The 57,671-nt window shown below is 67.0% G+C and carries 42 protein-coding genes and 2 pseudogenes (2 of these 44 cut by a window edge); 12 read left to right on the forward strand and 32 right to left on the reverse strand.

Translation table 11 applies throughout. The features are described from left to right. The 3 genes and pseudogenes from B7P44_RS32725 to bfr form a co-directional block, all read left to right on the forward strand. On the forward strand, positions 1–1,130 hold the 3' portion of the coding sequence (locus B7P44_RS32725) for an IS1182 family transposase (RefSeq protein WP_084910193.1). The gene continues 322 nt to the left of window position 1, outside the view; 1,130 of the gene's 1,452 nt are visible here — the last part of the coding sequence; the start codon falls outside the window, past its left edge; the stop codon is at positions 1,128–1,130. A 131-nt stretch (positions 1,131–1,261) separates the two neighbouring features. Further along, positions 1,262–1,423: pseudogene (locus B7P44_RS32730) on the forward strand (M24 family metallopeptidase); the annotation flags it as partial. Positions 1,424–1,585: 162 nt separating this feature from the next. Further along, positions 1,586–2,065 carry a bacterioferritin gene (gene bfr, locus B7P44_RS32735; protein ID WP_084910194.1) on the forward strand — a complete coding sequence of 160 codons (480 nt, stop codon included), beginning with the start codon at positions 1,586–1,588 and terminating at the stop codon, positions 2,063–2,065. Positions 2,066–2,144: 79 nt separating this feature from the next. Here bfr and B7P44_RS32740 read toward each other — a convergent pair whose 3' ends face one another. The 4 genes from B7P44_RS32740 to B7P44_RS32755 form a co-directional block, all read right to left on the reverse strand. Further along, entirely contained in the window at positions 2,145–4,274 is a 2,130-nt protein-coding gene (locus tag B7P44_RS32740) for a TonB-dependent receptor (RefSeq protein ID WP_084910195.1), read from the reverse strand. Between the two features lie 643 nt (positions 4,275–4,917). Next, the gene (locus tag B7P44_RS32745) at positions 4,918–5,613 is read right to left on the reverse strand and encodes a ProQ/FinO family protein (RefSeq protein WP_084910196.1); all 696 of its coding nucleotides are present in this window, start codon (positions 5,611–5,613) and stop codon (positions 4,918–4,920) included. Positions 5,614–5,967: 354 nt separating this feature from the next. After that, positions 5,968–6,459, reverse strand: coding sequence for a flavodoxin family protein (locus B7P44_RS32750; RefSeq protein ID WP_084910197.1), 492 nt, complete (start codon positions 6,457–6,459; stop codon positions 5,968–5,970). Between the two features lie 121 nt (positions 6,460–6,580). Then, positions 6,581–7,234, reverse strand: coding sequence for a TetR/AcrR family transcriptional regulator (locus tag B7P44_RS32755; RefSeq protein WP_084910198.1), 654 nt, complete (start codon positions 7,232–7,234; stop codon positions 6,581–6,583). Positions 7,235–7,314: 80 nt separating this feature from the next. Between B7P44_RS32755 and B7P44_RS32760 the strand changes: the two genes are divergently transcribed. After that, a complete protein-coding gene (locus B7P44_RS32760) occupies positions 7,315–8,433 on the forward strand; it encodes an MBL fold metallo-hydrolase (protein WP_084910199.1) in 1,119 nt (372 codons plus the stop codon). 122 nt (positions 8,434–8,555) lie between these two features. Here the strand turns inward: B7P44_RS32760 and B7P44_RS32765 are convergent, their stop codons facing one another. From B7P44_RS32765 to B7P44_RS32785, 5 genes are all read right to left on the reverse strand, one after another. Further along, positions 8,556–9,404 (reverse strand): S66 peptidase family protein, encoded by an 849-nt coding sequence (locus B7P44_RS32765; RefSeq protein WP_321970422.1) that lies wholly within the window; start codon positions 9,402–9,404, stop codon positions 8,556–8,558. Between the two features lie 82 nt (positions 9,405–9,486). Further along, positions 9,487–10,848: a hypothetical protein gene (locus B7P44_RS32770; RefSeq protein WP_084910201.1), complete on the reverse strand. Its 1,362-nt coding sequence runs from the start codon at positions 10,846–10,848 to the stop codon at positions 9,487–9,489. Beyond that, positions 10,830–11,912 carry an HAD-IIIC family phosphatase gene (locus tag B7P44_RS32775; protein WP_084910202.1) on the reverse strand — a complete coding sequence of 361 codons (1,083 nt, stop codon included), beginning with the start codon at positions 11,910–11,912 and terminating at the stop codon, positions 10,830–10,832. The genes B7P44_RS32770 and B7P44_RS32775 overlap by 19 nt, the downstream gene beginning before the upstream one ends. After that, positions 11,891–12,181, reverse strand: coding sequence for an acyl carrier protein (locus B7P44_RS32780; protein ID WP_084910203.1), 291 nt, complete (start codon positions 12,179–12,181; stop codon positions 11,891–11,893). Before B7P44_RS32780 ends, B7P44_RS32775 begins: the two co-directional genes overlap by 22 nt. Continuing rightward, positions 12,178–13,065: a 3-hydroxyacyl-CoA dehydrogenase family protein gene (locus B7P44_RS32785; RefSeq protein ID WP_162296944.1), complete on the reverse strand. Its 888-nt coding sequence runs from the start codon at positions 13,063–13,065 to the stop codon at positions 12,178–12,180. Before B7P44_RS32785 ends, B7P44_RS32780 begins: the two co-directional genes overlap by 4 nt. Positions 13,066–13,295: 230 nt before the next feature. Here B7P44_RS32785 and B7P44_RS32790 point away from each other — a divergent pair, with 230 nt between their 5' ends. The 6 genes from B7P44_RS32790 to B7P44_RS32815 are packed head-to-tail and all read left to right on the forward strand — an operon-like array spanning position 13,296 to position 25,609. Continuing rightward, entirely contained in the window at positions 13,296–16,229 is a 2,934-nt protein-coding gene (locus B7P44_RS32790) for a type I polyketide synthase (RefSeq protein WP_084910205.1), read from the forward strand. Further along, entirely contained in the window at positions 16,226–17,050 is an 825-nt protein-coding gene (locus B7P44_RS32795) for a thioesterase domain-containing protein (RefSeq protein WP_084910206.1), read from the forward strand. The genes B7P44_RS32790 and B7P44_RS32795 overlap by 4 nt, the downstream gene beginning before the upstream one ends. A gap of 4 nt (positions 17,051–17,054) precedes the next feature. Further along, a complete protein-coding gene (locus B7P44_RS32800; RefSeq protein ID WP_162296943.1) occupies positions 17,055–22,004 on the forward strand; it encodes a non-ribosomal peptide synthetase in 4,950 nt (1,649 codons plus the stop codon). A 36-nt stretch (positions 22,005–22,040) separates the two neighbouring features. Further along, positions 22,041–22,730, forward strand: a complete 690-nt coding sequence (locus B7P44_RS32805; protein WP_084910208.1) for a purine nucleoside phosphorylase YfiH/LACC1 family protein — start codon at positions 22,041–22,043, stop codon at positions 22,728–22,730. Position 22,731: 1 nt separating this feature from the next. Continuing rightward, the gene (locus B7P44_RS32810) at positions 22,732–23,976 is read left to right on the forward strand and encodes an MFS transporter (protein WP_084910209.1); all 1,245 of its coding nucleotides are present in this window, start codon (positions 22,732–22,734) and stop codon (positions 23,974–23,976) included. 52 nt (positions 23,977–24,028) lie between these two features. Further along, on the forward strand, positions 24,029–25,609 hold the full coding sequence (locus B7P44_RS32815; RefSeq protein ID WP_084910210.1) for an ABC transporter substrate-binding protein: 1,581 nt from the start codon (positions 24,029–24,031) through the stop codon (positions 25,607–25,609). Here the strand turns inward: B7P44_RS32815 and B7P44_RS32820 are convergent. From B7P44_RS32820 to B7P44_RS32930, 23 genes and pseudogenes are all read right to left on the reverse strand, one after another. Further along, positions 25,551–26,804 carry an acyl-CoA dehydrogenase family protein gene (locus B7P44_RS32820; RefSeq protein WP_205128735.1) on the reverse strand — a complete coding sequence of 418 codons (1,254 nt, stop codon included), beginning with the start codon at positions 26,802–26,804 and terminating at the stop codon, positions 25,551–25,553. The two genes, B7P44_RS32815 and B7P44_RS32820, sit on opposite strands and share 59 nt — an antisense overlap. Continuing rightward, positions 26,728–27,627: a LysR substrate-binding domain-containing protein gene (locus tag B7P44_RS32825; RefSeq protein ID WP_162296942.1), complete on the reverse strand. Its 900-nt coding sequence runs from the start codon at positions 27,625–27,627 to the stop codon at positions 26,728–26,730. The genes B7P44_RS32820 and B7P44_RS32825 overlap by 77 nt, the downstream gene beginning before the upstream one ends. 111 nt (positions 27,628–27,738) lie before the next feature. Next, positions 27,739–29,178 (reverse strand): MFS transporter, encoded by a 1,440-nt coding sequence (locus tag B7P44_RS32830; protein WP_084910213.1) that lies wholly within the window; start codon positions 29,176–29,178, stop codon positions 27,739–27,741. Further along, positions 29,175–30,398: a MupA/Atu3671 family FMN-dependent luciferase-like monooxygenase gene (locus B7P44_RS32835; RefSeq protein ID WP_157721129.1), complete on the reverse strand. Its 1,224-nt coding sequence runs from the start codon at positions 30,396–30,398 to the stop codon at positions 29,175–29,177. Before B7P44_RS32835 ends, B7P44_RS32830 begins: the two co-directional genes overlap by 4 nt. A gap of 117 nt (positions 30,399–30,515) precedes the next feature. After that, positions 30,516–34,568: a non-ribosomal peptide synthetase gene (locus tag B7P44_RS32840; RefSeq protein ID WP_084910215.1), complete on the reverse strand. Its 4,053-nt coding sequence runs from the start codon at positions 34,566–34,568 to the stop codon at positions 30,516–30,518. A gap of 39 nt (positions 34,569–34,607) precedes the next feature. After that, the gene (locus B7P44_RS32845; protein WP_157721130.1) at positions 34,608–35,771 is read right to left on the reverse strand and encodes an acyl-CoA dehydrogenase family protein; all 1,164 of its coding nucleotides are present in this window, start codon (positions 35,769–35,771) and stop codon (positions 34,608–34,610) included. Between the two features lie 65 nt (positions 35,772–35,836). Beyond that, on the reverse strand, positions 35,837–36,724 hold the full coding sequence (locus tag B7P44_RS32850) for a class I SAM-dependent methyltransferase (RefSeq protein ID WP_084910217.1): 888 nt from the start codon (positions 36,722–36,724) through the stop codon (positions 35,837–35,839). Beyond that, positions 36,708–38,129 carry a class I adenylate-forming enzyme family protein gene (locus tag B7P44_RS32855; protein WP_084910218.1) on the reverse strand — a complete coding sequence of 474 codons (1,422 nt, stop codon included), beginning with the start codon at positions 38,127–38,129 and terminating at the stop codon, positions 36,708–36,710. The genes B7P44_RS32850 and B7P44_RS32855 overlap by 17 nt, the downstream gene beginning before the upstream one ends. Positions 38,130–38,142: 13 nt before the next feature. Next, complete coding sequence (locus B7P44_RS32860; RefSeq protein WP_084910219.1) at positions 38,143–38,397, reverse strand: hypothetical protein; 255 nt, start codon at positions 38,395–38,397, stop codon at positions 38,143–38,145. A 44-nt stretch (positions 38,398–38,441) separates the two neighbouring features. Beyond that, the gene (locus tag B7P44_RS32865) at positions 38,442–39,266 is read right to left on the reverse strand and encodes an arylamine N-acetyltransferase (RefSeq protein WP_162296941.1); all 825 of its coding nucleotides are present in this window, start codon (positions 39,264–39,266) and stop codon (positions 38,442–38,444) included. 19 nt (positions 39,267–39,285) lie between these two features. Continuing rightward, on the reverse strand, positions 39,286–40,107 hold the full coding sequence (locus B7P44_RS32870; RefSeq protein WP_084910221.1) for an enoyl-CoA hydratase-related protein: 822 nt from the start codon (positions 40,105–40,107) through the stop codon (positions 39,286–39,288). Next, complete coding sequence (locus B7P44_RS32875; RefSeq protein ID WP_084910222.1) at positions 40,104–41,552, reverse strand: FAD-dependent oxidoreductase; 1,449 nt, start codon at positions 41,550–41,552, stop codon at positions 40,104–40,106. The genes B7P44_RS32870 and B7P44_RS32875 overlap by 4 nt, the downstream gene beginning before the upstream one ends. Before the next feature lie 10 nt (positions 41,553–41,562). Beyond that, positions 41,563–42,585: an isopenicillin N synthase family dioxygenase gene (locus B7P44_RS32880; RefSeq protein ID WP_231716869.1), complete on the reverse strand. Its 1,023-nt coding sequence runs from the start codon at positions 42,583–42,585 to the stop codon at positions 41,563–41,565. Between the two features lie 73 nt (positions 42,586–42,658). After that, complete coding sequence (locus B7P44_RS32885) at positions 42,659–43,816, reverse strand: aminotransferase class I/II-fold pyridoxal phosphate-dependent enzyme (protein ID WP_157721131.1); 1,158 nt, start codon at positions 43,814–43,816, stop codon at positions 42,659–42,661. Continuing rightward, positions 43,813–44,514, reverse strand: coding sequence for a CoA-transferase (locus B7P44_RS32890; protein WP_084910225.1), 702 nt, complete (start codon positions 44,512–44,514; stop codon positions 43,813–43,815). Before B7P44_RS32890 ends, B7P44_RS32885 begins: the two co-directional genes overlap by 4 nt. Then, positions 44,511–45,170 (reverse strand): 3-oxoacid CoA-transferase subunit A, encoded by a 660-nt coding sequence (locus tag B7P44_RS32895; protein ID WP_084910226.1) that lies wholly within the window; start codon positions 45,168–45,170, stop codon positions 44,511–44,513. The genes B7P44_RS32890 and B7P44_RS32895 overlap by 4 nt, the downstream gene beginning before the upstream one ends. Continuing rightward, positions 45,167–46,813 carry a thiamine pyrophosphate-dependent enzyme gene (locus tag B7P44_RS32900; RefSeq protein ID WP_157721132.1) on the reverse strand — a complete coding sequence of 549 codons (1,647 nt, stop codon included), beginning with the start codon at positions 46,811–46,813 and terminating at the stop codon, positions 45,167–45,169. The genes B7P44_RS32895 and B7P44_RS32900 overlap by 4 nt, the downstream gene beginning before the upstream one ends. Before the next feature lie 11 nt (positions 46,814–46,824). Then, on the reverse strand, positions 46,825–47,901 hold the full coding sequence (kamB, locus tag B7P44_RS32905) for a lysine 5,6-aminomutase reactivase subunit KamB (RefSeq protein ID WP_133117987.1): 1,077 nt from the start codon (positions 47,899–47,901) through the stop codon (positions 46,825–46,827). A 10-nt stretch (positions 47,902–47,911) separates the two neighbouring features. Beyond that, positions 47,912–48,682: a lysine 5,6-aminomutase subunit beta gene (gene kamE, locus B7P44_RS32910; RefSeq protein WP_084910229.1), complete on the reverse strand. Its 771-nt coding sequence runs from the start codon at positions 48,680–48,682 to the stop codon at positions 47,912–47,914. After that, positions 48,679–50,226: a lysine 5,6-aminomutase subunit alpha gene (gene kamD / locus B7P44_RS32915; protein WP_084910663.1), complete on the reverse strand. Its 1,548-nt coding sequence runs from the start codon at positions 50,224–50,226 to the stop codon at positions 48,679–48,681. Before kamD ends, kamE begins: the two co-directional genes overlap by 4 nt. Beyond that, entirely contained in the window at positions 50,223–51,152 is a 930-nt protein-coding gene (gene dapA, locus B7P44_RS32920; protein WP_205128737.1) for a 4-hydroxy-tetrahydrodipicolinate synthase, read from the reverse strand. Before dapA ends, kamD begins: the two co-directional genes overlap by 4 nt. A 1,722-nt stretch (positions 51,153–52,874) precedes the next feature. Continuing rightward, positions 52,875–53,123: a DUF2345 domain-containing protein gene (locus tag B7P44_RS38005; protein WP_084910230.1), complete on the reverse strand. Its 249-nt coding sequence runs from the start codon at positions 53,121–53,123 to the stop codon at positions 52,875–52,877. 128 nt (positions 53,124–53,251) lie between these two features. Beyond that, positions 53,252–54,306 (reverse strand): annotated as a pseudogene (locus B7P44_RS32930) (IS3 family transposase); the annotation flags it as partial. Positions 54,307–56,152: 1,846 nt separating this feature from the next. Here B7P44_RS32930 and B7P44_RS32935 point away from each other — a divergent pair. Further along, complete coding sequence (locus B7P44_RS32935) at positions 56,153–56,848, forward strand: AAA family ATPase (protein WP_059532126.1); 696 nt, start codon at positions 56,153–56,155, stop codon at positions 56,846–56,848. Next, positions 56,841–57,671 carry the 5' portion of a ParB/RepB/Spo0J family partition protein gene (locus tag B7P44_RS32940; protein WP_084910231.1) on the forward strand. It continues 204 nt past the right edge of the window, so only the first 831 of its 1,035 coding nucleotides appear in the window; the start codon lies at positions 56,841–56,843; the stop codon falls past the right edge of the window. Before B7P44_RS32935 ends, B7P44_RS32940 begins: the two co-directional genes overlap by 8 nt.

The following is a 57,671-nucleotide window of genomic DNA, read 5'->3' on the forward strand; positions in this document are numbered from 1 at the left end:
CCGAGTTCAGACGCAGCAATGGCGCCGGCATTCGCAATGTATGCCGACGCTTCGTGATGATTTGCCGTGATCTCAAACTGTTCACGCAAGCGATCGTGGCTATCGACAGCAGCAAGTTCAAGGCGGTCAACAGCCGCGACAACAACTTCACACCCAACAAGATTGCGCGGCGTCAGGAACAGATCGAACAAAGCATCGAGCGTTACCTGGACGCGCTGGAAACAGCGGATCGTACTCAGCCTGCCGAAGTAGAAGCGAAGACCGAGCGGCTACGGGATAAGATCGAGACGCTGCGCGAACAGATGCGCGATCTGGACCGTGCGGCGGAACTCCTGAACGATCTGCCGGAAAAGCAAGTTTCTCTGACTGATCCCGACTCCCGCTCGATGATGTCGCAAGCCAAGGGCACGGGCGTGGTTGGTTACAACGTTCAGGTGGCTGTTGATACGAAGCACCACCTCATCGTGACGCACGAAGTTACGAACGTCGGCAGTGACCGCGCGCAGCTAAGTCCGATGGCCAAGGCCGCGCGCGATGCAATGGGCAAGAAGAGTCTCAGGGCACTGGCCGATCGTGGATACTTCAATGCAACGGAAATCAAGGCTTGCGACGACGCGGGTATTGCGGCGCTGGTGCCGAAAACACAAACATCGAGCGCCAGGGCTGACGGGCGGTTCGACCGGGCCGACTTCATCTACATTGCCAGGGACGATCAGTACCTGTGTCCGGCAGGCCAGCGGGCAATTTACCGATTCAGTTCGGTCGAGCGCGAAAATCCGATGACCTTGCGTACCTACTGGAGTAGCGCTTGCCCGAAGTGCCCGATGAAAAGCCAGTGCACGCCGGCAGACTACAGACGCATCCGACGATGGGAACACGAAGCGGTGCTTGAGGCAATGCAGTCAAGACTGGATCGTCAGCTTGACGCCATGACGATACGACGCCGGACGGTCGAGCACGTGTTCGGCACACTCAAACACTGGATGGGCTCAACCCACTTCCAGACCCGCGGTTTGGGCCAAGTTGCGGCCGAAATGAGTTTGCATGTGCTGGCATACAACCTCAAGCGAGTCATCAGGATCCTCGGATTCGCAAAGACGATGCGAGCAATGAAGCTGGCAGGCGCGTGAACTAGCGCGCCGAAGCTGTTTGCCTGTAAAACACGATCAATTCATCTGCCTGCGCCTCGACCAAAAGCAACTGTGCGTCCAACTGGGCGTCACCGGTCGGCCGTTCTGCACGTTTTTACACGGCCTCGGCCATCAAGGGGCATCGCGTGTCGGACTTTCCGCACGCGATCTACAAGGCCGGCGACCTGGGCGACTTCGACGCGTGCCCCGACGCCGGCCGGTGGATCCTGGAAATCCAGCTCGCTCACCCGACGCGTCCGTTCGGCGCATTCCATGAAGACCTGCTCGCGTGACGCGGAATTCGCTGCACATCGCATAGAAGAATGCGACTGATTCGCCTTCCGGTTTCCTCGCCGGTTCACCCATGTCAGATTGAGATTCGACGCGCGACTGACTATCGTTGAAGCGGCACGACGCAACGCAAGTGGACACCGCTCGGATGGGAGACAACCGCTATGAAAGGCGACAAGAAGGTCATCGGCTATCTGAACGCGCAGCTGAAGAACGAACTGACCGCGATCAATCAGTACTTCCTGCATGCGCGCATGTATCGTCACTGGCAGCTCGACAAGCTCGGCAAGCATGAGTACGACGAATCGATCGGCGAGATGAAGCATGCGGATGCGCTCATCGAGCGGATCTTCATGCTCGATGGCCTGCCGAACCTGCAGGACCTGCACAAGCTGCTCGTCGGCGAGCATACGGAAGAAATCCTCGAATGCGACCTGAAGCTCGAACGGGCGTCGCAGGCCACCTGCAAGGAGGCGATCGCGTACTGCGAATCCGCGCAGGACTACGTGTCGCGCGAAATCCTCGAGCACATTCTCGAGGACACCGAGGAACACATCGACTGGCTCGAGACGCAGCTCGACCTGATCAAGAAGGTCGGCATCCAGAACTATCTGCAGTCGGGCATGACGTCGTTCGAATCGTGACCGCACCCGTGCAGCCGGCCACTCGCGCCGGCTGCACGCGAGCCCGCCCGGCGGGCTCGCGGCATTTCCGCGCCACACGTTACATGTGCCACTTGACCGTGGCGGTCAGCGTGCGCGGCTCGCCCGGCATGTTGTACATGTCGGCATTGCCGTGCGCGGAGATGTAGTAGCGGCGATCGAACAGGTTGTCGAGCGTCAGCGTCACGTCGACCTTCTTGCTGCGATAGCCGGCGCCGAGATTGAACACGGTGAACGACGGCAGCGTGACGAGATCGCTCGCGGATGTGTAGCGCGCCGACTGGAACTGCGCGCCGGCCGCTGCGTAGAAGCCGTACGGCAGCTCGCGCTTGAGCCACAGGTTCGCGCTATGGCGCGGCATCAGCCCCGGCGTGTTGCTGGACAGCGCCAGCCCGGCCGACGTCGCTTGCGGCGAGCCGTCCACCGTGCCGTTCAGGTACGCGTAGCCGGCGTACACCGACCACTTCGGCGCGATCTCGCCGGAGAAACCAAGCTCCATCCCGCGCACGTGCTGCGTGCCGATCGGCAGCGCATAGCCGGGATGCGCCGGGTCGCCGATCTGCTGGTTCGTCTGGCGCATGTCGAACAGCGCGATGCTCGCCAGCGCCTTGCCGCCGAGATCGAACTTCGAACCGATCTCGTATGCGGTGGTCTTCTGCGGCGCCAGCGCCGCGCCGTTCGCGAATGCGCCGGAACTGATCAGCGTGTCGGCGAGCGGCGAGAACGACTGGCTGAACGATCCGTACAGCGTCAGCCAGTCGAGCGGCTCGTAGATCAGGCCGACGCGCGGGCTCCATGCGCGATCGGTGCGGTCGAGGTTGACGTTCGACGACGTGTAGTCGTGGCGGATCTGGTTCAGGTAGTCGAAGCGCAGGCCGGCGAGCACCTTCCAGTGCTCCGTCAGCGAGATCAGGTCCTGCGCGTAGACGCCGACGAGGCCGGTGACGGTCGACGCGTTCGTCCGCGCGGGCGTGCCGGCCGGCACGCCGGGCAGGTTCACGAGTTGCGGATGGTAGAGATCGTAGGTCGCCACCTTCGACGCGTTGTAGATCGTGTCGAACTTCTGCTGCTGGGACAGCTCGAGCCCGTACAGCAGCTCGTGGCGCATGCCGAACAGCGCCGTCTTCTGCGTCAGCTCGAACACGCCGTCGACGCCGTGATCGGTACGCTGCCGCGTCGACTGGTCGAGCGTCACGGTCGGACGCGCGGCGGTCCTGATCGGCTGGAACGTCACGTAGTTCTTCCGCTCGAGCGAAAAATCGTATGCCCGGACCGCGCCGTGGAACGACAGCGCATCGCTGAAGCGATGATCGAGCGACACGGTCGCGCTTTTCGCCGACACATCGTTGTACGAACTGTTCGTCGCATCGGCCGAGCCGTAGAACGTATTGATCGGCACGTCGACCGGCCGCCCCAGATACGCGGGGATCCCCTGATCGGAGGTGCGCCGGTCGTGCAGGTAGTCGAACTCGACGTTGAGCACAGTGTCCGGGCTCAGCTTGAACTGCGCGGACGGCGCGATCGCCTGGCGGTTCAACTGGAACTGGTCGCGGAAGCTGTTCGAGTTCTCCACCGCGCCGGTGATGCGAAAGCGCGCCGCGTCGTTCGCGTTCCAGCCGAGGTCGAAGTCGCTGCGCCGCTCGCCGCGCGTGCCGAGCGTCACGCCGACGTCGCGCACCGGGTTCGCCTGCGGCCGCTTCAGCACGCGATTGACAATGCCGCCCGCCGAGCCGCGTCCATACAGCACGGCAGCCGGCCCCTTCAGCACTTCGACGCGCTCGACGTTCGACAGGTCGCGGTAGTACAGCGCGTCGTCGCGAATGCCGTCGACGTACTGGTCGGTAATGCTGTTGAAGCCGCGAATCGTGATCTGGTCGCGCTGGCCGTCGCCGACCGAGAAGCCGACGCCCGGCACGTTGCGCAATGCGTCCTGCATCGACGTCGCGTTCTGGTCCTCGATCACCGCATGCGGCACCACGTTCACCGTTTGCGGCACATCCATCAGCGACATGTCGGTCTTGGTCGCCGAGCGCGAGCGGCTCGCGTCGTATGCCGCGCGTTCGGCGGCGGCGTTGACGGAGATCGTCGGCAGCGTGGCCGGCGTGTCGTTCGTCTGGGCATACGACGTTTTGGCACCGGCGAGCGACGTCGCGATCAGGAGCGCGCGGCAAGCATTCTTGTTGAGTTTCATCGGATACGAAAGAAAACGGTCGACGGATCGGCTTCGGCAGACATGAAAAAGGCCGCGGCGTCCGACCCGCGGCCTGTAATATCTCGAAATATTAAACGATAATGATTCGTATTTTTAATCAATATACCGAGCTGTCGCCTGCCAGCAACAAGCAGCGCTTCGTCGGGCGATGACTTACATCGCACCGATATTTCCCATTCCTGACAAATTGCTTTCGGATAAGGTAATTCCGGCGATGCGTATCGCGTGATTACCTGTTGCGGCGCTGCCGGTTCGTCCTGCCGGCCATGGCATCCGCTGGCCAGGCGAGCGCCCGATACACCGGCGCCGCAGGAAATCGCCGCGATCGATCAGGATACCGAAGTGGATTTCGCGAGCGAAATCGTCAGCGTGTCGCCGGTCCCAGCCAATTGAGCAGGTACTCGATCCCGCGGTTGCACGGTCGTGGCGGCATTCACGCGATCCGGCGGAAGATGGCGGGGAATATGCATGCCGTGATCCCGTCATGGAGACAGGTCCGGAGGCGCCGCACCTTGCCCGCCAACGTCGGATCTCGCATCGATCCGGGCGTGCGCCCGGGAAACCCTGCTTGCGCCGCCGGCGGTCCAGGACACGCCGGCGGTCGCGGTATCGCGTCGACGCGTTACTCGGTTTTCGCTGCTTGCGGCTCGACCGGCGCCACTTGCGTCCCGGCGTCCGTCGTTTGCGGCTCGGCGACTTCGGCCGGCTGAGCCTGAACGTCGGCCTTCTCCGGTTGCGCGCCGGCCTTCGCGGCTTGTGCAGGCCCCTTTCTCGGGCCGCGTGCCTTCAGTCGTCGCGCGCGTGCCGCGTCGTCCTTCGTCACCCGCCCTACTTCGTTGCCTTGCAGATCGACACGCACCGCATCCTCGACCAGGCAGGACCAGTAACGGTTGCCACGGCACCAGGTCGACATGGCTTCGCGCAGCTCGGCTTCGGTCAGCCCCACTGCCTGCGCCTGGCCGGCGAGATCCGCCCAGATGCCGACCTTCAGCGGCACCTTCGGCGCGGGATTCTTCGGGAATGCCAGCGGGAAGCGCTTCTGCAGCTTGCCGATCGCGACGACGACCGGATCGACCGGCGCCGACGGCTTGCCGCCGGACGACGGTCTGGCGCCCGTAGACGCTTTGGTGCCGGACGACGCCTTCGCGCCCGAAGCCGCCTTCGCCCCGGCGGGCGACTTGGCCCCCGAAGCCGGCTTGCCGCCGGACGACGGCTTGGTTCCGGAATCCGGCTGCGCCTTCGCGCGCTTCGCATTCCGCTCCTGCTTGGCCTTCGCCGAGAGTTGATCCCGCAGGGCGGCAAGTTGTTCAAAACCCATAAATTCAATCCACCAGGAATATTGACCGTGGCGTCCACCGCGCACACCGCGCGAGCCCGCGCCGGACATCGCGCAACGGCTCCGGATGGCGGCTTTCGGCCACTCCGTCACCGACACGGAAGACACGGCATGAGCAGCATGTCACACGCATCTGTCCAGGCACCCGGCCTCGCTGCCGGATGGAACGCAGGACAGGAGTATACCGCGCGCGTCTCGTCTGACGGACGGGCGGTTCGCTTTCCTTGTGCGGCCGCAGTCGGGGCCGCAGCTGCTTCAGCGCGTACGTAACCATTTATGGGAGTGCCAGGCCCGCGCCGGATTCGCCCCCGGTCCGCCCGGTCTTGCGTCTTGTCGTCAGAACACGCCGAGCGCGAGACCGGCCGCCAGGCCCGCGCCGAGTTCGGCGCAGCGCGCGAGATCGTCAGCGCCGATCGTCTTCGGTGCGAGGATGCGTTCGGGCGTCTGTGCATGAGTGCACACGATCAGGCCCGGCGCCACGTTATTGAGACGCCAGCCGGTCGCGATGCGATCGATCTGGCGCAACGCGTTCTGTCCGTCGCTGCCGGCACAGATCATCGTCGCGTACGGGCGCCCGTTCACGCGATCGAGCGCCGCGTAATAGCAGCGATCGAAGAAATCCTTCATCAACCCGGACATCGCGGCGAGATTCTCCGGCGTCGCGAACAGGTACGCATCGGCCGCCAGCACGTCGTCCGGGCCCGTCTCGTCCGCGCGCTGCAGCCTGACCGACACGCCGGCCTGCTCGCGCGCCGCGCCGGCGGCCGCCTCGGCCATCTGCCGCGTGCCCCCGGTCATCGTGTGATAGACGATCAGCAGCGTTTTCATCGGTATTCGTGTATCTCCCGCCCGGCGCATTGCGCCGGCCATATCGCGGCGATGCGATGCCGCACTCGCTCGCGCGATCCGTGCAACATCGGCATCGGCATCGGCGTGCTTTCAATGTAGCTCAACAACCGTTTTCGTCCTTGCCGCCGTCGTCCTGCTTGCGCTCGTAGTACGCGAGAAACATGTCGGCCGCGGACTCGGCGACCCGCTTCTGCGCCGCTTCATCGAGCGGAGGCTGGCCCATCGTTACCTGCGGCCAGAACGCGGACGCCTTTATCGCACCCAGCAGCTGAAACGACGCGAAGGCCGGATCCGGCGCTGCGAGCCGGCCGGCAGCGGCAGCCGCGCGAATCCATACCGTCACGTCTTCCTCGCGCTCGCCGAAACGCTCGACCATGTCGCGCGCGCGCTCCGGCGAATGAATGGCGGCCGCGATCGCGACTCGCGCAAGCGCAATGAAAGACGCGTCGTTGAGGAGACGCAGCTTGCGCGCCAGTAATTCGAGCAGTTGCCCGCGCAACGGCGCGTCGCCGCGATAGGCAGGCAGGCTGCCGGTCCGGCTTGCGTCCCAGAGCTGATGCAGGATCGCGGCGAACAGCGCGTCCTTGCTCGGAAAATGGTTGTAGACCGTGCGCTTCGAGACATCCGCGCGCGCCGCGATGCGGTCCATGCTGGTCGCGTCGTAACCGGCGGCGAGAAATTCCTCGATCGCGGCGCCGATGATGGCCGCCCGCTTTCGATCCGTCAGACGTTGATGAGTGGCACTCGTATCCATTCCCGAATTTTACACCCGCCAGTTTACTTTTCCCGAAGATAAACTACACTGTGCAGTGCACTTTTATCCGGATGGCTCCCATGACATCGCTCCCCGATTTCGTTCATCGCACGTTGGGCTTCACCGCCGCGCAGCGCGGCCGCATATCGTCCGCCGGGTCGCGGCAACATGACGGCGAACGCTTCCGCAACGATGCGCCGCGTCCGGTCGAAGGCGTCGGCAAGATGCTGCGCATCATGTGGAATATGCTGGTCAACAAGCCGCGCGGCGCGGTGCCGGCGGGCGCCCTTCCGGTCGATACGCTCACCCGCGCACAGCTCGACGCGGCGCCCGACCGCAGCCTGTACCGGCTCGGGCATTCGACGCTGCTCTTCAAGCTGCGCGGCCAGTTCTGGCTGACCGATCCCGTGTTCGCCGAGCGCGCGTCGCCGTTCCGACGCCTCGGCCCCAAGCGGTTCCACGCACCGCCGATCGCGCTCGCCGACCTGCCGCCGCTGCGCGGCGTGATCCTGTCGCACGATCACTACGACCACCTCGATCGCGATACGGTGCTCGCGCTGGCCGCGACGACTGGCGTGTTCCTGACGCCGCTCGGCGTCGGCGATCGCCTGATCGAATGGGGCATCGACGCGGCGAAGGTGCGCCAGCTCGACTGGTGGCAAAGCGCGGAGATCGACGGCCTGGCGTTGACCGCCACGCCTGCGCAGCATTTCTCCGGCCGCAGCCTGTTCGACGGCAACAGCACGCTGTGGGCGTCGTGGGTCATCGTCGACGACGATCTGCGCGTGTTCTTCAGCGGCGACACCGGCTACTTCGACGGCTTCAGGACCATCGGTGAGCGCCTCGGTCCGTTCGACGTGACGCTGATCGAAACGGGCGCGTACGACGCGCAATGGCCGTATGTCCACATGCAACCCGAAGAGACCGTACAGGCGCATGTGGACCTGCGCGGCCGCTGGCTGGTGCCGATTCACAACGGCACGTTCGATCTGGCGATGCACCGCTGGCAAGAGCCGTTCGAGCGAGTAACGGCGCTGGCGGCTGCACGCGGCGTCGAGCTGTCGACGCCGCGCATGGGCGAACGCCTCGCACTGGCTGCGCCGCATCGCGGCGAGCGGTGGTGGCGCAGCGTCGACGAGAAAGTCGAAGCGACGAAGCCGCCGAGGCTGGCACTGTGCGCGTCGCGGGCGGCCAAGTGAGTGTGTCGGTTGCGCGTGCCGCTTTCCACACGTCATGCGCAAGCAAGACCACTAGCGCGACCGGGCCCTGTGCCCGGGATAGCCGGCTTTGAATATGCGCTCCTGCCCTTCCAGATTCGATGCTACGCGTCGAACCGGATCTCGCCGTTCTCGATGGCAGCCTGGCTGCCGTATTGCCAGGTGACGTTGCGGTGTTCATGTCCGATCGGCAGACCCGAGTAGATCGGCAGGCCGAAGCCGCCCAGCACGTCGACAAGCATCTGCTCGAGCGTGAAATCCGCGCCGTCCGGGATCGGGCAGCGCGTGAATTGCCCGAGCACGAACGCGCGGGCCCCGTCGAACGCGCCGCTCAGACGCAATTGCGTCAGGCTGCGGTCGAGTCGGTAGCCGAATTCCGTCACGTCCTCCAGCAGGACGATCGCGTCGCGCGAGCGAAGCGACCAGCGCGTACCCGCGACGCTCGCGAGCACCGTCACGTTGCCGCCGCACAGACGTCCCTGCACCGCACCGGGAGCGCCGGACAAATGCCGCAAGCTCAGCGCGGCGCGTTCGCCGCCGGTCAGCACGGCACACATGTCGGCACGCGTCGCGTCGTCGACCTTGGTCGCCAGGCTGTGGAATGTCGGGCCATGCAACAAGCGCACGCCGGGCCGGTCGGCGAGCGCGCAGAACAGCGACGTCGCGTCGGAAAAACCGATGATCGTCTTCGGCGTCGCGATCTCGTCGGGCAGGTGCTCGAGCAGATGCGCGCAACCGAATCCGCCCCGCGCGAGCCAGACGATGTCGATCGACGGGTCCATCAGCATGCGCCGCAGATCGTCCGCGCGCTCCTCGGCGGTACCGGCGAAATAGCGGTACCGGCTGCCGAGATGCGCGCCCGTCGTGACCTTGAAGCCCCAGCTTTCGACGAGCGCGATGCCGCGCTCGACGCCTTGCGGATCGGGCACACCCGCGGGAGCGACTACGCCCACTGTCTTGCGTCTTGATTCCATTGAACGGATAACGTGAAGGGTGAGAACCTGCTGAATATACCCGACACCACCCGCGCGTCGCTCACCCGTGCAAGGCGGCATCGAACGCGTGAGGGTGCCGGTCTCCGGCGTCCGCGAATCCGTTTCGCTGCCAGCGCCGTTTGAGAATCACCGTCGACGCGAAATCGCCGACCGATCGATGCGGGTCCCATTCGATCGGCGAACCGAGCAGCACGTCGATCGGATGCACCTCGGAGCCGTCGTCGTTGCGCGCCCTCCCCAGCGTCAACGCGTCGGTCGGTATCGCGGCGATCGAGTCGCCGTCGAATCCGCGCAACGACCACAGCACGCGCTTCATCTGCGTGAGGTACTGAACCTGGTTGAAGCTGCCGAAGCACTGGAACTGGTTCACGAATGCGATCGATGCGAATACCGGGAACAGGCCCGGACACAGAACGCGGTCCCGCAGCGCCGCCGCGACCGACGCCGGCTCCCAGCCCAGGTCGAAGCCCCGTCCGGTCAGGCGGGCGCCGTCGATGCGCAGTTGCTCGCAGCGATCGCCGTCCGGCCCCGCGCAGCTGAACCAGGAAACATGCGGCAGCGCCTGCCGCAGCCGCGTGTTCAATGCGGCATCGAAACACAGCCGCGCCATCGGGTGGCCGTCGTCGAGCAGCACCGTCTGCAGATAGTCGGACACCAGCTCGCATAGATCGAGGAATACCATCGGACGGCCGAAGATGGCGCTCTCCAGCCTTGCGCACATCGTGGTTGCGAGCGCGGACATGTCGGCGGTGATCGCGGGCGGCACGATGCGCTGCAAGGGTTCGCTCAGATACGGCAGCAGCTCGTGCGTCCGGTCCGGCACGCGTGCGCCGAACACGAGCCTGCGTGCCAGACGGGCCGGGACGAGCGAGACGCGCCGCTCGCGCGTCCCGTGACGGCGATCGCGATCCGCGCGCGCCAGGTCGCGCCACGCCGGGCAGCGCGCATCGATCACGTCGCTCAAGCCGTAGCGGTCGCCGAAATTCAGGCACCCCGATTTCGCGTCGTTGCTGAACGGCACGCCGCTGAATACGCCGATCACGCAGGGCGTATCGGGGCCGTTCGCAGCCAGCGTCGACAGCCAGTCGACGCCGAAGAAGCCGGGACCGTTGCTCAGCGTCAGGTGACCGCTGGTCTGCAGCGTCCGGCCGTGCTCCAGGCGGGCGAGCGCGTCCGCGGCGTCCGCGTCCGGCAGGCCGCTGCGGTCCAGCGCCCGCCGCAGCGCATTCCGGAACGGCGGATCCATCGGCGACGCAGGCCGATAGCGCGCCAGCTCCCGCATGTAGTCGCCGACAGGCAGGTCGAAGATCGCGAGCATGCGTTCGGCGAACAGGTTCGGCCCGGCGTCGCGCAGCGCCGCACGCGCAAGCTCGGCCGCGCCGGTCACGAACGTGCCGCGCACGACGCGGGCACGCGGTCGAATGCCGTCGCGTCGATCGCGATATACGGCGGCACCGCGCGTTCCCCGGGCGCTTCCAGGCGCAGGACCTGGATGGCCGGGTCGACCGCCTCCACGCTGTCCGACCGGAAGCCCGCGAGCCGGTAGGTGAGTTCCATCGGCCGGTTGCGGCCGGTGCCGCGCCAGTCGGCGGTGATGCCCCGGCGCGCCGCTACCCCGCGATTGATGATGGTATGCAGAAACGCGTTCCCGACACCGCGGTTGACGACGCGACACGACGTCAGGAACAGCCGGATCCGCCAGTCCCGGTCCCCGAGCTCGACGAGCGCCAGGCCGACCGTGCCGTATGTGCCGTAACGATCGTCGACGTCGCAGATCAGTATCGCGAACCGCTCGTCGTCGAGCAGCGCGTGCAGCGTGTCGCGATCGTACGGAATGCCGGTGGTGTTCATCTGGTTGGTGCGACGCGTCAGCTCCTCGGCGCGCTCGAGATCGTCCTCGGTCGCCCGCGCGATGCGCATGCGCATGCCGAGGCTTGCGAGGAATGCGTCGGCAGGCCCCTCGAAGCGCTCCTGGTCCGACTTCCGGCGCGCCTCCTCCTGATAGCGCAGCCGCCGCTCGCCGGCATCCCGGCTGATCACGGCGGGATTCACGTGCGGCAGATCCGGCAGCGTCGCATAGGCGGCGGCGTCGATGCAGACGACGTTCGGCAGTTCGCTGCGTATCTCGTCGCGCTCGAACGCGAGATCGTCGACCATCATCAGCGCGTTCTCGCCGATGTTCAGGATCTCGCACAAACGCTTGAGCATCGCCGATTTCGGATACCAGCCGACCTGCGGCGCGACGAAGAACTCGCCGATGCCGAGCCCTTCGAGCCGCGCGACCACGTCGTCATGATTGTTCTTGCTCGCGATCGACTGCAGGATGCCGCGCCCGTCCAGTGCCCGGATGATCGCCTCGATGCCGGGCTTCAGGCGTTGCCCGCCGCCTTCCAGCAGCGCGCCCTCCCACAGCGTGTCATCGCAGTCCCAGACGACGCACTTGGTCACGCCGCGTTCGTCGCGCATGCATTTCCTCCGGCGGCGACAGGGGCAGCCCCGGTCAGCCGGGAGTCGATATAAGCGGCGATCGCGCGGATGCTGCCCAGGTTGGCCTGGGTCAGATCGTCGCCCTCGACCGTGAACCCGAACGTCGTCTCGATCCAGTCGACGACGGCCATCGCCGTCAACGAGGTCAGCAGCCCACGCTCGAACAGATTCTCTTCCTGATCGATGAACGGCCGGTTCGTCAGTCCCTGCAGAAACGTCCGGACGGTATCTCGTGTGTCATTGCTCATGCTTTCGTCTCGCGATAGGTGTGGAATCCCGTTCCCGTCTTGTGCCCCAGCGATCCGGCCGCGACCAGCCGCGACAGCAGCGCCTTCGGCTCGTAGAAACGGTCATTCGATTCGTCGCGCAGCACGATCAGGCTGTCGCGAATGACGTCGAGCCCGATGAGGTCGGCGGTCGCGAGCGGCCCCGTCTGGTGCCCGAGGCATCGCACGAATAGCGCGTCGACATCCTCGGCAGAGGCAACGCCGCGCTCGACGAGGCCGATGGCCTCGTTGATCGCGACCATCAGCACGCGGTTGATCACGAACCCCGTTGCGTCGTTGACGATGTTGAAGCGCTTGCCGAGTCGCCCCAGAAACCCGGCAACCGTATCGATCGTCTGATCCGACGTGTGCGGCCCGCGGATCAGTTCGACCGCGTCCCGCACCGCCGCGGGATTCATGAAATGGATGCCGACCGTCCGGTCAGGACGTTGCGTCCACGTATCGATCGTCGCCACCGAGATGCACGACGTGTTGGTCGCAAAGAGCGTGCGGGGCGGACTCGCGTCCTCGAGCGCCCGGTAGAGCCGCGCCTTCGCGGCGACGTTCTCGGTGATGCATTCGATCGCGATCGCGACGTCGAGCCGGCTCGGCAACGCGTCGACAATGCGGATCCGCGCGCAGATGTCGGCGAACGGCGCGCGCGGCGCCGATTCCGGCTTCGCGACGAAGCGCGCAAGCTGATACGCCCGCCTCAGGCGCTCGTTGAACGAGGCCCGCGCCTGCGCGTCCGTTTCGACGACCGTAACGTCAAACCCGGACATCGCGACATTCAGCGCGATGCCGTTGCCCATGACACCGCCGCCGATCACGGCGACGGGAAAATCCGCCACATCGATATCCGTCATTACACGCGCCTCGACCATGCCTCGCGAATTCGTCCGGGACCGGACGATTGCGAGCCATCGTCGTGGCGAACCAAAGTGGTGTCAAGCTTGCGGCGCAGGTCATATCAACGATGCAATACCTGCGTCCCGCCCATCGATTCGAAGGCGAGAAGCCGCGGCGTGCTTGACGCTTCGGCGAACGCTCGTGCAAATTTTCTGCTCTCTCAACGCGACTCGTCACGGGAACCCAGATGGCGGATGGTATTGCGGTGGTTGGCATGGCGGGCCGCTTTCCCGGCGCACCCGATATCGACGCGTTCTGGCGCCTGCTGCATGAAGGCCGCTCCGGCCTGACGGAATTTTCGCTGCGCGAATTGCAGGAATCGCGCGTGATTGCCGCGAACGACGATCCGCAAGGCTATGTTCGCGTGCGCGGCGTGCTCGGCGACGAAGCCTATTTCGACGCGGGCTACTTCGGTTATGCGCCGGCCGAGGCCGCCCTGCTCGATCCGCAGGCGCGCCTGTTCCTCGAGTGCGCGGCGGGCGCCCTCGAACACGCCGGATACGGATCGCCCGCGCACCGCGACCCGGTGGCGCTGTTCGCGTCGTCACGCCGGTCCGAATACGAGCATTTTCTGCTTCGGCATCTGGACCGCGAGACGCTCGACAGTCCGTTCGCACTCGACGGCACCTACGGCGACTTTCTCGCGCTGCGCACCTCGTACAAGCTCGACCTGCGCGGCCCCAGCATGCTCGTGCGGACCGCCTGCTCGAGTTCGCTCGTCGCGCTTCACCTGGCCTGCCGGAGCCTGCGCAACCGCGAGGCCGGCATGGCCATCGCCGGCGCGGCGTCGATTTCGTGGCCGCCGCGCGCCGGCCGCCACGCGGCAACGGGCGGCATCATTTCGGCGACCGGCCATTGCCGCCCGTTCGATGCGCGCGCCGACGGCACCGTCAGCGGCGACGCCGTCGTCTGCGTCGTGCTCAAACGGCTCGACGACGCACTTGCCGCCGGCGACGACATCCTCGCCGTCGTGCTCGGCAGCGCGTCGAACAACGACGGATCCGACAAGATCAGCTTCACCGCGCCGAGCGTCGACGGCCAGGTCCGGGTAATCCAGGAAGCGCTGCGCGACGCCGGCATCACGGCCTCCGGGATCGGCTACATCGAGGCGCACGGCAGCGGCACGCCGCTCGGCGATGCGATCGAAATCCAGGCGCTGTCGGAAGCGTACCGGCTGCCGGCGGGCGACGATCACCGGATCGGCATCGGCTCGGTCAAGGCGTCGGTCGGCCACAGCGACGCGTCGGCCGGCCTCGCGGGATTCGTGAGAACGGTGCTTTGCCTGCGGCACCGCACGCTGGTTCCCACCCCCGGGTTCGAGGCGCCGAATCCCCTGTTCGACGGCAACGACGCGTTCCTCGAGGTACACCGCGCCGCGCGGCCGTGGACGGAGCGCGTAATCGGCGCCGTGCATTCAGTCGGCATGGGCGGAACCAACGCCCACGTGATCGTCGGTCCGGCGCCCACCCTGCCGGCGCGATCCGTCACGCAGGCGCCGCAGCTGATTCTATTGTCCGCGCGAACGCAGCCGGCGCTCGATGCGATGCGGGCCCAGCTCGCCGCGCACCTGCGCAGCCATCCCGATCAGCCGTTCGCCGACGTCGCGTGGACCTTGCAGGCCGGCCGCGACGCGCGCCCCGTGCGCCACGCGCTCGTTGCCGACGATCCGGTCGATGCGGCGCGCCAGCTGGAAACCCGGATCGTCCATGACTTTCCCGAAACGGATCAGGACCTGCCGTTGCGCACGGGCCTGCTGTTCCCCGGCATGGGCGCCGCCGACCTGTCGGCGATGTTCGCGCTCCACGACGAGGTCGCCGCGTTCCGGCGCGCGCTGGAACGCCGGCTCGACGCGCTGACCGCCTTGTCCGGCACCGACTTCCGCCATGCGTTCGCCAGCCGGCGCGCGACATCCGGGACGTCGGCCGGGCCCGGCGACGGGCTCGATCAGCCGATCATGTTCGCGCTGCAGCTCTCCCTCTACGACCTGTGGCGCCTGTCGTCGGACGAACCGGCGTTCGTGCTCGGCTACAGTCTCGGCGAATGGACCGCGGCGACGGTGGCAGGCGTCTATCGCGAGGACGATGCGCTCGCGCTCGTCTGGGAACGCGCGCAGCTGATGCGCGCCGCGCCGTCCGGCACCCTGCTCGCGGTGCATGCGCCCAAGGAGGGATTCGAGCCGCTGCGCGTGTCCGGTATCGAGATCGCGGCGTACTGTTCGCGCCGGCTGCTGATCGTCGGTGGGCCGGAGGCGGCGATCGCCGAGCAGGCGATCGCGCTGGAACGACGCAAGATCGCCACGTCGCGCATTGCGTCGCCCCACGCCTATCACACCGGCCACCTGAGGACCGTCGCCGCAACGCTCGACGAACGCGCGTCGCGCGTCGCCCGGCGCGCGCCGCGCATCCCGTTCGTCTGCCTTCATGCGGGCGCCTGGGCCGACACGCCATTGCTCGACGATCGCGCGTACTGGGGGCGACATCTCGCCGACGCGGTGCGGCTCGAGGACGGCATCACGCTGTTGAACCGGCAGTCTCGGTCGGTGCTCGTCGAACTCGGGCCGGGTTCGTTCCTCGGCGATCTCGTGAAGATTTCGGGTAACCCGTCGCGCCATGCGGTGTTCAGCCCGTTCGCCGGCACCGGCACGCGCGGCCGCGCGGCCTGGCTGCACATGCTCGGCGCAGCGTGGGAAACCGGCCTGCCCGTCGATGCGGCGCCGCTTCACGACGAGCAACCGCGGCGGGTTCCGTTGCCCACCTATCCGTTCGAACGCCAGCGATACGTGGTCGAGGCCGCCGCGCCGCTCGAGGGCGGCGCCACGCGCCACGCGGGCGAGCCCGCCGACGCCGCGCATCGGGCCACGCCCCGTCGCACGCCGGCCGCGGCGGCGCGGCACGATCTGTATGCCATCTGGGAGCACGTGTTCGGCGCCCCGCCGCCCGATGACGACGCGCATTTTTTCGAATCCGGCGGCCACTCGCTGCTGGCCATCCAGTTTCTGTACTTCGTCCGGGAACGGCTGTCGGTCGAGCTGACCGTCGCCGACCTTCGCGCGAATCCGACGGCCGGCGCGCTGCGCGCGCTGATCGATCGTTCCCGCGCCGCCGACAGGGTAGAGCCATGAACGCTGCATCGTTGATCGAACTGCGACCCGGCGGCTCGCGCCCGCCGATCGTGATGATTCATGCATTGAGCGGCACGCTGCTGCCGTACCTCGCGCTGGCCGGCGCGCTCGACGGTGCGACGCCGGTGTACGGCATCGAGGCCGACGGCCTCGACGGCAAGCGGCAGCCGCTGCGGGATGTCGCCTCGCTCGCGCGCCGATACGCCGCGACGATCCGCGACGCATTCGGCGGCGCCCCCGTCACGGTGCTCGGCTGGTCATACGGCGGCATCGTGGCGGCGGAGATCGCGGCGCGGCTTGGCGCGTCCGGCGCATCGCCCTCGGCCGTGCTGATCGACGTGCAACGGCTCAATCCGTCGCGCCCGAACCGCACGCTGGATGCCGACGAGGAACTCGTCGAATTCGGCCGCCTGATGATGTCGGGCACGGCGCCCGCCGCAGCGAGACCGCCGACCCTCGCCGAGTTGCGCGCGATCCCGGCGCGTGCCCGGCTCGCGCATGTGTTCGAGACGATCGTCGCGGCCCGGCCGCGCACCCCGGTCGCGATGCTGCACGACTTCCTGCGGGTGTTCCGCTCGAATCTCGTCGCGCATGACGCGTACGTTCCCGGCGAAATCCGTCGGGTCGCCGCGCTGTTCGTCCGTTCGCACGGCCAGACGCATCCGGACCGGGATCCGTCGCTCGGCTGGCGCCGCTGGTTCGCCGACGGCATCGACGTCGCCGTCGCGCCCGGCGATCACGACTCGATACTCGATGCGTCGAACGTTGCCGGTCTCGCGGCATGTATCGATCAATGGCAATCGCTGCACGTTTCGACCTGACATCATGAGCGACTCCTTCCGCCCCGTTCCGTCCGTCGTCGCGACCACGCTCGCGCACGCCCGCCGCACCCCTCGCGCGATCGCGATCAGCTGCGGGACGCGCACGATCGACTATGGCGAAATCGCGATGCTCGCGCAGCACGTGCTGACGCTGCTCCAGTGCATGTCGGTGCGGGCGGGCGACGTCGTCGCCGTCGAGATCGCCGATCCCGCGCTCGCGATTCCGGCGATGCTCGGGGTCGCGATGGCGCGCGCGGCCTGGGTTTACGTCGATCCGCGCATGCCTGCGGCACGGCGTGCGCAGATCCTCGACGATGCGGCGCCGTCGCTGGTGCTCGTCGATGGCATGATCGAGCACGCCTACGACGACGCGCCGAGCCGGCGCTACGTGCGGATCTATCCGCGTGCGTCGCAATGCACTGCGACGGCCGACGTTGCCCCGGGCCAGCACGCGTACCTGCTCTATACATCGGGATCGACCGGCCGGCCGAAGGCCGTGCTGCAGAGTCACGACAATCTCGCGCGACACATCGCGGAATACGTGCGGCGGGTCCGTCTCGCCGGCGACGACCGAATCGCGCTGCTCGCGCCGCTCGACACCGACGCCGCGCTGATGGACGTGTTCGGCAGCCTGTGCGCGGGCGCTTGCCTGCATGTGTATTCGTTGCGGGACGCCGGCGTGGCGGCGCTCCCGCAATGGCTGGCGGAGCAACGCATCACCGTGGTTCATGCGACGCCGACGGTGCTGCGCGCGCTGACGGCCGCGCACGATGCCCGGGCGCGCATCGCCTCCGTCACGCGCGTCGTGCTGGGCGGCGAGCTTGCCGACTGGCGCGACGTCGAGCGCTCGCGCCGCGCCTTCGGCGACGGGGTCGAGGTCTTCAACGGCTACGGGCCGACGGAATGCACGATGATCACGCAGGCGGTATTCGCACCCGACGCACCGTTGGAAGCGGGCACGCTGCCGATCGGGCGCCCGGTCGACGGCATCGACGTCGTGCTCGTCGGCGACGACGGAACGATCGGCGATCGCGGTGAACTCGTCGTCGTCAGCCCGCGCGTCGCGTTGCGCTACTGGAACGCGCCGGAGGAGACGCTGAGCCGCTTCGTCGAGGATCCGCGCGGCGGCGGCGCGCGCGCCTACCGGACCGGCGACCGCGCGATGCGCGTCGCGAGCGGTGAGCTCGTACACCTCGGGCGCGTCGACGACCAGATCAAGCTGCGCGGGCATCGCATCGAGCCGAGCGACATCGAAGCCGCCCTTACCGGCGTGACGCGCGCGCGTCACGCCGTCGCCGCCGTCGTCGAGCTGGCGTTCGGGCCGCAGCTCGTCGCGGCGATCGTGCCGCCGGCGCAGGCGTCCGGATTCGACGAACGCGCGACGATCGCGGAACTCGCGTTGCGGCTGCCGGCGTTCATGGTGCCGGCGCGCATCGTGGTGCTCGACGACGTCGTGCTCACCCGCAGCGGCAAGGTCGATCGCCGCGCGACCACCGTCCTGATCAGGGAGCAACTGGCCGACGCGCCCGACGACGCGGAGGTTCCGGTCGACGACACGCCGGTCACGTCGCGGCTCCTCGACATCTGGCGCGGCGTGTTCGGCGCCGCGGCGGGCGGCGGCGACGACTTCGTCGCGCTCGGCGGCGACTCGCTGGCGGCCGCGAGACTGGCCGCCGCGATCACGTCGAGCCTGGGCATCCCGATATCGCTGCGCGAGGTCTTTGCGCATCGGACGTTCAACAGCCTGGCCCGCTTCGTCGCGGCGCAACCGGTGACGCTTGCGCCGGCCGAAGCCGGGAGAGACGGCGACGGCCACGACACATTCGAGACGACGCCGTCCGCCGAACAGGCGCAACTGTTCATCTCCGAGTCGATCGCAGGCAGCGCCCCGGTTCTCGAAATCGCCCACGCGCTCGCGCTGACGGGGCCGGTCGACGCCGCCCGCCTGGAACGGGCGCTGGCCGCAGTAAGCGAACGGCACGACGCGCTGCGCACGACTGTTGCGCTCGCGTCGGATGGTACGTTGCGGCGCGAGCCCGCGACGCCCTATTTCGACCACGCGACGGAGCCGTCGCGCGATGACGGCGCGATGCCCGACGCCGCACGCGTCGCCGCGCACCTCGACGCGCTGCGCAGGCTGTCGGCCGGACGCCGTGCGCCGTTGGCGCTGCGCCTCGTCGGGATCGACGCCCGGCGCTCGCTCCTGCTGATTGTCGCGAATCACCTGTCGGTCGACGGTCTCTCGCTGCGTATCGTGATGCGCGAGCTGGCGTCCGAGTACGCGTGCGCCGACGGCAACGCGCCCGCCGCGGCCCGCGCGCGCGCGCCGCGGTATTCGGCCTTCGTCGCCGACCAGCACGCATGGCGACGCACGGACGCATGCCGGCAGGCGCTCGAATGGTGGACGCACCAGCTGCGTCACGCCGAGCCGCTCGACCTGTGCGGCGCGATGTCGGCGGGCGGCAAGCCGGACGGCCATGCCAGGCGCCATACGTTCGCGATCGACGCGGACCTTCGCGATGCGTTGCGCGCGCATTGCCGGGCACAAGGGTCGACGATCCACGCCGTGTTTCTCGCCGGGTTCGGCCTGCTGTTGTCCCGTTACTGCCGGCGCACCGACGTCTGTATCGCGGTGCCGGTCGCGAACCGCCCTGCGAGCGACTTCGAAGAAGCGGCAGGGGTGTTCGTCAACACGGTCGTCATGCGGCAGCACATCGACGAGTCGCAACCCGCGGCCGCGCTCCTCGGTCACGCGGCAGACGTGACCTTCGACGCGCTCGATCGTCAGCGCGTGCCGTTCGCCGACGTCATCTCCGCGCTGGGCCTGAACGGCCGCCTGTCGAAACCGCTCGCCGAGGCGATGCTGGTCGTGCAGCGCTTCGGGCCGCCGCGGTTCGAGGCCGAGGGGATTCACAGCACGGACCTCGCGATCCCGCCCGCCACGCTGATGTCCGATCTATGCCTGACCGTCGACGAAACGGACGACGGCGTCGTCTGCCATTTCGATCACGACGCCGGCCTGTTCGACGCGGATCTGGTTCGACGCATGGCCGGCCATCTGTCGAACCTGCTGCGCGGCCTGCTGCAGCACCCCGATGCAACGGTGCGGGGGCTCGAGATGCTGTCGCCCGCCGAAACGGAGGCGCTTGCCGCCGGCATCGGGGCCACGACGGCCACTTGGCCGAAGCAGCGGCCGATCGTCGAGGCGTTCGTCGAGCAGGCCCGCAAGACGCCGGATGCGATCGCGATCATCGCGAGCGGCATGACGTATTGCTACCGGCAGGTGGACCAGGCTTCGACGGCCGTCGCCGCACGTATCCGTCACCGGCAGTCCGGCCGTGGCCGGCTGGTTCCGCTGATCACCGAACGTCGCGAGACGCTGCCGATCCTGCTGCTCGCGATCCTGAAAAGCGGGCATGCGTTCGTCCCGATCGATGCGAACTGGCCGCCCGCCCGCATCGCCGGCGCGCTCGGCCGGTGCGACGCGGATATCGCCGTCGTCGATCCGGATTCGCCGCACCTCGGCACACTGGGCCCGCGCGCGCCGATCGCGTTGACCGCCACCGATGCCGACGCGCCTTCCGGCCCGGATCTGCCGCTGCCCCAGTACGATCCGGAAGCGCCGATCTACGGCATCTTCACGTCGGGATCGACAGGCGAGCCGAAGCTGCCGGTCATCGCGCATCGCGGCATCGACAACCGGTTCGCCTGGATGACCGAGGTATTTTCCGCGGACGCGCCGCCGACCACGCTCGCCACCACGCCGCACATCTTCGACAGCGCCGTCTGGCAGTATCTGTGGCCGCTGACCCTTGGCGGGAAAGTCGTCGTCCCGGCCGACGGCCCGCTCGTCGACGCGGACGACATGCTCGCGCTGATCGACCGGCACGGCATCACGATGGCCGATTTCGTACCCTCGCTGTTCGATCGCATGGTCGATCAACTCGAGCGGAGCGGCCCACCGACGCCCCGCCTCGATCGCCTGAAATTCCTGATCCTCGGCGGCGAGGCGCTGCGGATCGATTCGGTCCGGCGCTTCCGCGCGATCGCACCTCGCGTGTGCGTCGTGAACCTGTACGGACCGACCGAGGCGTCGATCGGTTGCGTATACAACGTCGTCGATCCGTCGCTCGAGCGCCAGCCTATCGGCAAGCCGATTCCGAACTGCCGGGCCCTGATCCTGGACGACGACCGGCGGCTGCTGCCGCGCGGCGTGGCCGGCCATCTCCATCTTGCGGGCGTCTGCGTCGGCCTCGGCTACCGCAATGCCCCCGAGCAAAGCGCGGCGAGTTTCGTCGCGAATCCGTTTCCGCACGCGCCGGGCGCGACCACGCTCTATCGCACCGGCGATCTCGCCCGCTTCGGCGCCGACGACAGTCTCGACTACCTCGGACGGGCGGATAACCAGATCAAGCTGCGCGGCGTGCGCATCGATCCGGCGGAGATCGAAACCGTGATCGGCTCGTTCGACGGTGTCGCGACAGTCGCGGTCGACGTCTGCGCCGACCCGGCCGGCGTGCCGCGCCTCGTCGCGTGGGTCGGCCCGTCGGCGCCGGCAGGCCTGCACGCGTTCTGCGTGTCGCGGCTCCCGATCTCGATGGTCCCGGAGTGCCTGATCGACACGCCTGAATTGCCGCTGACGCCGGGCGGGAAGCTCGACCGGAAGCGGCTTCGCTCGACGGTCGTCACACCGTCGGCCACGGCCGCCGACGCGCCCGCCGATGCGCCCGCCGAGATCGGCGCCGCGCCGCACCGGCGCGTGTCCGAGATCTGGTCCAACGTGCTCGGCCTGGCCTCCATCCCGGTCAACCGCAGCTTCTTCGAACTCGGCGGCAATTCGCTGCTCGCGATGCAGCTCGCGTCGAAGATGTCGGCGACCCTGAACCGGCGCGTCACCGTCGTCGACATCTTTCGCTATCCGACCGTCGCCGCCCTGTCCAACCGCTTCTGCTAATATTTCCGCCACCTTGGGCGGTCGAAATCGCGCAACATGCACTTTGATCAGATTCCACGCATCCGCTATGGATTCGGCACGAGCCGGGACCTCGTCCCGCCGTCGCTGCACGCGCTGAACGCCGACTGGCCGATCGTGCTTCAGACCCACGGCACCCGGATCGTCGAGGTGACCGATCCGGCGCAGCCGTGCGGCGAAGCCGACGGCATGATCACGCGCCTGCCGCGTGTCGTGCTGTCGGTCATGACGGCCGATTGCGTGCCGATCCTGTTCGCGCGACGCGACGGCAAGCGCGTTGCCGTGCTGCATGCCGGATGGCGCGGCCTGCTCGACGGCATTGTCGCGACGCTGGCGGAACGCATCGGCAATGACGATGACGTCGCGGACTGGAGCGCGCTCGTCGGCCCGTCCGCAGGCCCGTGCTGCTACGAAGTCGGCGATGCGTTCATCGAACAGTTCGCGAAGACGAGCGGCCTGCCGCCCGGACTCATCGCGCCGCCCGGCCGCGCGCATCTCGACCTGCCGGCGATCGCCGGCCATCTGCTCGCCGATGCCGGGTTCCACGTCGCCGGACAACACGCCGAATGCACCATGTGCGCGACCGCGTCCGGGGCGCCGGGCGGAGCACTCCGCTACAACAGCTATCGTCGCAACGTCAGGGCGCAACCCGACGCCCGGACGCGCACGCCGGTGCCGAACCAGCTTTCCGGCGTCGTCATCCTCTGACATGACGCGCTCACGCCTCCTGACACTCGGCCTGCACGCCGCCCGGCACGACGAACGTTGCATCCTGATCGTCTCGATGTTCGTGGCGGCCGTCGGTTCCTACCTGATTCTCCCGTATTACTCGATCCATGCGACCCAGCATCTCGGCCTGCCGCTGTCCCGGGTCGCCGTGCTGCTGACCTGCATCGCCGTCTGCGAGCGCGGCATCGGGATCGGCGGCGGCTTCCTCGTTGACCGGGCCGGCGCGCGCACGGTGATCGCGCTCGGCATCGCGCTGCGCGTCGTCTCGCTCGTGATGCTCGCCTATGCGGAGACGTTTTCGATGCTGCTCGCCGCCGCGCTGACGAGCGGCTCCGGCAGCGCGCTGTTCCAGATCGGCGGCAAGACGCTGCTGCTCGCGCGCGCGGACAACGTTCGCAGCTTCGCGATGCGCAACATCGCGTTGAACGTCGGCATCGCGATCGGTCCGCTGCTCGGCTATCCGCTGATCGCCCACTCGTTCCGCACGGCCTGCCTGCTGAATGCCGGCCTGTTCGCGTCGATCCTCGTCTATTCGCTCCTGCTGCCGAAAAGCCCTGCGGCCGCCGCAGCGGCCCCGGGCGCCCCCGCGCGGAACGACATCGACCTGTTCTCCCGCGAACTGGTGTTTCTTTACGTCACGCAGGCGCTGTTCTTCTTCTTTTACACGAACTTCGAACTCACGCTGCCGCTGTTCGCAAAAGCCCACTTCGGCCTGTTCTGGGTCGGCATGCTGTTCACGATCAACTCGGTCGTCGTCGTGCTGCTCAGTTTCTCGGTCGCCCGCTTCTCGCGCCGCCACGAGCAGTCGCTGCCGGGTGGTTTCATCGTCCTGGCCCTGTCGTTCGGCTGTTTCTTCGGAGCGATCGCCGCGCCTCCAGCGTGGCGGCTCGCATGCTACGTCACCGGCGTGCTCGCGTTCAGCATCGCCGAGGTGTACTTCATGCTCGCGATCGAACTGCAGATGGCCGCGCAACACGCCGGTGCGGCGCTCGGCCGGATCCTCGCGGCTTCCGCGTTCGCCTCGGCACTCGGCGTCGCCGCCGGCAATCTCGTGCTGGGCCCGGCGTATGTCCGCGCCGCGGAACGGATGCCCGTCAATTACTGGCTGATGCTGGCGATCGGCTGCCTGCTCGCGTTCGCGGCGCTGTCGGTCGCGCGTCGACGCGTGCGGCGCGGATCGATCGCCGCGCCGCGCCCCTCGCCCGAACCCCACGGCACGCGCTGACCCGTCCGGTCCCGCCGCGCGGCGCCTCGCCATCCCCAGGAGCTTTTTTTCGATGAATACCCGGCACCTGTCCGCCCCCGATCCCGTGCTCGTCGTCGGCAAGCGGATCGACGACATCTATAGCCTCGATCCCGCGGTCGCAGCCGAATTCACGGCCGGCGAAATCATCCATAACCTGTATGACCGGCTCTTTTCGCCGCCGCGGGAAGGCAGCGCCGAGCGGATCGGCGTCGCGGAGCACTGGCGCGCGTCCGACGACCTGCGCAGCCTGACCGTGACGCTGCGCGCCGGCGTGCGCTTCCAGTCGGGCCGCCCGCTCGGCGCCGACGACGTCGTCCATTCCCTGACGCGCGCGGTCATGCTCGGTCGCGAGCCGGGCGTGCCGTTCCGGACGCTCGGCTGGCACCCCGACAACGTCGGCGAGATGGTGACCGCCACCGGGCCGCTGACGGTCGTGCTGCGCTTCCCCGCGCCCGTTTCGTTCGACCTGGCCCGCGGCTGCCTGTCCTCGCGCGGCGCTTCGATCGTGGATCGCGTCGAGATCGCGTCGCATGCGCGCGACGGCGACTGGGGAAGCGGCTGGCTCGCATCGCACTCGGCGGGCAGCGGCCCGTTCGCGCTGATCCACTGTCGTCCCGGCGACGAGGTCGAGCTGGCGCGCCACGACGGCTACTGGCATCGGCCCGCCGGCATCCGCGGCGTGCGCTACCGGCACCTGCCCGACCCGCAAACGCAGCTGGAACACCTGTCGAGTGGCGAGATCGACGTCGCGCGCGATCTGACGACTTCGCAACTGGCGACGCTCGAACACGACGAAGCCTGCACGCTCGTGCGCTCGCAAAAACGCACGCTGTTCTACCTGGCGCTGAACCAGCAGGTCGAGCCGTACACGCATCCGCTCGTGCGGGCCGCACTGCGGCGGCTGATCGACCATCACGGCATCGAGCAGGAGATACTCGCCGGCCGCTTCGAGCGCAATCACGCGATGTGGGCCGACGATCATCCGTCGCGGTTCCCCGCCGACCGATTCCGTCTGGACGTGGAGGATGCGAAGCACATGCTGGCCGAGGCCGGCTATCCGGAGGGTTTCGTGGTGTTCCTGAACATCATCGATGCGCCGGATTACATCCGCATCGGCGAATCGCTGATGCGCACCTTCGCGCAAGCCCGCATCACCGTGCGCCTCACGATCGCCAGCCAGTCGGCGGAAAGCCGGCTGTACCAGCAGCGCCGCCATGACGCGATCCTGATCCGCTGGGCGCCCGATTTCGACGACCCGCATGCCGCCGCGATGTTCTTCGCGCTCAATCCCGACAACGGCGACGACTCCGCCTATCGGACTGCCGCGTGGCGCTGCCGCTGGGTCGACGCCGGCCTCAACCGGGCGGTGCTCGACGCGGCGCGGCAAAGCGACGAGCAGGAACGCATCGCGGCATATCGCCGGATCGACGAAGCGCTGGCGGCCGACGGCCCGTTCATCTTCCTGTTTCGCCAGATCGACTGCGCGGCCGTCTCGACGCGCTTCGACGGCCTGACGCTCGGCCCGCTCGACGACACGGCCTCATACGCCGCCGTCAAGGCGCATCCTGGCGTGCCGGCGATCGCGCCGGAAACAGCTGGTCCGGACTGCTGACCACGTATCGCGCGATCAGGGTCTGCTGGATTTGCGACGTCCCCTCGATGATTTCGAGCGAGCGCGCGTCACGCCACAGACGCTCGGGTGCATAGCGCGTCGACAGGCCGTTCGCGCCGTGAACCTGAATCGCGTCGTTGCACACGGATACCGCGGTCGTGGCGGCGAAATGCTTCGCCATCGTCGTCATCGCGGTCGCATTCTGCGCGCGCCGCGCGCGCAGACCGGACGCCTCGACGCACAGGGCACGCGCCGCATGCGCCTTGCAGGACGCCTCGGCAATCAACGCCTGGATCAGCTGGAATGCCGTCAGCGCTTCGCCGAACTGCCGGCGCTCGCGCGCATAGTCGACCATCGTCGCAAGCGCTTCGCGCGCGAGGCCGACGCCGGCCCACGCGATACTGAAGCGCCCGTGGTCCAGCGCATAGGGCGCGACGAATCGACCGGCGCCATGCTCGACGCCGACGATATCGGCGCTGCTCGCGACGACATCTTCCAGCACCACTTCGGCGAGATGCGACGCGCGCGTCGAAATCAGGTGGTCGATCGGCGTCGTCCGCACCTCGTGCCGTTCGCGCTCGAGCAGGAACGCGGTCGTGCCGGCGCCGTCGGCGTCGCGCGCGAAGACCAGGAACAGGTCGGCCAGCCCGGCGAACGAGATCCACTTCTTCGCCCCGTTGAGCACGTAGCGATCGGCGACCTTCCGGTACGAGCAGCTCATCCACTCCGTGCCGGAACCGGCGTCCGCCTCGCTCAATGCGAACGCGCCGATGCGCCTGCCTGCCGCCATGTCCGGCAGCACGTCGCGTTTCTGTCGCGCATTGCCCCAGCGCAGGACGGATTGCGCGACGAGCGACAGGTGGACGGTCGACAGCGTTCGCAACGACGAGCAGGCGCGCGACAGCGTCTCCGTGAGCTCGCCGTGGGCAAGCGGATCGAGGCCGGCGCCGCCGTACTCGGTCGGCAGGGTTGCGCCGAGCACGCCCAGCTCGGCCATCTGCCCGATCACGGACGCGGGAATCGCACCGGCCGCGTCGAATTCGCCGGCACGCGGCCGCACGACTTCGTCACAAAAGCGCGACACTTCATCGACGAGTGGAGTCGTGATCATTTCCAGCCTACATGCAAGGGTTATAGACGCGCATGTCGACGCCCCGGGCGCCGAGGTCGCGGGCGACGATTTCGACGGTTTCATAGACATAGTCGACAAAGTCGTCGACCAGCACCGATGCATAACGCGACGCCGAACGTCTGAGCGCGAGGTCGAACGGCAGCGACGCGTCGACCGGCCGCAGCGAGAGGCCGGGGCCCGCGGCGGATGCCGACAGCGGATCGATCACGGTGATGCCGATCCCGTGCCGGACGAAGGACAGCAGCGTGTTCACCGATGCCGCCTGCGCCGTCGGCTTCCACGCAAGGCCGTCGCGGCGAAACGCGGAGCGCAGCAGATCCATGCCGTGCGAGCGCTGGTCGGCCTGGACGAGTGGCCAGCGCGCGAGCTCGCGCAACGACACGCGTGCCTGCGCAAGAATCGGGTGGCCGTCCGGCGCGACGCATACCGCCTCCGACCTCAGGACCTGCTCGAAACGCGAAGACAGCGGCGGCCTGACGTCGGTGACGAACACGACATCGGCGGACTCGACCGATTGCCAGTCGTCGATCAGATCGATATGCCGCTCGTCGACCAGGATCGATGCGGTGTTGTGCCGTTGCCGGAAGCGCCGGTAGATGGACGCGAGCAGCGATTGCGAGAACGACTGGACCGCCGTGATCTTCAGGACGCCGGCGGGCGATTCGCGCAACTGATTGACGGTTTCGAGCAAGCGGTCGAGCCCCTGGTACGAACGCTCGACCTCGGCGTAGATGACGGCCGACTTGCGCGTCGGCACGAGCTTTCCACCGGTTCGCTCGAACAGCTTGAATCCCAGCGACCGCTCGAATATCGCGAGCTCCCGGCTGACCGTCGACTGCGAGGTCGTCAGTATCTTCGCGGTCTGCGTCGCGCTGCCGGTTTGCATGAGCAGCCTGAAGATCTCTATGTGCCGATGTGAAAACGCCATGTTCAACTCTATATTCCGAGAAACTGTGCGGCGACCGAGCCCGGCATGTATTCCGGGCTCGGTCGCCCGCTATGCCGCTGCTTTTTTCGTGCGAATCATCATGGCCAGCAACAGTGCCGACACGCCGAGGCATGCGGCAACACAAACGAGCGCCACGGCGAAAGCCGGGCCGATTGCGCCCGGCCCGGTGCCCGCGCCGAGCCACGCGTAGTACACGCTGCCGATCACGGCCACGCCGAGCGCCGCGCTGATCTGAAACGTCGAATTGATCATGCCCGACATCAGGCCCGACAAATGCGCGGGCGCTTCCGCGAGGATCACGCGCAGCAGCATCGGCATCGCCAACCCCTGGCCGAAGCCGATCAGGAACAGCAGCGGCACCAGCGCGGCGGTCGACCCGGGCAGGGCCGACCACACCTCCCATGCCGCCGCGAGCAGCGCCGCGACTTCGACGAGCAGGGCCAGCACGACTGTCCAGGCGCCCGTGATCCGCGTGGCGCGCGGCGCGCAAAGCGGCCCGAGGAAGAAGCCGATGCCGAACGGCGCGAAGCGAAGGCCGGCGGTGAACGGGTCCTCGCCAAGCCCGTCCTGCAGGTAGATGGCCAGCAACAGGAACATGACCGCGATCGAGTAGAAGAACAGGGCCGCGCCCAATCCCAGCCTGACCGACGGAATCCGCAAGGCCTCCGGGTCGACCAGCGGCCAGCCGCCGCGCGCGACCCGTTGCTCGTGCTTCCAGAAGCCCAGCAGCAGGAGCGGAAAGGCGACCACGAGCAACCCGAACGACCACCACGGCCAACCGGCCTCGCGGCCTTCGATCAGCGCCACGATCAGCGAGGCGAGCGCCAGCGCCAGCAGGATCACGCCTTTCACGTCGAGCTTGCGCCCCGTCAGCCCGGCAAGCTTGGGCAGGACCGGCGTCGCGATGCAGACGACGGCGATGCCGACCGGCACGTTCAGCAGGAAGATGGCCCGCCACCCCAGGTGCAGGATGTCGAGCGAGATGAGCAAGCCGCCGATGATCTGCGCGGCGGCCGACGCGAAACCGTAGGTCGCCGCGTAGACCGAGAATGCGCGCGGCTTTTCCTGCGCGGGGAAGATCACGTTGACCGTCGCCAGCCCCTGCGGCACCATCACCGCCGCCGACAGCCCCTGCAACGCCCGTCCCACGATCAGGAAGGTAATCGTCGGCGCGAGCCCGCACATGATCGACGACGCGACGAAACCCAGGAGCCCGATCGTGAAGACGCGCGAGCGGCCGTACAGGTCGCCGAGCCGTCCGCCGATGATCAGGAACACCGCATACGACGCGGCGAACGTCGAGATGATCAACTGCAATTGGGCGGATGTCGCATGCAATTCGTGCTGAATCGCCGGCAGCGCGACATTGACGATGAAGAAATCAAGCGGCGCGAGGAAGATGCCGCACAACAGGATCGCGAGCATCGTCCAACGACGCGGCTCGACCGTGTCGCCCAGCGGCGGATGCAGGGAATTGATCGAGCTCATGCGTGCGCCTCCACGATCACGTCGGGCTGCAACGCGTCCGGCAGATGCTCGCGGCAGTAGTCCCGGAGCGCTTCGATCCGGCTCGCGCGCGAGCGCGCGAGGTCCTTCAGGACGCTCAGCGGTTCGAGACCGCCGCGCGAATCCTCGGGCGCAAGCCAGTCGACCAGGCACGCGATTTCGTCGACGCCCGCCGCGCGCAGCTGATCGACGATCGTCGCGCAACTCTGCGGCGTGCCGATCAGCGCGGCGGTCCGCGAGTAGCGTTTGAACGCGAATTCCGCGATCGCGTCGAGCTCCCGTTCGGAGAACTGCTCGATGTCCTCGCCGGGCGGCAATGCGGGTCGCAGCAGATCGATGTGTTTCTTCATGTATTGGACGAACGACGGCTTGCATTTGGCCAGCGTCCGATCGAGGTCGTACGAGACGAACGTATGCACCATCACCGTCACGCGCCCGGCGTCCGGCGCATGGCCCGCGGCGGCCAGCGCCGCGCGATACGCCTCGATGTTCTCGCTCAGCTTGCCGATGCTCTGGTCCCACAGATGCGTGAGCACGCCGGCGCCGATGCGCCCCGCGTATTCGAACGTGTCGGGGTTGCCGGTCGCCGTCACCGACAGCGGCAACGTCGCCTGCACCGGCCGGGGAAAGATCCGGATCGGCGTGGCGGTCTGCTGGCCGTCCTCGAGCGTGATCGCGTCACCGGCCCACAGCTTCCTGAGCAGCTCGATGCCCTGCACGCGATCCTCGCGGCGGGTCGCGAAGCGCTCCGGCGCGAGCACGAAGTCGCGCGGGTGCCATCCGGTGGCAATCGACACCCCCGCGCGGCCGTGCGACAGGCAGTCGACGACCGCCCATTCCTCGGCGACGCGCAGGATCTGGTGCAACGGCAGCGCAACGCTGCCGGCCCGCAGTTTCACGCGCTCAGTGATCACGGCCAGCGCAGCGCTCAGCGTGGCCGGGTTCGGATAGAACCCGCCCACTTCGTGGAAGTGCCGCTCGGGCGTCCACACCGAATCGAAGCCGTGCCGGTCGGCGAACCGGGCCGCATCGAGATAGAACGCGTAATCGGCGCCTTGCGTCGCGTCCGCGTGCGCGCCGAAGAAAAACAGGCTGAAGTCGATCGGCGTCGGCGCATCGGGTGGTTCGTGCGCCTCCCGGGGATCGAACGCGACGCGCGCGATCAGTTGCCGCGTCCCGACCGCGTCGTCGGACCACGACACGGATGCGCCGCCTATCGCCGGATGCGCACTCAGTACTGCCTCTATGTGACTAAGGTCCTGCTGGGTCGACATGTCGCAGACTCCACTATGAATTTGATTGGTTGAACCGGGCCGCGCTCACGCGCGCTCGAGCACGAGCCGGTCGGTGACGAGGCTCGCCACCCGCTCGATCAGCGGCGCGCGCATGATCGCGAAATGGTCGCAATCGAACGCGTGCTCGTCGACCGTCCGGGCCGCCGGCGTCCACGGGCGCAGCGCGGTCGCCTCGGGCGACAGCGCGTGCGTCGCGCGCAGCAGCAGCACGTCGACGTCGCAGGACGTCGGGCGGTACGCATAGAGCGCGCCCAGGTTGCGCGAGAACGTGTCGAAGACGCGGCGCAGGTGTGCGACCGGCGGATCGGCCGGCAGCACCTTCTGGTCGACCAGATCCGCCATGTAGGCCGCGAAACGCGCGTCGTCGTCGCGCGCCTGCTGCGCGAGCGCGCGCTCCGGCGGCGCGTAGCGCAGGCCCGCGATGCCCGCGAGGTCGCGGCAGAACGCCTCGAGCATCGGCGCCGGATCCGCGTCGCGTACGGGCGGCCGGGCCGCATCGGCCGGCAGGTAGTACGGATCGATCAGCGCGGTCAGGCATACGTCGCGACCCGCCGCCACGAGGCGCCGCGCGGTCTCGACGGCGACCGCCGCGCCCATCGACCAGCCCAGCAGCGCCATGGGCCCCGTGGGCGCGGCGCGCCGGATCCGGTCCGCGTAGTCGTCGGCCAACGCCTCGATGCTCGACCGCTCGGCCTCGTCGGGCGTCGCATCGGTGCGCTGGATGCCGAACATCCTCACGCCCGCGGGCAGATGTGCGCCGAGCGGCATGTACGCGTGCGCCGCGCCGCCGACCGCGTGGATGCAGAACAGCGACAACGACGCTTCGGTTTCGCCGGCGCCCGCCTGCCGCAGCACGATCACGGGCTGTGCCGCGCCCGTCGCACCGGGCTTGCTGTCGATCAGGTCGGCGAGCCCCTGCAGCGTCAGCGTCGACGTGAACGCGTCGAGCGTCAGCGTCGCGCCGAAACGCTCGCGAACCTTCCCGACGAGCTGCAGCGCCTGGAACGAGGTGCCGCCCAGCGCAAAGAAGCCGTCGTCCGCGCCGACCGCGCCGACGCCGAGAATCTCTTCCCACAGAGGCGCGAGCGAAAGCGCCGTCGCGGAACCGGACGCCGCGTCGCCGGCGCCGCGCCGGGCCGGGGCCCCGGCCTGCGCCGCGCTGCGCGCGTGCAGCTCGGTCAGCGCCGCGTGATCCACCTTGCCGTTCGCGGTCAGCGGCAATGCGTCCAGCACGTGGATCGCGCTCGGGATCATGTAGGCAGGCAACGTGTCCTGGAGCGCGGCGCGCAGCGACTGCGGCACGACGCCCGCGCCAGGCTCGGCCGTCGCGAACGCCACCAGCTGCTTGTCCGCGTCGGCGCCGCCCAGCGCCTTGACGACCGCGCCGCCCACGCCCGCGCACGACGTCAGCGCCGCCTCGATCTCGCCGAGCTCGATCCGGAAGCCGCGCAGCTTGATCTGGTGATCGCAGCGGCCGAGAAACTCGAGATCGCCGCCCGGGCGCAGCCGGGCGAGGTCGCCGGTGCGATAGAGCACCTGTCCGTCGATCACGGCGGTCAGGAACCGCTCGCGCGTGCGCTCGACGTCGCCGAGATAGCCGCGCGCGACGCCCGCGCCCGCCAGGTACAGCTCGCCCGTCTTCCAGAGCGGGCACGGCTGGAACTGGTCGTCGAGCACGTAAGCCTGCTGGTTGGCCAGCGGCCGGCCATACGGAATGGTCGGCCATTGCGGATCGAGTTCGCCGATCTCGTGAATGACCGACCAGATCGACACCTCGGTCGCGCCGCCCAGGCTGTGGATGCGCGCCGCCGGCGCCATGCGCCGGCCCTGCTCCGGCAACGGCAGCGGAATCCAGTCGCCGCTCATCATCACGTGGCGCAAGGTCGGCATCGGCGTACCCAGGTCGCGCGCCGCGTCGACGCCCAGCTGGAACAGCGCGGGAACCGAGTTCCACAGCGTCACGCCCGTGTCGTTCACGAGGCGCGCCCATTCGGTCGGATTGCCGAGCTCGGCCGGAGTCGGCACGACGACCGCGCCGCCCGTGGCCAGCAGGCCGAAGATGTCGTACACCGACAGGTCGAAGCTCAGCGACGACAGCGCGAGCACCCGGTCGCGCTCGCCGACCGCGAGCCGCCGGTTGATGTCGAGGATCGTGTTGACCGCGCCGCGGTGGTCGATCACGACGCCCTTGGGCGTGCCGGTGGAACCCGACGTGAAAATGACGTAGGCGATGTCCCGCGAACTGCGTGCGCGCGCGGGCGCCTGCGCGCCGCCGCCCGCTTCGTCGGCGAGTGCGTCCTCCGGCGCGGTGACCGCGACGACCGGCAGATTCGCCGGCCATGCGCGCGTTTCCGCCAGCGCCGGGGTCGTCACGACCGCCACGGCTGACGAGCGCGCGAGCAGTTCGTTCTGGCGCTGCGTCGGCAGGCTCGGGTCGATCGGCACATACGCGGCGCCCGCACGCACGATCGCCAGCACCGCGACAAGCTGCTCGGCGCTTTTCGGCAGCGTGACCGCCACCCGCCCCTCGCACACGCCGGCGGCGGACAGCCGGCGCGCCAGCGCGCCCGCGGCCGCCCACAGCGTCGCGTAGGTGATGCGCCGGCCGCCGCACACGACGGCCACGTTATCCGGATGCGCGCGCACCGCAGCCTCGACCAGGTCGTCGAGCAGCAGGTCCGGAAAGTCGCACTGCGTCGCATTGAGCGTGTCCCACGCGCGCTGTTGCGGCGCCGGCAGCGGTGCCCGGTACGGCGCGTCCGTCCAGTCGCGCTCCGATTCGGCGAGTTGCCGCAGGCTGCCGACGAAGGCGTCGAACATGTCGTCGATCACGCCGGGCGCGAACGCCTCGCCGACGTAATCCCAGTTCATCGTCAGGTCGCCTTGCGGCTCCTCGGCGACCTGGTGATCGAGCAGCACCTGCGGCACGTCGAGCCGGCTGCCGACGTGTCGCAGCCGCTTGAGCGCGGCCTGCTGCGCGTCGCTCAGGTTGTTGCTGGCCATCATCGACGTGAAGGTGACGGGCGCCACGAGACGCAGCGCGGAGCCCTGCGCGCGATTGACCTCGCGCGCCACCTCGATGCCCGACACGTCGATGTTCGCGACATCCTTCCAGAACTGCTTCTGCACCGCGCGCGCGAAATCGGCGAACGAGGTCGGCTGCCGCAGATCGATCTCGAGCAGCAGCGTGGTGCCGAAGTTGCCGACGACCTGTTCCATGTCGCCGTCGGCGAACGGCCGCTTCGACAGCAGGATCGTGATCGTGAAGTGGCGGCGGCTGCTCCAGCGCGCGAGCGCGCCCGCATACGCGGCGATGATCGCGAACGTGGGCGTCACGCGCTGCTGCTCCGCGAACGTGCTGAAGCGCTGCCAGTCGGCCGCGGGCAGGCTCGCGCAAAGATGCACGAAGGTCGGCTTCCGCGCGATTTCCCCGGCCCCCTTGTCGAGCGGCAGGTCGGGGCCGGGCGGCAGCGCATGCGCGCGCTTGGCCCAGTAGTCGCGGGCGCGGGCGCCGCGCGTGTTCCGCGACGCCGTGCGTTGCTCGATGTAGCGCCGGAACGTGTCGCGCACGGGCGGCAGCGGCGTGTCCGGCGCGTCGCACAGCGCCAGCAGCTCGGCCAGCAGGATCTGCATGCTGATCGCATCGAGCGTCCACAGGTTGAAGCGCAGGAACAGGCGCACGCCGGTCGGCTCGACCAGCATCCGCACGTCGAACTGGGGCCATGCGTCGAGCGGCAGGCGGGTCTCCCACATCGCCTCGCGCAAGTCCTCCTGGCCGCGACGCATCGCTGCGTCGTCCGCTTGCGCGAGGTCCCGCCGCTCGACCGGGTAGTGCGGCACGGCCGGCAGCACACGCTGCTGCCCATCCGCGCCCAGGACCGCGCGCAACATGTCGTGGCGCCGGATCAACGCATTCCACGCGTTCTCGATGCGCTGCGCGTCCATCGGCGGAAACGCCATCTCGCGCAGGAATCGAGCCGTCGTGGCGAGCGGCAGGCCGGGCTGCTCGCCGACGTAGTAGGCCATCTGCATGTCGTCGAGCGGAAAGCCATCGTTCCGCACAAGGTCAGTCGTCATTGGTCACCCGATTGATAGTGGTTCGGCGACATGCCGCTGCTACAGCAGCGGATCATGCGCGTCGAGGCCGGCCAGCGCCGCGCCGAGCACGCCGCCGAAACGGGGCACGCTGTTGGCGGTATGCAGGCTGGCCGTGTTGATGTCGGTCCATGCGCGCGCGAGCGGCTGGCTCGCGTCGACGGCGCCCAGGCCCTGCGTGCGGAACAGCTCGCCGACGGCCGTCACGCACTTGCCCAGGATCTGCGCCGCATCGAGGCGCAGCGCGGCGCGGCGCGGCAAGTCGGGAATCGTCGCCGCGCGGGCCGCTTCGACGAGCGCCGCGAGATTGCGCGCGGCGCTCGCCCGGCATTCGGCCGCGGCCGACGCGGCGAGCGCGATCGCCAGCTTCGCGTGCGGCGCGGCCGTCGCGGGCTCGCGCCCGATGCGCGCGACGCACGCGTCGAGCGCGCCTTCCAGGGCGCCCACGCCGGGCAGCGCGATCGTCAGCCCGAACAGCTGGCCGAACGGGATCCGGTAGAGCGGATTCGCGTGCAGCGCATGCCCCGGACAGACGCAGCGGAAGCCGTCCGACCCACGGAAGATCCGGTGCCGCGGCACGCGCGCCTGTTCGACCACGATGCTGTGACTGCCGGTCGCCCGCAGCCCGATCGCCTGCCAGTCACGGCGGATGTCATAGTCCGCACGAGGCACCAGCAGCGCACAATGTTCGCGGCCGCCCGCGCCGTCGTCGAGCCATGCGCCGAGCATCGCCCAGTCGCTGAAGCGGCAGCCGGACGCATAGCGCCAGCTACCGGACAGCAGCCAGCCGTCGGCGGTCGGCTCGACGCGCCCGACCGGCATGAATGACGACGCGATCACGGCGCGCGGATTCGCAAGCCATACGTCCTCCTGCGCGCGGCGCTCGAACAGCGCCAGTTGCCACGCCTGCAGGCCCAGCACGCCGACGAGCCAGCCCGCCGACATCGAGGCCCGCGCGAGCCGGCGCTGCACGTCGAAGAAGAGGTCCGGCGCTGCCTCGAACCCGCCGAAGCACCGCGGTTGCAGCACTTGCAGGAGTCCGCCCTCGACCATCGCCGCCATCAGGTCGGCGGGCAGGTCGGTGTCGGCGTGCCCGCTCGCGTGCAGGCGCGCCAGCCGCTCGGCGATGTCGTCGGCGCTGGCGAGCAGCGCGCCGCTGTCGGTCGCTTGTTGCAGTTCGCTCATCGAAGCTCCAAACGTTGGAATACTCAAGTCGCACCCGTGTGCGTGAGCCGGCCGGTCCGCGCCGCTCATTCGAACTGCGCGCAGCAGAGATGAAAGCCGCCCACGGCCCGGCCCGCTTCCGTGCCATCGGTGCGCGTCAGGAAGCGGCGCTCGATCTCCGCCGCGTCGTGGTCGTGCGTGACCACGAGTCCCGCGGCCGCGCAGCGGTCGCGAATCGCATCCCGGGACGCGCAGAAGCGGAATGTCACGCCCTCGTCGCGCTCCATCAGCTTCACCTGTTCGCCGCCGTAGTACCCGGCCGGATTCACCAGCACGGCGCCGTCGAGGTAGTCGAACGCCACGCAGGCGCCCGCCGGCGCGCGACGCGCGCGCAGCGCGTAGAGCAGGCCTTCGAGGAACGCCGGGTCGAGGTAATAGAGGACGCCCTCGGCCATCACCGTGAACGGCGCCGTCCAGTCGACGCCGGCCGCCTCGAGCCGCGCGACGAGGCTGCCCGCATCCGGTTGCGGATCGATCGGCACGATCCTGTTCGCCGGCGCCGCAAGGGCCGCCGCGGCGGCCCGCTCGGCCTTCGCCCGATGGACGTCGGGCGTATCGACCTCATAGAACGTCAGCGACGCCGGCGCGTCGAAGCGCCACGCGCGCGAGTCGTATCCGGCGCCGATCAGCACGAACTGCCGGACGCCGGCGTCGACGCTGCGCGCGACCACCTCGTCGAAAAAGCGCGTGCGCGCCACCACGTAGCCGTACAGGCCGGGCGCCGTGGCTTCGAAGCGGTTCAGCATCGCGCGGCGCATGCGCAGCAGCATGCGCGTCTCGTCGTCGAGGAAACGCTGCGCGAGATGATCGCCGCAGCGCACCGAAGCATCCGGCTCGGCGTGACCGAGCGCGCGCAGCATCGTCACGCGCAGCGCCGGCGTCAGGGTCGGCCCGTCGTCACGCATGAGTCGCATCCCGCGTGATCCGCACCAGGTCGGGCTTGCCGGACGGCAGCTTGGTCACCGCGTCGACGATCGTGCAGCGCGACGGCACCTTGTAGTCGGGCATCCGCTCGCGGCAGAACTGCAGCAACGCGTCGGCGTCGATCTGCGTCTTGTCCCTGACGACCACCTGCGCGGCGAGCTCCTCCGTGCCGAACGCGCTGTTGAACGGCGCCACGGCCACGTCGATGACGTCCGGATGCGACGCGAGGACCGTCTGCACCTCGACCGGGTAGACCTTGTAGCCGGAGCGCTTGACGAACGACGACGCGCGCCCCAGCACGCGCAGCCCGTCGTCGTTGAGCACGCCGATGTCCTCGGTGTCGAGCCAGCCGTCGTCCGTGATGCGCTTGTCCGGACGGCCGAGGTAGCCCTGCATCGCCGGGCAGCCGCGTACGAGGATCCGGCCCGCCGCGTCGGGATCGCCGAGCGGCGTGTCGCCGTCCCCGACGATGCGCACCTCGACGCCCCGCGCCGGATAGCCCACCCCGTGCGGCGCGCGCCGCTCGCCGAGCCGCTCGCAGCTGATCAGCAGGAATTCGGTCAGGCCATACGTGCGCAGCAGCGGGATGCCGTAAAGCCGCTCGAAGCGCTCCTTGATCGGCTCCGGCAGCGGCGCCGCGCCCGATACCGCGACGCGGATCCGCGAGCCGAGCGGACGCTTCGCGAACGCCAGGAAGCCGTAGAAGCTCGCCATCGACAGCAGCACCGTCGGCTCGATGCGCGCCAGCGCCGCGAGCCGCTTCGACAGGTCGTCGTCGAACACCGGCGCGATGCATGCGCCGGCGTACAGCGTCGCGTTCAGGCCGCGATTCTGGCCATACGCGTGCCAGAACGGCACGGTCGTCAACTGCACGTCCGCGGCGGTCAGGTTCACGCTGTTCGCGCATTCGAGACTGGCCGCCAGCAGGCTCTCCTGCGTCAGCATGACCGCCTTCGGCTTGCCGCTGCTGCCCGACGTGAACAGCAGCTGCGCGGGCGCTTCGGCGCCCGGATACCACGGCGCGGCGTCGGGCGGTTCGAGCGCGGTGACGGTCGGCACCTGCGCGCCGTCGGCCGCGATCTCCACCCGCCAGTTCGCGCGCGACACCTCGAGCAGCGTCTGCTGCATCGCGTGCTCGAGCTGCGGCTCGATCGGCGCGGCGGTCGCGCCGATCGACCAGACGGCGATCAGCGCCGCGACGTAATCGTCGGACTCGGCGCAGCAAACCGCGACACGATGGCCCGGCCGGATCCCTGCGTCGAGCAGTTGCGCACGCACGGTGTCGACGCGCGCGAGCATCTCGCCGTACTCGACCTGCCGGTCCTCGAGGCGCAGGAGCGCCGCACCCGGGCGCGAGCGTCCATGAAAGCGCAAAAGGTCGTACATCGAATACATGGCTGCACTCCTCTCAGGCCGTCTTGACGGGATTGTTGGTATTGAGCTTCTCGACGAACTCGTTGATCGACAGGCTGAACAGCTCGAACGCGTTCTCCAGCTCGAGCTCGTAGCCGAGCAGATCCTGTATTTCGATCAGCGCCCGCATCATCCGCAACGATTCGAGCTTCAGCCCGGAATCGAGGATCGGTATGTCGAGGCTGATATCGATCTCTTGCCGAAACACTCGGCGAAATACGTCCACTACGTCTTCCGTCGTGATCGCCATGATTTCCTCATTGAAATGATCTCGCGCACTGCATGCCCATCGCGTCAGGCGACGCGCTGCAGGCGTTCGTAGAACGGCGGGAACAACCCGGACTCGAGGAAGCGCAACGCGTCCTCGCGCTCCGCGCGCGCGGCCGCGAGCCGCTCGGCGATGCCGGCCCGCACGTGCGCGGGCACCCACGCGTGCTCGTCGATCCGGTCGGGCGTGAAGACCTGGTAGCTGGCGCCCTTGGTCGCCAGCAGCGCGTCGTCGCGCGGCGAATAGAAGATCGCCTGCCGCACCGGCCGCAACACCTGGTAGAACGGGGCCGTCACGCCGAACGGCGAAAATTGCCGATAGCGCGTGCGAAACTGCGCTTCGCGCATCGCCAGCGGCCACTCGAGATTCGCATGATCGGCGTCGACCACGCGCGCTCCGTCGATGCGGGCGAGCACGAAGCGCGCGGCGTCGACGCGCGTGACCTCGAACTCGCCCGTGCGCAGCGCGCCGGCGTCCGGGACCGGAAGCATCACGTTCCGGTAGTACGGATCGCACACCCACATGCCGCCATCCAGCCGGACCACGACGAGCGGCTTCGACAGCGTGATCCTCACGCCATTGCGCTCGTCGTGGTAATCGGCGTTGATCAGCCGCGCGTCGAAGCCGGCTTCGTGCAGCACGGCCTCCAGCAGCACGCTGTGCTCGACGCAATGCCCGCCGCCGCCGTCGAGCACGGCCGCCAGCATCTGCCCGGCGTTCTTGATGAGCACGCCGGACGCAAGATTCGACAAGGTCTCGTACGGTATGCCGAGCGACAGGTACCAGTCGAACAGCCTTGCGAGCCCCGCCGGCGACACCTCGACGTCGCTCAGGTATCCCAACTTTGACAAATAGCGCATCTCTCCTCCGTCAGGCGCCGACGAAGCGCGGCGGCCGGCCTTCCGCGCGCGCGTTCATCGCCTCTTTGAAGTCCTGCGAATCGAACGCGTCCAGCATCTCTCGATTCGCGATCCCGGTCGATTCGTGCAGCGTCTGCATCGACGCATCCCAGACCTGCCGCTTGATGATGCGCAGCGAGCGCGGCGAGCACGCGCGGGCGATGTCGCGCGCGTACTGCATCGCACGCTCGAGCAGCGCGTCGGCCGGGCAGACGAAGTTGACGAGCCCGAGCCCCTTCGCCTCCTGCGCGTCGACGCGCCGCCCGGTGAGCAGCAGGTCGAGCGCGTTGGCCGTGCCGATCGCGCGCGCCAGCAGCCACGCGATCCCGTGCTCCGCGACCAGGCCGGTGCGCGCGAACGAGGTCGCGAACACCGCATCCTCCGACGCGAATCGCACGTCGCACGCGAGGCCGAGCACGAACCCGCTGCCGGCGGCCGGCCCGTTGATCGCGGCGATCACCGGCTTGCCGATCGACGGAAAGTAGTTGAACAGGCCCTCGAAATCGGCGCGCTCGGACGCCCGCGGCATCTCCGGCGGGAACTCGGTGCTGCGCCGGCGCGCCCGGTTCTCGTCGGTTTGCGACAGGCAGGCGTAGTCCATCCCGGCGCAGAAGCTGCGGCCCGCCCCGGTCAGGACGATCGCCCTGACCTCCGGGTCCAGCGCCGCGCGGGCGAACGCGTCGGCCAGCTCCGCGCCCATTTCCGGCGTCCACGCATTCAGGCGGTCCGGCCGCGCGAGCCGCACCAGCGCGACGCCGTCCGAGCACGCGTATTCGATCGTCGTATAGCTCATGAAGCCGCGACCTCGCCGGCGCCTGCGCGCGCGTTGTCCACGATCTCGTAGAACAGCTTGTGCAACGTCTCGTTGAACGGCGCCTCGCGCAGCCGCGACTGGATCATCGCGCGCAGCGATTCGCCGTTGCCGTCGTCGACGATCGCGTGCAGCAGGCTGCGCAGATACGTCTCGAGCTCGCCCGCGCGGTTGTACGGCAGCGGGCTGCGCGGCTCCTGCAGGAACGCGACGATGTCGCGCGTGCCCACCTCGATCAGCCGGTCCATGTCCCAGCCGTCGACGCGCGCCTCGTCGATGACGGCGAACGGATTACCCTCGTACGCTGCGTCGCGCAGGCCGAGCTCCTTCGCGATCAGCGTCGCGACGAGCGGCGCCATCAGCACAACGTTGCGATAGGTGCCGGTCGCAATCAGCAGGTTGGGCACGCGGGTCTTGCCGACGAGCGGCCGCCGGAAGCCGGCGATCGGGCGGAAGCCGACGCGGATCTGCTCGATGTGGCTCGTGCGGATATCCGTGTTGATCTGGTGGATCGTCTCGTCGAACAGGCCATGAAGCTCGGCCGGCTGCACCTTCTCCTCGCTCTCGTGGTCGACGCCCATGAAATTCGTCGCGCCGACGTAAAGCAGGCCGCTCGCGGGACGGGGCACGACGTGAATGCCGCAGGCGAACGCGCGATTCGGCGTGCGGATCGTGTGCGCCACCGACGGTACGCCGCTGACGAGGCACGACACGCCCTTGCCGAAATAGAGCGGCGGCAGGCCGGCGTCCTCCACCAGCGTGGGGTCGAGGCACTGCAGCGCCCGCGAGCCGTTCGCGAGGATCACCGCGTCGGCCGTGATCGTGCTGCCGTCGCGCAGCGTCGCGGTCCATGCGTCGCCGTCCGGCTTCACCGACGTCACGTCCGTGTCGAGGTGCGTGTACGCGTCGCGCCGCGCCAGCGCCGCGATCATCGCATCCAGCAGCTCGCCGGAATCGACTGCGTGCTCGTTCCCGAGATACAGGCACAGGGCCGGTGCGCGCGCCGCGCTCGGCTTCAGCCCGGGCACGTCCTCGGGCTCGATCCACTGCGCCGGCTCGCCGCGCCGCTGCGCCTCGTCGTGCATGCGCCGAATGCAGTCGCGGTCGCGCACGCCTTCATTGTTCGCGATGATCACGGTGCCCGGCACCTGCGTGACCTTCATGCCGGACAGTTCCTGGAGCCGGGCGAGCCACGCCGGGTAATAGCGCTGCGCGGCCAGGCGGAAATCGAGTTCCTCGATTTCCGCGGGACCGTCGTCGGCCGTCACTTCGCCGAACGCGCCCAGCATGGCGCCCGCCGCGCGCGACGCGGACAGCACGTCGCCGGCGCGATCGAACGCGTTGATTACCTGCACGCCGCACTCGGTCAGTTCGAGTGCAATCGATAGGCCGACGACGCCGCCGCCGATCACGATGACTTTCTTCATGGTGTCGCTCCTAGTACGCTTCGGCTTCCGCCGCAGATGCTTGCTTCCGATATTCAAAGGTGTCGTCGAATCCGCGTGCCACGTGCGCGCCCATCGTCGTCGGCGCGTAACGCGCAGGGGTGTCCGCCGACACGAACTGCGGCAGCGGCTCGACCACGCAGTCGTGGTCGGGATCGAAGAAGAATGCGAGCGAGTGACGCGTCTCGCCGGACAGGTTCACGACCCGATGGGGCGTGGCCCGCCAGTAGTCGTTGGTCCAGATGCCGGTCACGTCGCCGAGCGGGCACGTGAACGTGCCGGGAATGCGCGGCGCGCGGAACCACTGGCCCGACGCGTCGCAGATCTCGAGTCCGGCCACGTCGGTTTGCCAGATCACCGACACGATGCCGTAATCGGTGTGCGTGCCGCAGCCGATCGCACCGCCGGATTCACCCGGCGGCTGCTGCGGATAGCGCGCGGCGCGCAGCTGCGCGAGCGGCTTGACGGTTCGTTCGGCGAAATAGCCGTTCGGCAGACCGAGTGCGATCGCGAACAGCTCGCTGATGTTTTCGCAGAGCGCCTGCCATTCGCGATACAGCCAGAGCATCGTCGGGCGCAGCTGCGGCATGACATCCGGCCACGCGTTGTAGCCGTGGAAGAACTTGCCGGCGAGCACGTCGGGATCGTCGGGCGCGAGTTCGAGCGCCATGTCGAACACTTCCTTGATGTCCTTGATCTTGCTGCCGTACGCGTTCTCCTCGCCCGACGGCGCGTAGCCGCGATGGAACGGCGACTTCGAGATGTGGATCGCCATCTTGTCGGCCATCGGCAGGTCGAAGAACTGGTTCACCGCCGTCTCGGCCGTCTTGAGCAGGATCTCCGACACGCCATGGTGCTCGACGTAGAAATAGCCGATGTGCCGGCACACCTCGCCGAGCGCCTCGGCCAGCGCGCGCTTTTCGCGCTCGTCGCGCGAACGCAGCGCGGCCAGGCTCACGATCGGGATGCGCTGCCCGTCGACCGTGTGATACCTGACGAATCGATTCTGTTCCAACTTACTCGCCCTCATTGTCATTCCTCTCTCCTTGACTCGATATCGCAGCAATCCGGCATGCGTTTCGGTTTCTTCATCTGTGGTTCGCGACGTAGTCGCGCAGTCTCTCCATCGCGGACTGCAGGCGCGCCTCGCTCAACGCGAAGCAAAGCCTCAGGTAGCCGTCACACGCGCCGCCGAACGCCGAGCCGGGCGCGAGCCCCACGCCGGTCTCGGCCGCGAGCGCGACCGCGAAGGCCAGGTCGTCGCTCACGCCGTCGACGCAGAGCAGGCCGTAGAAGCCTGCGCTTGTGCTCAGCATTCGCACCCGCGGGGCATCCGCGAGCGCCGCCTCCACGCACGCGCGGCCCTGCGCGCAGCGCGCCCGCAGCGCCTCGGTGATCGTGTCGCCTTCGGTCAGCGCCGTGATGCCCGCGCGTTGCACGAACGTCGCCGGGCCGGTCGTGTTGACCGCATTGAGTTCGCCGACGACCGCGTCGGTGTGCGCGGGATGCACGAGCCAGCCCAGCCGCCAGCCCGTCATCGCCCATGTCTTCGAGAAGCTGTTCGCCACGATGACGGGCGCGCCGTCACGCGCGAAGCCCTGCATCGTCGGCGCGACCGCGCGGTCATTCGCAAAACGCTCGTACACCTCGTCCGCGATCACGTGGATGCCGCGCGACGCGCAGAACGCGACGATCTCGCGTTGCGCGTCCGGCTCGCAGATCCAGCCCGTCGGGTTGCCGGGGCTCGCCAGGTAGATCGCCTTCGTGTCGCCGTCGACCGCGTCGAACAACGCGTCGAGATCCAGGTGCCAGCCGTCCTCGTAACGCAGCGACACGAAGCGGCAACACGCGCCGACCGCCGCCACCGCGCCGCCGATGTTCGGCCACGCGGGCGCGACGACGACGACGTTCGACCCCGGCGTGACGACGGCCTGCAGCGCGATCATGATTGCCGACATGCCCGACGCCGTCACGGTGATGCGCGCGGGGTCCGTCGCGATGCCGTGCAGGCGCTGCTGATAGGCGGCCAGCGCGTCGCGCAGCGCGGGCAGGCCGCGGCGCGGCGCATAGAACGTGTCGCCCGCCGCGAGCGCGCGCGTCGCAGCGGCGCAGATCACCTCGGGCGTCGGCACGTCGGATTCGCCGAACCAGAGCCGGATCTGCCGGCCGGACGCCTCGGCGGCGTTCGCCACGGCCATGATCGGGTTCGCGGTGCGCGCGATGAGCGAAGCGAGCGGCGCCGTCATGCGCGGTCTCCGGCGGCGGGCGCATCGTGCAACGGCATGGCGCGCAGCCCGGACGCTTCGGCGAGACGCCATTGCGTCACTTCGCGCAGGTGGCGCATCGTGATGCCGGGATGGATCTCGCGCACGATCCCGCCTTGCGGCCCCACGTCGATCACCGCGAGATCGGTATAGACGCGCGACACGACGCGCGCCCCCGTCAGCGGCAGCGAGACCTCGCGCACCAGGCGCGAACGGCCGTCGGCCGTGCAGTGCTCCATGCCGACCCAGATCGCCTGGGCGCCGATCGCGATGTCCATCGCCCCGCCGACTGCCGGCGGCACCCCGGATTTGCGGCGGTCCCAGCTGGCCAGGTCTCCGGCTTCGGAAATCTCGTAGCCGCCGAGAAACGCGATGTCGACATGGCGGCCGCGCAGCATCGCGAACGATTCGCAGCAGTCGAAATACGACGCGCCGGCCTGCACGGTGACGAACTGCTGGCTCGCGTTGACGAGATTGCGGTTGATCGCGCAGTCGGGCGCGATGCCGCCGACGCCGAGAATGCCGTTCTCGCTATGGAAGATCACCTCGCGTCCGGCCGGGACATGGCGCACCGCTTCGGTGGGAATGCCCACGCCGAGGTTGACGTACGCGCCTTCGAAGAAATCCTGCGCGGCGCGCCACGCAATCTGCTGGCGCCGCGCTTGCTGTGCATCGCTCATAGGGTCACCACCTGATCGACGTAAATGCCCGGCGTGACCACTGCCTCGGGGTCGAGCTCGCCGAGCGCGACCATGCGGTCGACCTCGGCGATCGTGCGCCGCGCCGCGCCGGCCATCACCGGACCGAAATTGCGTTGTGCCGCCTGGTAGACGAGATTCCCCCAGCGGTCGGCAAGATGCGCGCGGATCAGCGCGAAATCGGCATGAAGCGGATATTCGAGCAGGCAGCGCTGGCCGTTGATCTCGCGAACTTCCTTGCCGGCGGCGAGCACGGTGTCGACGGCCGTCGGCGTGTAGAAGCCCGCGATGCCCGCCTTCGCCGCACGGATGCGCTCGGACAAGGTGCCTTGCGGCACGAGTTCCAGCTCCACCTCGCCGCGCGCGTAGCGCTCCTCGAAGACGAACGAGCCGGTGCGCCGCGGGTACGCGCAGATCATCTTGCTCACCTGCCCGCGCTTCAGCAGCATCGCGACGCCCTCCAGCGCCCGGCCCGCGTTGTTCGACACGATCGTGAGGTTCCGCGGCCCCAGTTCGACGAGCGCTTCCACGAGACCGAACGGCATCCCCGGGTCGCCAAAGCCGCTGACGAGAATCACGGCTCCGTCGGTCACGTCCGCCAGCGCGTCGACCGCGCGCGATACGAACTTGTTGATCATCGTTCATTCCTCGATGGGTTCCCGGCGCCTCTCGTGCGCGGCAAGCGCAACAGCGGCCAGGGGTCTGACATCGCGCCGACGGGCACCTCGATCACGGTCGGGAGATCGCGGCCCAGCGCGTCCCGAATCGCATCGGCCAGCGCGGCGGCCGTGTCGACCCGCTGGCCGAACGCGCCGAATGCGCGCGCATACGCGACGAAATCCGGGTTGTGCAGCGCAGTGGCCAGCTGGTAGCCGTTGGCCGCCTGTTCGCGCAACACGTTTCCGTAGGCGTTGTCGTTGAAGACGACCGCAATGACGCCGAGCCGGTGCTGCACGGCCGTCGCCAGATCGTTCGCCGTATACAGGAAGCCGCCGTCGCCGTTGATCGAGACGACCGCGCGGCGCCGCTGCGCGGCCTTCGCACCCAGCGCCGCGGCAAAACCGTAGCCGAGCGCGCCCTGGTAGCCGGACGTGATGTAGGTACGCGGCGCGTAGACCGGATAGCCGATGCGGCACGCGTAGCCGATTTGCGTCAACTCGTCGACGAGGATGCCGTCGTCGGGAAGCGCGGCGCGCAGCGCCGCGACGAATCCGGCCTGCGGCGAAAGCGCGGCGAACTCGCGCTCGACCGCGTCGCGAACCGCCGCCAGCTCGACGGCGCGCGACGGCGCGCGATAATCCGCGAGCCGCTGCTCGAGGCCGTCGATCGCCGCTTGCGCGTCGCCGACGATGGCCAGCCCCGCGAAGCCGGCTTCCATGCGCGTGCGATCGCTGTCGATCCGGATGACCTTCAGTGCGTCGTCGGTGCCCCATTCGCAATACGGCCGGCCGAGACGCGTGCCGACCGCCAGCACGACGTCCGCGGTTTGCCACAGACGATGCCCGGCAGGCACCGACATCGCGAGCGGATGCCGCGCATCGAGCACGCCGCGACCGCCGCCGTTCGACACCACGGGCGTTTGCAGGCGCTCGGCGAGCCGGCCCAGCGACGCGCGCGCGCCGATCGCGCCGCCGCCGACCACCAGGAGCGGACGCCGGGCGCCCGCCAGCCACGCCGCGGCACGATCGAGCACATGCGGGTCCGGCTGTTCGTCCGCCGTGCGGCCGACGCCGTCGCCCGCCGCGCGCGCGCCCGCCGGCACCGGCATGCGCAGCACGTCCGGCGGCACCTCGAGCGCGACCGGCCCGGGCGCGCCGGCGCGCATCGCCGCCAGCGCCGCGTCGAACGTCGCGGCCGCGTCGTCGGCGCACGCGATCCGGTCCGCCCACTTGGTGACCGACCGCAGCGTGAGCAGCTGATCCGGCAGCTCATGCAGATAGCCGAGCCGCTTGCCGATGGCGGCCAGCGGAATCTGGCCGGTGATGCAGAGCACCGGCGCGCCCGCCGCATAGGCGACGGACAGGCCCGCGAGCGCATTCAGCGCGCCCGGCCCCGGCGGCACGATGCACACGCCCATTGCGCCGGTCGCGCGCGCCGCGCCGTAGGCCATGTAGGCCGCGGTCTGCTCATGCCGCACGACGACGGCCTCGATGCGGTCCCGGCGTACGTGCAGCGCCTCGAAAAGCGGCGAAAGCTGGTCGCCCGGCATGACGTACACGGTGTCGACACCGCGCGCAATCAAGGCGTCGACGAGCTGGCCGGCGACAGTAGTGACTGACATGTCGGCACCCCTCATCGGTCTTGCGCGAATGCGGGAGCCGGGCGGTGCCCGGATGCCGCGACTCGCGGGTAGGACGCATGCAGCACGTCATGCACGGCGACGGGCGGCACCGCGGCCGCGAGGCGCGCGACGAACGCCCCCGAGTCGAAGCTGCGCAACTGCGGCGCGACCGGGTTCACCGTGATCGCACACAGACGGGTGTCGCGCAGCACGCACAGGTGCAGCCCGCGCTTCTCGTACCAGCCGACGCCGTTTCGATTGAAATAGAACTTCGAGCTGTCGGTTGCGACGACCCGCACGTCGGCATCGTCCTCGCACGCGCGCAGCACGCTGTCGAGGAACGCCTCGCAGACGGCGCCGCGCAGCAGGATGCGGGCGAACGGCCCGTGTTCGGCACGCCATTGCTTCAGCGCGTCGGTCCGGTCGGTGAGCCCGAATCCGGGCGGCAACGCGATCCGCTTCCCCGCCACCGTCACCAGATGGTCGGACGATCCGTGCCCGACGCCGTCCGCCGGCGTGACCGGCAGCCTGAGCCGGCGGATTTCCTCGACCGTGTACCTGACGACCGCGTCGAGATCCTCGCCAAGAATGGCGCCCGTCGCGACGATGACCGCATCGGTGACGTCGGGGCTGGACGCGCAGCGCCGGTTGATCGATCCATCGACGATCACCTTCTCGGCGCCCAGCGCGAGCATGCGTTCGATGACTGCCTTCATCTGCGCGACCACGCTCGGCCCGGCCACCTCGACGACGCCGGCCTCCGCCATCCGGGCGATCGTGACCGTCCCGAGCGGGTTGCGATAGGGCGTGGCCACCAGCTCGTCATGACGCAGGCCGCTGCGCTTGAGCAACGAGCGCGTGGTCGCGACCAGCGCGCCTGCGGGCAGGTGGATCCGCGGCTTCAGGATGGTTTCGTCGAGCACGTCGCACGCCTCGCCGTCGCGGCCGATCGACGTGATGCCGATCGCGCATCCGCGCGCCGACAATTCGTCGACGAGCACCGTCAGCGCGACCGTCTTGCCCGTGTTCTTCGCCAACCCGTAGATGGCGACGCGCCGCGCGTCCGCGCAAAGCTCTGAGATTCGCATCGTGGGCCGGTTACGCAGAGGTGGACAGCAACGGAGCGGCGCTCTTGACGGCGAGCCGCCGGGCGATGAAGGACGCGACGTGGTTCGGGTAGCAGCCCTTCGAGAAGCCTGCGTCATAGCCGAGCTCCTTTGCCAGCTCGTCGGATACGCGCGGCCCTCCGCAGATCAGCAGCACGCGCTCGCGCAGCCCCTGCGAGTCGAGCATGTCGGCGAGCTGCGTCAGATTGTGGATATGCAGGCTTTGCTGCGTCACCGTCTGCGACACCAGAATCGCGTCCGCGCTCACGGCGATAGCTTTTTCGATCAGGTCGCCGTTCGCGACCTGGCTGCCGAGGTTGTAGGTCTCGAAACAGTTATAGGCTTCGAGGCCGGGCTCGCCGTTGAACCCCTTCAGATTGAGCATCGCGTCGATGCCGACGCTGTGCGTGTCGGTGCCGGTGCTCGCACCGATCACGACGATCTTGCGGCCGATGTGCTGCTCGACGAAGCGCTCCACTTCGCTGCGCGACATGAACGCCTCGACGGTCTCGTCGGTCAGCTCCGACAGATCGACGCCGACAGGGCACTGCGCATAGGCGATGAAATAGGTGTAGCCCTGGGTCAGCGCAATGCTGTGCACGACCTCGGGCCGGTACAGGCCCATCGCTTCGAGCAGGCGCATCGCGGCCTTTTTTGCCGTGTTCGAATAGGTGACCGGCAACGTGAACGCGATCTGTACATATCCGTCGCCGTGATGGTCCGCGTACGGCAACACGTGCTGGGAGGAGGAGTGAGCCGTCATGCTTGTGCCATCCTTTCGAGAAACGGATTCACGTAGTATTTGTGCCGCGCGATCACGCCGTCGGCCCCGCGCCCTTCGTCGATGGCGCGGCGCACGCCGCCGAACATCCCGCTCTGCACTGCCCCGAACACGCCGTCCTGCACGCCGGCGAGCAAATCGCGCGCGCCGGCGAGCACCGCCTGCGCGCGGCGCTGGATGAACCCGTCCTCTCGGAAGGTGACCTCGTCGACCAGGTTCTTCGCGAACCGATGCACGTAGCGCGCGCATTCGAGCCCGAGCACCCGGTCGTGGATGTGCGGCGTGAAGATGCCCTCGGTTGGCACGCCGAGCGTCTGGATGCGCTGTTTCGTCAGGATCGACACGAAATTGAACATCGTGTCGTTCGCGTGCGTCCGGAACAGGTTGCCGTCCATGAAGCGCGTCGGCGGCATGTACTTGACCGGACAGCGCGGAAACAGCTGCCGTGTCAGTTCCGCGTGCGCGATCTCGAACAGCAGCCCGTTCTCGGTGTCCGGATGGATCTCGAACGCGTTGCCGATGCCGATCTGCCCCTCGGGCACGCCGCACGCCATTGCGAGCTCGTAATTGATCAGCTGCGACGCCACCACCGACGGCGCGGCCTCGACCGGGTCGTCGGTCCGCAGGTAGTTGTCCTCGCCGGTGTTGATCGTGATGCCGAAGTAGCCGTTCGCCATCCGCGAGAACTGCTGGTCGACGATGGTCCGGACCATGTTGATGTCGCGGTACAGGATCCCGTACAGCGCGTCGTTGACCATGTTGTCGAGCCCTTCGATCGCGCCCATCACCGCGATCTCGGGCATGCAGAGGCCTGAGCAGAAGCTCGACAGCCGGACATAGCGCCCGTTGCTGCGCGTCCAGTCGTCGAGCGCCTCACGCATGATCCGGAAATTCTCCTGCGTCGCGTACGTGCCGCCATACCCTTCCGTCGTCGGGCCGTACGGCACGAAGTCGAGCAGGCTCTGCGCGGTCGAGCGGATCACGGCAACGATATCGCCGCCGTGCTCGGCCACGGCCTTCGCATGGACGATGTCTTCGTAAACGTTGCCGGTCGCGGTCAGCACGTACAGCAGGGGTACCGAGTCGTCCGTCGCACGCTGGCGCGCGTCGCGCCGCTGCTCGTGCTTTTCGGTCAGCCGATCGAGGATGTCGTGCGCTGCCGTGTCGGCGATGTTGGACGCTTCATCGGGATTCAACGGATCAAGCCCGGCAAGCTGGACGCGGCCCGACGCGACCGCTTCGACGAACTTCTGTGCGGTCGTGCCGTGGCGCTTCATCCCGCTTGCGATCCAGTAGGCGGCGCCCATCTCGACGCCGCCGATGCGCTTCAACGCATCGACGAACACATTGGGCAACGGCACGCCCGATTCGTCGACGCCGTCGACGCCGAACAGCCGGACGACCGCGCGCTCGACCGAAACGGTGGTCTTGTTCTCGATCGCGGCCAGCGTATCGGCCGCCACACGCTTCGCGAGCGTGCGGCATTCGTCGACCAGCGCCGGATTCAGGGCAAGGCGATCGATCATGATGCGCTCCGTTTCGAGCGCGCGCCCGCGTCGGCCACGTCGTCGCACCATTGCGCGAGCTCTGCCAGGATCGCGTCGACCCGCGCCCGCTTGTCCGCCGCCAGCGGCACGAGCGGCAGGCGAATGCCGTCGGGCATCCAGCCGAGCCGGGCCAGCATGTACTTGACCGGAATCGGGTTCGTGTCGATCGACAGCGCTTCGTAGAGCGGCAGCAGCTTCGCGTTCAACGCGCGCGCGGCCCCCACCTCGCCATCCAGCGCCAGGGAACAAAGACGGGCCATCGCACGCGGCGCCACATTGGCCGCGACCGAAATCGTCCCGTGTCCGCCCAGCAACATGTAGGCGAGCGTGGTCGCATCGTCCCCCGAGTAGCAGCCGAAGCCGGGCGGCAGTTGCTCGAACAGCCGCGCCGCGCGGGCCAGATCGCTCGTCGCGTCCTTGATGCCGACGATGCGCGGATCCTTCGCGAGTGCGACGACCGTTGCGTCGTGCATATCCGCACCGGTACGCGACGGGATGTTGTAGAGGATCTGCGGGAAATCGGTTGCAACGGCAACGGTTTCGAAATGCCGGCGCATGCCCTCCTGATTGGGGCGCACGTAGTAAGGTACGACGGATAGCCCGCTCGAGGCGCCGGCGTCACGGGCCATCTGCGACAGTTCGATGGCCTCGTGAGTGGAATTCGCGCCCACGCCGGCCACCACGGGCATCCGCCCCCTGCAACGGTCGACGACGTGTTGAACGAGATGGGCCTGCTCCTGGGCACTCATCGTCGCCGACTCCCCCGTCGTTCCGGCCACTACGAGCGCCGCCGTGCCTGCCGCCACGTGCTGCTCGATGATTTCTGCAAGTGCTTCATAATCGATTTGACCCGCGCCCGACATCGGCGTAGCCAGAGCGACGAGACTGCCCTGAACCACATTCATGACGTAACCTTTCTCGAATTCTTGGGAATTGGAATATTCAACGAATCGCCGACATTCCTGTCTGTTGAATTGATTTTTGAAATTATGACCTGTCCGACCCAGAAGTCATGGGTGAAGCAGCCTTGGACGTTGAAATAGAATGTTTACAGGGCGGAGCCTCGGCCACGAATCTGCAATGTCAGACAGAATCTATTGGCCTAGGGTTAACCAGAATCATTTTCCTGTTATTCGACAAGCCATTGAAATAAAATTTCATATCGTTTCTTCAGCTTTCTTTCACTACCAAAAAGCCTTTTTTTATCAATGGGTTGACTCTTTTTTAGATGGTGTAAATTACAGATTGAAAGGTAAAATATTCTTATTCAATCTCCTCCAGCACTGCATCTTGTGATATGTACCGGATCCAGTATGAGCGTGGCCTGCATCATTCCTGGCATGAGCGGATATGAAGAGGCCGCATTCCGTGGCATGCACCTCGGCAGCCTGCGATCTGGTTTTTAGCATTCAGCCCTCTATGCAGTCTTTCGACAGTCAGGTTGATTGAAAAAGCCGGCGATATACACATTTGTGATTTGATCATATCGTTTATTTCGTACGAAACTGTCAATTTTGATAGGTCTGCAAAAGTGGGGAGTGTGATAGTGGGCATTAGTCCGAAATGGTTCTATTGATTGTTTAGAGCGCATCCTCTTTTTTATTCTCGATACGGCAGAACTCGACACAGAAGAAGTGATTAACCGAGGAGTGCATCGTCGACATGCTGCGGCAGATCCAACGTCGGTAAATGCCGGTGAGGAACTTGTGCAGGTGCCACAAATTCGCGTCACTGCTTTGCCGATCTCGAATGTTGAACACCAGGCGCCTTGAGGTTGTGAGAGCCTTCGCTTCGGTGACGATGCTGGCTTAGTTTCTCGTACCCCAGCGGCACCGGCACGAGAGGAAATTCCAGGAATTCGGAGGACAACTGCCGCAGGTTCGCACTGCACTTGGCATCTCGCTTCTGAGGGCGTTTGCAGGTTGCATCCGATCCTCCTAGATAGATAGCGATCCTTATTTTTATCAGTAGACGATATGGCATCCGAAATAATGGTTCGCGCTGTTCCGCGCTTGCCGGCGCACCTGCGGGTACTCGCACGCGCGAACACGCTGCGTTCGCACGTCGGCGACTACGACGCGACATGCTTTGGCTGGCAACCAATGCGGTAGCCGATCGGGATCTGCTGCGAGACACAGTGCACGACAGAGCCGCGCCAGCGTGGCCAAGGAGGCCGTGACAGATTAGCGTGTGATGGCTTTCACGTTCGGCGGCACCCGTTCGCGCAACTCGCGACGCGGAGCAAGTGCCAGTTTACAAGTGCATGTGATCTCGCCGCGGCGACGCAGTGGCCGGACGTGGCCAACGGCGCGCCGTTCATGACGCTCGAGAACAAGGCGGGCAGACCAACATCATCGTATGGCTGGCTCTGCCGAAAAGTACCGGAGGGAAGTGCTTGGTGCGTCGCTACTCGCCGTCGCGAGATTCGGCATGGGGTGCGATGCGGTCAGACCGGCTCGGGACGCTGAGACGGTGCAGGGTTTTGCTAATCGCAGTCGGTCGATCCGCAGCGGGGACTCCTTTGCGCACATCAACCTTCGATGGCTGCCTTGTCTGACGCATGGAGCTGAAAGATTCCGTTCTCGATCCGAATGTATGCGTCGTCTGGCATGAGCAAAATTCCTTGGTCATCTGCGACTTCGATCCTCGGACTCGCGGAAAGGACTCCGTCCGTCTTCTATATGGTTAGCGTGCGACTGAATCTCCCCCTTTCTTCCCCGCGCAAGAAGTTTCATTCCCGCATTCTGGACGAATGGGCTCAGCTTGTTACCGACGCGCGCAGTCAACGAATTGCCGACTGCCATGTGCGTGCCCTGCTCATTGGCCCAATTGATTGGCTGGGCCCCCGGAAGACGCGCAGACGTATTGGTCGACAAGGCTAGTTCGGAAGGACCTGTCGAACAAAGACACCGGCTCCTTGAACACGTTTGTGTCTCCCGCGCCGCCGTCGTGAACTACTTGGATATTCTGGACAGCTTCGAGCGTTAGTGCCGGGTGTTTCATGAGCCTCCGGCCGAAGGCTGTATTGCCGGGCGAATTCGCCCGGCGTCAATTCGTTGAGCGCCATGTGAGGCCGGGTCTCATTGTAGTCCCAGCGCCACGCCTCGATCTCGCGTTTTGCCTCTGCCAACGACTCGAACCAGTGAGGGTTCAAGCACTCGTCGCGGAACGACCCGTTGATCGTTTCGATGAAGCTGTTATCGGTCGGCTTGCCCGGACGACTGGAGTCGATCTGTACCTTGTAGTGGTATGCCCACATATCCAGCAATCGCCCCGAGAATTCGCTGCCGTTATCGGCAAACAGAAACTTCGGCGCCCGGCGCTGCGCAACGAGCCGATTGAGCGCGGCCACCACATGCTCGGCTCGTAAGCACTGCCCCACCTCAATGGCCAGTGCTTCGCGACTGAAGACATCCACCACGGTCAGTGCCCGAACACGTGTGCCGTCCGCCAGTTGATCTGCCACGAAGTCCAAACTCCAGACCTCGTTGGGGTGCTTCGCGACATAGCGCTGCCGACGCGATACCACCATCTTTCGTCGCGTGGGTAACTTCGAGCGTAGTTGCAGTTGTTCTTCGGCATAGAGCCGATAGGCCCGATTCCGGCTCACCCGCCAGCCATCACGCTTGAGCAGCACGTGAATGCGCCGGTAGCCATAGCGCACGCGGGTATGCGCCAATTCCCGCATGCGATGGCGTAACGCCGTCTGCGGATCTTTGACGCTGGGTATACGCGCCTGCTTGACCAACCGGCACGCCCGCTGCGTGTTGAGGCCGTAGTGACCCATGATGTAGTCCACGGCTTGACTCTTCAGCACGGGCGCGGCCAATTTTTTGTGGCGATATCCTGCAGGATTGCCTTGTCCAGGCTTAGTTCCGCGACCAGCTTCTTGAAGCGCGCATTCTCATCCTGGAGTTGCTTCAGTACGCGGACCTGGTTCGATTCCAGGCCCGCGTACTGCTTCTTCCAGCGGTAATACGTCTGCTCGGATATCCCCAGTTGTCGGATCAGGTCTGCCACCGGCATACCCAACTCAGCCTGCTTGAGTGCCGCCACGATCTACTCCACTGAATACTGTTTGCGCTTCATCGCCAACCTCCCGCGCGCATTGGGAAAATTGCTCCGAAACACTAACACTCATTTCTTTCCAGGATTTCCATAGCAGATCAATGGAATATCTCCAAGGGGAAAGATCATAACGGTGGCAGGCCGAACGCCGTTCAGACACGAACATAACTTGGTGCAGGCCAACGCAGTTGTGTTTCAGTTAGCCAAGCGCCTTGTGTGCACTTCATTGGAATAGCCATCAGCACCACCGCAAACGAGACCGAATCTCAGGAGCGGAAGTCTGTCGATGATTCGGCGACTCGGTGTGCAGAGCTCAATGCAAGCAGCGGGGGCGATATGCAAGCCGTGTAGCTATCTACCCCACCGCATCAAATTGCTCCATTCCCAGGGCTCCGGCTCCGGGGGCGATCGCTATTGAAATCGGTCGTCCTTAGTTCGCGTTATCGTCAAATGCCGCTCCGTGTCAGGTGATAGGGCATGGGATATCGCGTTGTCACGTGACAACTCGCGAACCGGGCATCTCACTGCCGGAAAGATGTCGCGCCACACTCCAATCGGGGCTTGGCGTATACCACCAATCAAGACGTACCAAAAACCATCAAATACGTATTAATTGATACGATTCGAAGGCAATATCGAAAAAAATGATGCACGCGTGGCCCCGATCATCATTTACCCCCCGCCGCCACCAATGATCCCACCCAATAAGCGTGAAACAACTTGAAGAATCGTCCGGAAACCCTTATCGAACAAAGGCCTACGAGCATGCCCCATTTCACGCGCATGTTTCACGATGTGAATTGATACCCACCCTATTCCCAGGCCCATTGCATCGTTGATGGCCCGACAACCCCAATCGCGCCCCAGGCCGCATGAATCATCTGTGCCGACAACGTGCCAACCGGATTCAAACCCCATCTTTCGCCAAACTAGCACCGGCGCCTTCTGCGCTTTCCACAAGAAGCAGCCCGACCGGGACTGACACCTCAGCCCATCCTTAATGGGGCCATATCAAATAGAGATGGCTTGACGCCGGCTCCTCGCGTGCGCTGCGCCCATCTTTGGAATGGCCTCATGCCAGTTTCGAGGCAGGGAATACACAACAACCCGCGTAACCTGGCCACCGGAACAAAAATGCACGCACACACGGCACCCCAAATGCTGGTATCGATCAGGGTTAACGAAACTGGCAAGTCGCAAACTCTCGCTAATTATTTTCCCAAACTGCGACGTGCCATCAAATATCCGCACTCGTTGTCACGTGACAACTCATCGACAAGCGATAAACGCTGGTCCGTCATGATCGCTCATTCACTGAAATATGGCGCCTCCCTGCACGGCCCAGCCGCACCCGACACGTAGTTTATCGACGCTCATCACTACAATTGTCACGTGACAACCGGCCATTTGGTCGTGCGGCTCAACTATCGACTCGCTGAAGTCGTCGATACCCTGTCAACTTGCTCATCCAGAGTCTTTCACCCGCCTGCAACTTGTCACGTGACAACCGCACATAGGCCTGCCGACTAGACGACGCGTCGAATTGTTATAGAGACTCGAAAAGCGCCGATCGGGCGTGTGCAATTTCAAATCTCCTCACGCGCCCAAAGCACGGATCATTCCATTAGCCCTTCATTCCAACGGCGCAATGAAATCAGCGAATCTATTGCTGTCTTTTGTTGTATGCCCCGTGCCGAACGCTCTCCGAAACGTTGGCCGTTCTGCCACTTGTCACGTAACAACCACATCGTCCATCAGATTTCCCCGAAAGGAGCATCTTGTCTGGACATTTCTCCAAAAAATGCATATATTGCGCAAAACTCCTTGGAGGAATTTAATGGCTTTCAAGATCGCCGTCAGCAACCAAAAGGGTGGTACTGGAAAGACGACCATCTCCGTCAACATCGCCGCCGCCTTCGAGGCGGGCGGAAACAAGGTTGCGCTCATCGACGCCGATCCCCAGGGCACATCCGTCAGATGGGTCACGAGCGGCGAGAACACACTCCCGATGACCGTTCTTTCGCTCGCCCCGGCCGGTCGAGGAATCGGTGGGGAGATCAAGAAGCAGGACGCACATTTCGACGTGATCGTCGTCGACTGCCCCGGCAACCTCGAGGATCCGCGCATCGCATCAGTGCTCGAAGTCGCCGACTTCTGCCTCGTACCGCTGTCGCCGTCACCCGCGGATCTCTACAGCACCGTCGCCATGATTCGCATGATCGAATCCATGCGGACGGTACGTAACCCTAGTCTTTCTTCCGCGCTGATGCTCAATAGCGTCAATGGAAAAACTAAAATGCGTGAAGAGATTTTAAAAATTCTAAAGGCAGAAGAAATAGGGGAGCATCTGCTGGACAGCCAGATTGCCCAACGCGAGGTCTACCGACAGACCTTCGCACTCGGCACCACCATCCACCATCACAATCGGTACCTGAAGGGCCTCAAGGAGGCCCGTGCGGAGATCGAGAAGCTCGTCACCGAAATGGCCCAATACATCGCGTCGACGCGCGCTACCGGAACCGCTCATGGCTAAAGACACATCGAAAGAGAAGAAGGCGACGGGCAATCTCCATCTCGCAGCCGGTCTTCTGCGCGGACTTGCGCAGGAAAATGCGGCGCTGGAAACGCGACTGCCCGAACCGTCCGTCACGCCGCTGCCCGCTGCCGTGACGCCCGCCGTCAAACCGGTCATGACGGTCACGACGCTGTCCGCCGATGCAACGGATCTCGGTGCACCGCAGAAGGTTGCCGTGAAGGACTGCATCCCGAACCCGTTCAATCCACGGGTCTTCTACTCGGAATCGAGCCTGCACGAGCTCGCGCTGACGTTGAAGCGGGAAGGGCAGATCGAGCCGATCAAGGTGACCCGGCTGCCGGAGTTTCCCGGCAAGCTGGTCGTGATCGACGGGCAACGCCGGCTGCGCGCCACGAGCATCAACGGTGACGAAACCATCAACGCCACCTTCCGCTCGGATCACACGCCCGAGCAGCTCTACACGATCGCCTATCGCGCAAACCACGATCACGAGCGCCAGACGATCTTCGACGATGCGGTCGCATGGAAGCGCCTCCTCGACGAGAAGGTGTTCCCCGACCAGAACACGCTGGCGGAAAAGATCGGCAAGGACAAGGCGACCATCAGCAAGACGCTGTCGCTCAACGCCCTGTCGACCACGCTCCTCGAGCGGATGGCCGCCGCAAACGACGTGGTCGGCCTGCAGGCCGCCTATTTCCTGAAGCTGATCTTCGAGCGGCTGGGCGAACCGACTGCCGACCGCCTGCTCTCCGCCGTCATCGACCGGAAAAAGTCCGTGCGCGACCTCGAGAACTTCCTGCGCGCGCAGAACGACGGGAAC

This window comes from Burkholderia ubonensis subsp. mesacidophila, assembly GCF_002097715.1.
Taxonomy (GTDB): Bacteria; Pseudomonadota; Gammaproteobacteria; order Burkholderiales; family Burkholderiaceae; genus Burkholderia; species Burkholderia mesacidophila.

Coding starts and splice junctions, on each gene's coding strand:
- bfr (WP_084910194.1), top strand. CDS start 1,586: ATGAAAGGCGACAAGAAGGTCATCGGCTATCTGAACGCGCAGCTGAAG.
- B7P44_RS32740 (WP_084910195.1), bottom strand. CDS start 4,274: ATGAAACTCAACAAGAATGCTTGCCGCGCGCTCCTGATCGCGACGTCG.
- B7P44_RS32745 (WP_084910196.1), bottom strand. CDS start 5,613: ATGGGTTTTGAACAACTTGCCGCCCTGCGGGATCAACTCTCGGCGAAG.
- B7P44_RS32750 (WP_084910197.1), bottom strand. CDS start 6,459: ATGAAAACGCTGCTGATCGTCTATCACACGATGACCGGGGGCACGCGG.
- B7P44_RS32755 (WP_084910198.1), bottom strand. CDS start 7,234: ATGGATACGAGTGCCACTCATCAACGTCTGACGGATCGAAAGCGGGCG.
- B7P44_RS32760 (WP_084910199.1), top strand. CDS start 7,315: ATGACATCGCTCCCCGATTTCGTTCATCGCACGTTGGGCTTCACCGCC.
- B7P44_RS32775 (WP_084910202.1), bottom strand. CDS start 11,912: ATGCGCGACGAACGCGGCGTGACCAAGTGCGTCGTCTGGGACTGCGAT.
- B7P44_RS32780 (WP_084910203.1), bottom strand. CDS start 12,181: ATGAGCAATGACACACGAGATACCGTCCGGACGTTTCTGCAGGGACTG.
- B7P44_RS32785 (WP_162296944.1), bottom strand. CDS start 13,065: ATGACGGATATCGATGTGGCGGATTTTCCCGTCGCCGTGATCGGCGGC.
- B7P44_RS32790 (WP_084910205.1), top strand. CDS start 13,296: ATGGCGGATGGTATTGCGGTGGTTGGCATGGCGGGCCGCTTTCCCGGC.
- B7P44_RS32795 (WP_084910206.1), top strand. CDS start 16,226: ATGAACGCTGCATCGTTGATCGAACTGCGACCCGGCGGCTCGCGCCCG.
- B7P44_RS32800 (WP_162296943.1), top strand. CDS start 17,055: ATGAGCGACTCCTTCCGCCCCGTTCCGTCCGTCGTCGCGACCACGCTC.
- B7P44_RS32805 (WP_084910208.1), top strand. CDS start 22,041: ATGCACTTTGATCAGATTCCACGCATCCGCTATGGATTCGGCACGAGC.
- B7P44_RS32810 (WP_084910209.1), top strand. CDS start 22,732: ATGACGCGCTCACGCCTCCTGACACTCGGCCTGCACGCCGCCCGGCAC.
- B7P44_RS32815 (WP_084910210.1), top strand. CDS start 24,029: ATGAATACCCGGCACCTGTCCGCCCCCGATCCCGTGCTCGTCGTCGGC.
- B7P44_RS32820 (WP_205128735.1), bottom strand. CDS start 26,804: ATGAAACCGTCGAAATCGTCGCCCGCGACCTCGGCGCCCGGGGCGTCG.
- B7P44_RS32825 (WP_162296942.1), bottom strand. CDS start 27,627: ATGCAAACCGGCAGCGCGACGCAGACCGCGAAGATACTGACGACCTCG.
- B7P44_RS32830 (WP_084910213.1), bottom strand. CDS start 29,178: ATGAGCTCGATCAATTCCCTGCATCCGCCGCTGGGCGACACGGTCGAG.
- B7P44_RS32840 (WP_084910215.1), bottom strand. CDS start 34,568: ATGACGACTGACCTTGTGCGGAACGATGGCTTTCCGCTCGACGACATG.
- B7P44_RS32845 (WP_157721130.1), bottom strand. CDS start 35,771: ATGAGCGAACTGCAACAAGCGACCGACAGCGGCGCGCTGCTCGCCAGC.
- B7P44_RS32850 (WP_084910217.1), bottom strand. CDS start 36,724: ATGCGACTCATGCGTGACGACGGGCCGACCCTGACGCCGGCGCTGCGC.
- B7P44_RS32855 (WP_084910218.1), bottom strand. CDS start 38,129: ATGTATTCGATGTACGACCTTTTGCGCTTTCATGGACGCTCGCGCCCG.
- B7P44_RS32860 (WP_084910219.1), bottom strand. CDS start 38,397: ATGGCGATCACGACGGAAGACGTAGTGGACGTATTTCGCCGAGTGTTT.
- B7P44_RS32870 (WP_084910221.1), bottom strand. CDS start 40,107: ATGAGCTATACGACGATCGAATACGCGTGCTCGGACGGCGTCGCGCTG.
- B7P44_RS32875 (WP_084910222.1), bottom strand. CDS start 41,552: ATGAAGAAAGTCATCGTGATCGGCGGCGGCGTCGTCGGCCTATCGATT.
- B7P44_RS32885 (WP_157721131.1), bottom strand. CDS start 43,816: ATGACGGCGCCGCTCGCTTCGCTCATCGCGCGCACCGCGAACCCGATC.
- B7P44_RS32890 (WP_084910225.1), bottom strand. CDS start 44,514: ATGAGCGATGCACAGCAAGCGCGGCGCCAGCAGATTGCGTGGCGCGCC.
- B7P44_RS32895 (WP_084910226.1), bottom strand. CDS start 45,170: ATGATCAACAAGTTCGTATCGCGCGCGGTCGACGCGCTGGCGGACGTG.
- B7P44_RS32900 (WP_157721132.1), bottom strand. CDS start 46,813: ATGTCAGTCACTACTGTCGCCGGCCAGCTCGTCGACGCCTTGATTGCG.
- kamB (WP_133117987.1), bottom strand. CDS start 47,901: ATGCGAATCTCAGAGCTTTGCGCGGACGCGCGGCGCGTCGCCATCTAC.
- kamE (WP_084910229.1), bottom strand. CDS start 48,682: ATGACGGCTCACTCCTCCTCCCAGCACGTGTTGCCGTACGCGGACCAT.
- kamD (WP_084910663.1), bottom strand. CDS start 50,226: ATGATCGATCGCCTTGCCCTGAATCCGGCGCTGGTCGACGAATGCCGC.
- dapA (WP_205128737.1), bottom strand. CDS start 51,152: ATGAATGTGGTTCAGGGCAGTCTCGTCGCTCTGGCTACGCCGATGTCG.
- B7P44_RS32935 (WP_059532126.1), top strand. CDS start 56,153: ATGGCTTTCAAGATCGCCGTCAGCAACCAAAAGGGTGGTACTGGAAAG.